The organism is Klebsiella sp. LTGPAF-6F (assembly GCF_001753185.1).
Taxonomy (GTDB): Bacteria; Pseudomonadota; Gammaproteobacteria; order Enterobacterales; family Enterobacteriaceae; genus Klebsiella; species Klebsiella michiganensis.
Genome location: NZ_CP017450.1, coordinates 5,560,110 through 5,617,780, shown reverse-complemented (window position 1 = coordinate 5,617,780; position 57,671 = coordinate 5,560,110). Strand labels below are relative to the sequence as shown.

Annotated in this window: 52 protein-coding genes and 1 pseudogene (1 of these 53 only partly in view); 35 read left to right on the top strand and 18 right to left on the bottom strand. The window is 55.5% G+C overall.

Annotated elements, in window-relative coordinates:
* Window positions 1–318: 318 nt before the first annotated feature.
* From BJF97_RS26305 to acuI, 9 genes are all read right to left on the bottom strand, one after another.
* Window positions 319–1,059 (bottom strand): carbonic anhydrase, encoded by a 741-nt coding sequence (locus tag BJF97_RS26305; protein WP_014227022.1) that lies wholly within the window; start codon window positions 1,057–1,059, stop codon window positions 319–321.
* Window positions 1,060–1,195: 136 nt separating this feature from the next.
* Entirely contained in the window at window positions 1,196–2,077 is an 882-nt protein-coding gene (prmA, locus tag BJF97_RS26300) for a 50S ribosomal protein L11 methyltransferase (protein ID WP_032694492.1), read from the bottom strand.
* A gap of 11 nt (window positions 2,078–2,088) precedes the next feature.
* On the bottom strand, window positions 2,089–3,540 hold the full coding sequence (gene panF / locus BJF97_RS26295; protein WP_014227020.1) for a sodium/pantothenate symporter: 1,452 nt from the start codon (window positions 3,538–3,540) through the stop codon (window positions 2,089–2,091).
* Window positions 3,530–3,772, bottom strand: coding sequence for a YhdT family protein (locus BJF97_RS26290; RefSeq protein WP_004125848.1), 243 nt, complete (start codon window positions 3,770–3,772; stop codon window positions 3,530–3,532). Before BJF97_RS26290 ends, panF begins: the two co-directional genes overlap by 11 nt.
* Window positions 3,773–3,882: 110 nt before the next feature.
* On the bottom strand, window positions 3,883–5,232 hold the full coding sequence (accC, locus tag BJF97_RS26285) for an acetyl-CoA carboxylase biotin carboxylase subunit (RefSeq protein WP_004125846.1): 1,350 nt from the start codon (window positions 5,230–5,232) through the stop codon (window positions 3,883–3,885).
* A gap of 10 nt (window positions 5,233–5,242) precedes the next feature.
* Window positions 5,243–5,716, bottom strand: coding sequence for an acetyl-CoA carboxylase biotin carboxyl carrier protein (gene accB / locus BJF97_RS26280; RefSeq protein WP_032694493.1), 474 nt, complete (start codon window positions 5,714–5,716; stop codon window positions 5,243–5,245).
* A gap of 393 nt (window positions 5,717–6,109) precedes the next feature.
* The gene (gene msrQ, locus BJF97_RS26270) at window positions 6,110–6,709 is read right to left on the bottom strand and encodes a protein-methionine-sulfoxide reductase heme-binding subunit MsrQ (RefSeq protein ID WP_014227019.1); all 600 of its coding nucleotides are present in this window, start codon (window positions 6,707–6,709) and stop codon (window positions 6,110–6,112) included.
* Window positions 6,709–7,710 (bottom strand): protein-methionine-sulfoxide reductase catalytic subunit MsrP, encoded by a 1,002-nt coding sequence (msrP, locus tag BJF97_RS26265; RefSeq protein WP_014227018.1) that lies wholly within the window; start codon window positions 7,708–7,710, stop codon window positions 6,709–6,711. Before msrP ends, msrQ begins: the two co-directional genes overlap by 1 nt.
* A 77-nt stretch (window positions 7,711–7,787) precedes the next feature.
* Window positions 7,788–8,762: an acrylyl-CoA reductase (NADPH) gene (gene acuI / locus BJF97_RS26260; RefSeq protein WP_032694494.1), complete on the bottom strand. Its 975-nt coding sequence runs from the start codon at window positions 8,760–8,762 to the stop codon at window positions 7,788–7,790.
* 237 nt (window positions 8,763–8,999) lie between these two features.
* Here acuI and csrD point away from each other — a divergent pair, with 237 nt between their 5' ends.
* The 9 genes from csrD to fucR all read left to right on the top strand — a co-directional run bounded on the left by csrD (window position 9,000) and on the right by fucR (window position 22,111).
* Complete coding sequence (gene csrD / locus BJF97_RS26255) at window positions 9,000–10,940, top strand: RNase E specificity factor CsrD (protein WP_014227016.1); 1,941 nt, start codon at window positions 9,000–9,002, stop codon at window positions 10,938–10,940.
* A 305-nt stretch (window positions 10,941–11,245) separates the two neighbouring features.
* The gene (gene mreB / locus BJF97_RS26250; protein WP_002918653.1) at window positions 11,246–12,289 is read left to right on the top strand and encodes a rod shape-determining protein MreB; all 1,044 of its coding nucleotides are present in this window, start codon (window positions 11,246–11,248) and stop codon (window positions 12,287–12,289) included.
* A 70-nt stretch (window positions 12,290–12,359) separates the two neighbouring features.
* Window positions 12,360–13,346: a rod shape-determining protein MreC gene (mreC, locus tag BJF97_RS26245; protein WP_004106252.1), complete on the top strand. Its 987-nt coding sequence runs from the start codon at window positions 12,360–12,362 to the stop codon at window positions 13,344–13,346.
* The gene (gene mreD, locus BJF97_RS26240) at window positions 13,346–13,834 is read left to right on the top strand and encodes a rod shape-determining protein MreD (protein ID WP_004125830.1); all 489 of its coding nucleotides are present in this window, start codon (window positions 13,346–13,348) and stop codon (window positions 13,832–13,834) included. Before mreC ends, mreD begins: the two co-directional genes overlap by 1 nt.
* Window positions 13,835–13,841: 7 nt before the next feature.
* Complete coding sequence (locus BJF97_RS26235; protein WP_014839653.1) at window positions 13,842–14,423, top strand: Maf family protein; 582 nt, start codon at window positions 13,842–13,844, stop codon at window positions 14,421–14,423.
* 2 nt (window positions 14,424–14,425) lie between these two features.
* Entirely contained in the window at window positions 14,426–15,895 is a 1,470-nt protein-coding gene (gene rng / locus BJF97_RS26230) for a ribonuclease G (protein WP_004125826.1), read from the top strand.
* A 79-nt stretch (window positions 15,896–15,974) separates the two neighbouring features.
* Window positions 15,975–19,772: an AsmA2 domain-containing protein YhdP gene (gene yhdP, locus BJF97_RS26225; protein ID WP_032694495.1), complete on the top strand. Its 3,798-nt coding sequence runs from the start codon at window positions 15,975–15,977 to the stop codon at window positions 19,770–19,772.
* Window positions 19,773–19,860: 88 nt separating this feature from the next.
* A complete protein-coding gene (tldD, locus tag BJF97_RS26220; RefSeq protein ID WP_004854666.1) occupies window positions 19,861–21,306 on the top strand; it encodes a metalloprotease TldD in 1,446 nt (481 codons plus the stop codon).
* Between the two features lie 58 nt (window positions 21,307–21,364).
* Window positions 21,365–22,111, top strand: a complete 747-nt coding sequence (fucR, locus tag BJF97_RS26215; protein WP_014227013.1) for an L-fucose operon activator — start codon at window positions 21,365–21,367, stop codon at window positions 22,109–22,111.
* On the opposite strand, the gene aaeR is transcribed toward fucR, so the two are convergent.
* Window positions 22,108–23,037: an HTH-type transcriptional activator AaeR gene (aaeR, locus tag BJF97_RS26210; RefSeq protein WP_004854659.1), complete on the bottom strand. Its 930-nt coding sequence runs from the start codon at window positions 23,035–23,037 to the stop codon at window positions 22,108–22,110. The two genes, fucR and aaeR, sit on opposite strands and share 4 nt — an antisense overlap.
* Before the next feature lie 131 nt (window positions 23,038–23,168).
* Here aaeR and aaeX point away from each other — a divergent pair, with 131 nt between their 5' ends.
* The 4 genes from aaeX to BJF97_RS26190 all read left to right on the top strand — a co-directional run bounded on the left by aaeX (window position 23,169) and on the right by BJF97_RS26190 (window position 26,700).
* Window positions 23,169–23,372, top strand: a complete 204-nt coding sequence (gene aaeX / locus BJF97_RS26205; RefSeq protein WP_002918640.1) for a p-hydroxybenzoic acid efflux pump operon protein AaeX — start codon at window positions 23,169–23,171, stop codon at window positions 23,370–23,372.
* Window positions 23,373–23,379: 7 nt separating this feature from the next.
* Window positions 23,380–24,312, top strand: coding sequence for a p-hydroxybenzoic acid efflux pump subunit AaeA (gene aaeA, locus BJF97_RS26200; protein ID WP_004854657.1), 933 nt, complete (start codon window positions 23,380–23,382; stop codon window positions 24,310–24,312).
* Between the two features lie 5 nt (window positions 24,313–24,317).
* On the top strand, window positions 24,318–26,285 hold the full coding sequence (gene aaeB / locus BJF97_RS26195; protein WP_032694496.1) for a p-hydroxybenzoic acid efflux pump subunit AaeB: 1,968 nt from the start codon (window positions 24,318–24,320) through the stop codon (window positions 26,283–26,285).
* 139 nt (window positions 26,286–26,424) lie between these two features.
* Window positions 26,425–26,700, top strand: a complete 276-nt coding sequence (locus BJF97_RS26190) for a barstar family protein (protein WP_004854654.1) — start codon at window positions 26,425–26,427, stop codon at window positions 26,698–26,700.
* Between the two features lie 50 nt (window positions 26,701–26,750).
* Here the strand turns inward: BJF97_RS26190 and yhcN-B are convergent, their stop codons facing one another.
* The 3 genes from yhcN-B to argR all read right to left on the bottom strand — a co-directional run bounded on the left by yhcN-B (window position 26,751) and on the right by argR (window position 28,207).
* On the bottom strand, window positions 26,751–27,017 hold the full coding sequence (gene yhcN-B / locus BJF97_RS26185; RefSeq protein WP_004106229.1) for a DUF1471 family stress response protein YhcN-B: 267 nt from the start codon (window positions 27,015–27,017) through the stop codon (window positions 26,751–26,753).
* Between the two features lie 102 nt (window positions 27,018–27,119).
* A complete protein-coding gene (yhcN, locus tag BJF97_RS26180; protein ID WP_004106226.1) occupies window positions 27,120–27,383 on the bottom strand; it encodes a peroxide/acid stress response protein YhcN in 264 nt (87 codons plus the stop codon).
* Window positions 27,384–27,736: 353 nt separating this feature from the next.
* Entirely contained in the window at window positions 27,737–28,207 is a 471-nt protein-coding gene (gene argR, locus BJF97_RS26175; protein WP_004106225.1) for a transcriptional regulator ArgR, read from the bottom strand.
* A gap of 413 nt (window positions 28,208–28,620) precedes the next feature.
* On the opposite strand from argR, the gene mdh reads away from it, so the two are divergent.
* The 10 genes and pseudogenes from mdh to BJF97_RS26125 all read left to right on the top strand — a co-directional run bounded on the left by mdh (window position 28,621) and on the right by BJF97_RS26125 (window position 38,422).
* Complete coding sequence (mdh, locus tag BJF97_RS26170; RefSeq protein WP_004854646.1) at window positions 28,621–29,559, top strand: malate dehydrogenase; 939 nt, start codon at window positions 28,621–28,623, stop codon at window positions 29,557–29,559.
* Between the two features lie 131 nt (window positions 29,560–29,690).
* Window positions 29,691–30,335 (top strand): GntR family transcriptional regulator, encoded by a 645-nt coding sequence (locus BJF97_RS26165; RefSeq protein WP_014227010.1) that lies wholly within the window; start codon window positions 29,691–29,693, stop codon window positions 30,333–30,335.
* Entirely contained in the window at window positions 30,307–30,972 is a 666-nt protein-coding gene (locus tag BJF97_RS26160; protein ID WP_014227009.1) for a GntR family transcriptional regulator, read from the top strand. The genes BJF97_RS26165 and BJF97_RS26160 overlap by 29 nt, the downstream gene beginning before the upstream one ends.
* Before the next feature lie 210 nt (window positions 30,973–31,182).
* Window positions 31,183–32,451: an SLC13 family permease gene (locus BJF97_RS26155; protein ID WP_032694499.1), complete on the top strand. Its 1,269-nt coding sequence runs from the start codon at window positions 31,183–31,185 to the stop codon at window positions 32,449–32,451.
* A 32-nt stretch (window positions 32,452–32,483) separates the two neighbouring features.
* A complete protein-coding gene (gene ttdA / locus BJF97_RS26150) occupies window positions 32,484–33,383 on the top strand; it encodes a L(+)-tartrate dehydratase subunit alpha (RefSeq protein WP_014227007.1) in 900 nt (299 codons plus the stop codon).
* Window positions 33,383–34,000: a L(+)-tartrate dehydratase subunit beta gene (ttdB, locus tag BJF97_RS26145; protein WP_014227006.1), complete on the top strand. Its 618-nt coding sequence runs from the start codon at window positions 33,383–33,385 to the stop codon at window positions 33,998–34,000. The genes ttdA and ttdB overlap by 1 nt, the downstream gene beginning before the upstream one ends.
* 156 nt (window positions 34,001–34,156) lie before the next feature.
* Entirely contained in the window at window positions 34,157–34,408 is a 252-nt protein-coding gene (locus tag BJF97_RS26140; RefSeq protein WP_038423748.1) for an oxaloacetate decarboxylase subunit gamma, read from the top strand.
* 15 nt (window positions 34,409–34,423) lie between these two features.
* Entirely contained in the window at window positions 34,424–36,193 is a 1,770-nt protein-coding gene (gene oadA, locus BJF97_RS26135) for a sodium-extruding oxaloacetate decarboxylase subunit alpha (RefSeq protein ID WP_070082851.1), read from the top strand.
* Window positions 36,194–36,208: 15 nt separating this feature from the next.
* Window positions 36,209–37,507, top strand: a pseudogene (locus tag BJF97_RS34435) (oxaloacetate decarboxylase subunit beta).
* Between the two features lie 213 nt (window positions 37,508–37,720).
* On the top strand, window positions 37,721–38,422 hold the full coding sequence (locus tag BJF97_RS26125; RefSeq protein WP_032693268.1) for a membrane protein associated with oxaloacetate decarboxylase: 702 nt from the start codon (window positions 37,721–37,723) through the stop codon (window positions 38,420–38,422).
* A gap of 26 nt (window positions 38,423–38,448) precedes the next feature.
* On the opposite strand, the gene degS is transcribed toward BJF97_RS26125, so the two are convergent.
* The 3 genes from degS to zapG form a co-directional block, all read right to left on the bottom strand.
* Window positions 38,449–39,510, bottom strand: coding sequence for an outer membrane-stress sensor serine endopeptidase DegS (gene degS, locus BJF97_RS26120; RefSeq protein ID WP_009651894.1), 1,062 nt, complete (start codon window positions 39,508–39,510; stop codon window positions 38,449–38,451).
* A gap of 86 nt (window positions 39,511–39,596) precedes the next feature.
* Window positions 39,597–40,964, bottom strand: a complete 1,368-nt coding sequence (degQ, locus tag BJF97_RS26115; RefSeq protein ID WP_014226999.1) for a serine endoprotease DegQ — start codon at window positions 40,962–40,964, stop codon at window positions 39,597–39,599.
* Window positions 40,965–41,136: 172 nt separating this feature from the next.
* On the bottom strand, window positions 41,137–41,535 hold the full coding sequence (zapG, locus tag BJF97_RS26110) for a Z-ring associated protein ZapG (protein WP_004854637.1): 399 nt from the start codon (window positions 41,533–41,535) through the stop codon (window positions 41,137–41,139).
* A gap of 190 nt (window positions 41,536–41,725) precedes the next feature.
* Between zapG and zapE the strand changes: the two genes are divergently transcribed.
* The 11 genes from zapE to nanQ all read left to right on the top strand — a co-directional run bounded on the left by zapE (window position 41,726) and on the right by nanQ (window position 50,939).
* Window positions 41,726–42,859, top strand: a complete 1,134-nt coding sequence (gene zapE, locus BJF97_RS26105; RefSeq protein ID WP_032693267.1) for a cell division protein ZapE — start codon at window positions 41,726–41,728, stop codon at window positions 42,857–42,859.
* 219 nt (window positions 42,860–43,078) lie between these two features.
* Window positions 43,079–43,507 (top strand): 50S ribosomal protein L13, encoded by a 429-nt coding sequence (rplM, locus tag BJF97_RS26100; RefSeq protein WP_004106200.1) that lies wholly within the window; start codon window positions 43,079–43,081, stop codon window positions 43,505–43,507.
* Between the two features lie 15 nt (window positions 43,508–43,522).
* Complete coding sequence (rpsI, locus tag BJF97_RS26095) at window positions 43,523–43,915, top strand: 30S ribosomal protein S9 (protein ID WP_000829815.1); 393 nt, start codon at window positions 43,523–43,525, stop codon at window positions 43,913–43,915.
* A 311-nt stretch (window positions 43,916–44,226) separates the two neighbouring features.
* A complete protein-coding gene (sspA, locus tag BJF97_RS26090) occupies window positions 44,227–44,865 on the top strand; it encodes a stringent starvation protein SspA (RefSeq protein ID WP_014226997.1) in 639 nt (212 codons plus the stop codon).
* Window positions 44,866–44,868: 3 nt separating this feature from the next.
* Window positions 44,869–45,357, top strand: a complete 489-nt coding sequence (sspB, locus tag BJF97_RS26085) for a ClpXP protease specificity-enhancing factor (RefSeq protein WP_014226996.1) — start codon at window positions 44,869–44,871, stop codon at window positions 45,355–45,357.
* Between the two features lie 93 nt (window positions 45,358–45,450).
* Window positions 45,451–46,257 (top strand): transcriptional regulator NanR, encoded by an 807-nt coding sequence (nanR, locus tag BJF97_RS26080; RefSeq protein WP_032693266.1) that lies wholly within the window; start codon window positions 45,451–45,453, stop codon window positions 46,255–46,257.
* A 119-nt stretch (window positions 46,258–46,376) separates the two neighbouring features.
* A complete protein-coding gene (nanA, locus tag BJF97_RS26075) occupies window positions 46,377–47,270 on the top strand; it encodes an N-acetylneuraminate lyase (protein WP_014839641.1) in 894 nt (297 codons plus the stop codon).
* A 106-nt stretch (window positions 47,271–47,376) separates the two neighbouring features.
* A complete protein-coding gene (locus BJF97_RS26070) occupies window positions 47,377–48,864 on the top strand; it encodes an MFS transporter (RefSeq protein WP_032693265.1) in 1,488 nt (495 codons plus the stop codon).
* 49 nt (window positions 48,865–48,913) lie between these two features.
* Window positions 48,914–49,603: an N-acetylmannosamine-6-phosphate 2-epimerase gene (locus BJF97_RS26065; protein WP_014226992.1), complete on the top strand. Its 690-nt coding sequence runs from the start codon at window positions 48,914–48,916 to the stop codon at window positions 49,601–49,603.
* Window positions 49,600–50,472 carry an N-acetylmannosamine kinase gene (nanK, locus tag BJF97_RS26060; protein ID WP_014226991.1) on the top strand — a complete coding sequence of 291 codons (873 nt, stop codon included), beginning with the start codon at window positions 49,600–49,602 and terminating at the stop codon, window positions 50,470–50,472. The genes BJF97_RS26065 and nanK overlap by 4 nt, the downstream gene beginning before the upstream one ends.
* Window positions 50,472–50,939, top strand: a complete 468-nt coding sequence (gene nanQ / locus BJF97_RS26055; RefSeq protein ID WP_014226990.1) for an N-acetylneuraminate anomerase — start codon at window positions 50,472–50,474, stop codon at window positions 50,937–50,939. Before nanK ends, nanQ begins: the two co-directional genes overlap by 1 nt.
* Before the next feature lie 71 nt (window positions 50,940–51,010).
* Here nanQ and gltD read toward each other — a convergent pair whose 3' ends face one another.
* Window positions 51,011–52,429 (bottom strand): glutamate synthase subunit GltD, encoded by a 1,419-nt coding sequence (gene gltD, locus BJF97_RS26050; protein WP_014839637.1) that lies wholly within the window; start codon window positions 52,427–52,429, stop codon window positions 51,011–51,013.
* Between the two features lie 9 nt (window positions 52,430–52,438).
* Window positions 52,439–56,899: a glutamate synthase large subunit gene (gene gltB, locus BJF97_RS26045; RefSeq protein ID WP_025108152.1), complete on the bottom strand. Its 4,461-nt coding sequence runs from the start codon at window positions 56,897–56,899 to the stop codon at window positions 52,439–52,441.
* A gap of 673 nt (window positions 56,900–57,572) precedes the next feature.
* On the opposite strand from gltB, the gene BJF97_RS26040 reads away from it, so the two are divergent.
* Window positions 57,573–57,671 carry the beginning of a TIGR01212 family radical SAM protein gene (locus BJF97_RS26040; RefSeq protein ID WP_032693264.1) on the top strand. 837 nt of this gene lie beyond the right edge of the window, so the window shows 99 of its 936 coding nt (coding positions 1–99); the start codon lies at window positions 57,573–57,575; the stop codon falls past the right edge of the window.

Below are 57,671 nucleotides of genomic sequence, written 5' to 3'. Positions count from 1 at the left end.
ATGACCATACTGTGACTGCAAGGCGGCGTATATTACGCATTTTTTGCACGAGATGAAAGGCCAAACTTTGAGCAATCCTCTGCGGTGGATCAAAGAATCGCCTTGCAGGTCAGTGTGCATGAATAATTAGCTATATAAATCATTGCATTAAAAACATGTGATGAATTTATCTACACATATAATTTTGTCTAACTTCTCATTTTTTCTTCCCGACGCAGGGAACGGGCAAGATAATCTGCTGAAGAAATCAGCAAATTACCTTGGCTTTATGTGAGTTGGCTCTCATTTCAGAACATGATCGTGAAGCACAGCTGATGTTTATTCTATGACCACGCGACCATTCAGCGGCTGTACCGGACGATTGTTATCGTGATGCATAGCGTGGCTAAATTTTGCCAGCTGCGCTGATGAAAGTGTCAGGGGATGTTTAAGCACAATCCAGGTTACCCCCTCGGAGCAAGGCGGCGTGGTCAGGGAGCCGCTGAAACGCCAGTATGTCTTGTCTGCGGGAAGAAGGGCGTTGAGATCCATTTGGGTGACGATTTTAGCCGTCTGATCGGCTTTCTCGGGCATGGTGGCCCACAGTTTGTTCAGTTCGCTATTTTCCGCGCCCTGGTCGAACATCACCGCCACGACGGCAACGGCGCCTTGAGCGCTTTTATGTACCAGATGCATCTCCATCGCATAGTGCTTACCGTGAACGGTGTTTTCGCTCGGGGCATGAAAATGGAACTGCTGAAGGGTAAATGGCGTACCGTCAATCGTAACGGTATCCGCTGTTGTGGTCTTTAACCCCGCCTGGATAGTGTGACCATTGTTGATGAGCGTAATGGGGCCATCGATGTAGTGCGTATCCAGCGGTGAAAGGTGTGTCTTAAACGTGGTATCGATGTTGATAGGGGATTGATTCATACCATTTTGACAGGTTTTGTACTCCTCGTTGAGCGCCCCCCAGTGTTCCGGCGAACCTTCGCCTTCATAGCTCCAGTGGGAAGCGAAAACCGTCACGGGCATCATGCTTAACGCCAGTAATGCCGCCTTGCCTAAAGTTGTTTTCATATCATTCGTCCAATGAATAAATTTATGATTTTATTGGTAACTACAATACGTTACCGCATCATCTTATTCTCATTGAGCGAATGATTTTGTACAGAAAACGCGAAAAGCGGTGGCCTGCGATGAGGCCACAGGGAGATTACTTTTTATAACCGGTGATCCGGCACCAATCCTCTTTCTCCACGACGGGATCGAGGTTAAAGAGATCGGCGTACGCTTCACAAACGCTTTCCGCCTGGCTGGCAAGGATGCCGGAAAGCCCCAGCAGACCGCCTGTAACCGGCAGCACGCTGATAAGCGGAGCCAGTTCGCGTAATGGGCCGGCCAGAATGTTTGCGACCACCACATCGGCTTTCATCGCCTCTGGCTGATCTTTAGGCAGATACAGTTCCAGGCGTTCAGAAACCCCGTTACGCTCGGCATTATCGCGGCTGGCCTGAATGGCCTGCGGGTCGATATCAATACCGATAGCTTTCGCGGCGCCCAGCTTTAATGCCGCAATGGCCAGAATGCCTGAGCCACAGCCAAAATCGATAATCGTTTTGCCCGCGAGATCGAGGCCATCCAGCCACTGCAGGCACATCGCCGTGGTGGGATGCGTACCGGTACCAAACGCCAGGCCCGGGTCGAGCATCACGTTAACGGCGTTTTCATCCGGCACATCGCGCCAGCTCGGGCAGATCCACAGGCGTTTACCGAAGCACATAGGGTGGAAGTTATCCATCCATTCGCGCTCCCAGTCCTTGTCTTCCAGTTGTTCGATTTTATGCACGAAACCGGCGCCCAGCAGCGGATTCTGCTCCAGCATCGCAATCACTTCTTTCATATCGGTCTCGGCGTCAAACAGGCCGATAACGTCAGTATCGCCCCACAGACGGGTTTCGCCCGGCAGAGGTTCGAATACCGGCGTGTCGTGCGTATCCTGGAAAGTAATGGAAACGGAACCCGCTTCCATTAACGCATCGCTCAGCTCTTCCGCGTTCGCGCCGGTAGTGTTCAGTTTCAGTTGGATCCATGGCATGGCAAAACTCTTTATTTATCAGTAGTCAATACGGCGGCTTGCGGGGCGGAGGTACCGAACCGGTTTCCGACCAGGAAAGCCAATAAGCTTAACAGCAACGCGGGCACTATCGGATGGAAGCCCAGGTACTGCAGATTAAAAGTGGCGAGTATGGCATAGAGTACGCCGCCGACGATCATCGCGCTCAACGCCCCTTTCGCGTTCGCGCGTTCCCAGTACAGGCCCAGCACCAGCGGCCATAAGAACACGGCCTCCAGGCCGCCGAACGCCAGCAGGTTGAGCCAGATAATCATCTCAGGAGGACGCCAGGCTGCCAGCAGCAGTAAAGCGCCCAGCAGCAAGGTGATCGTTGCCGACATCCGCTTCAACCGGGCTTCATTTGTTATCTGCGCGGGGCGCAGATTCAGATACAGATCTTTAATGATCGTAGCGGAACTTTGCAGCAGCTGGGCGTTGATCGTCGACATAATGGCGGCCATCGGCGCGGCGAGGAAGATCCCGGCGGCAAAGGGCGGCAATACTTTCACCATGAGCGTCGGGATGACCAGATCCGGCACCGTCAGATCCGGGATCACCGCCCGGCCTAACGCACCCGCAAGATGCATCCCAAACATCAGGATCGCCACCACGATGGTGCCAATGATAATTCCCCGGTGCACCGCTTTGCTGTCTTTATAGGAGATGCAGCGAACGGCGGTGTGCGGGAGGCCAATTACCCCGAAGCAGACCAGCACCCAGAAGGAGGTCATAAAGGTGGGGGAAAGAATGTCATCAGCCCCCTGCGGGGAAACCAGCTTAGGATCGATGGTTTGCAGGGTTTCTACCGCATTATGTAGCCCGCCCGCCGCATGAACGACGCCAACCAGCAGGACGATAGTGCCGACCAGCATCACCATTCCCTGGAGCGTGTCGTTGAGGACGCTGGCACGAAAACCGCCGAACGCGGTATAGAGCGCGATACTCACGCCAAAAATCAGCAGACCGGTTTCGTAGGGAATACCCGCCGCGGTTTCCAGCAACCGCGCCCCGCCGATGAACTGCACCGTCATTGCCCCGACAAACGCCACCAGAAGGCTCAGGCTCGCGAGCCAGACCAGCAGACGGCTTTGGTAGCGGGCAAAGAGCATATCGTTCAGGGTTACGGCATTATAGCGGCGCGCCAGAATGGCGAATTTCTTACCCAAAATCCCCAGAGAAAGCCAGATCGCCGGCAGTTGGATCATCGCCAGCAGCACCCAGCCGAGGCCATATTTATAGGCCGCGCCGGGGCCGCCTATAAACGAACTGGCGCTGATATAGGTAGCGGTAAGCGTCATGGCTAATACAATGCCGCCCATCGAGCGGCTGCCGAGGAAATATTCGTTCAGGAAGGAACCCGTTGTGCGCTTACGCATTGCATAGATGGAGAGAGCAAACACCACCAGCAGGTAGGCGATAAGCGGCAGTATGACTTCAAGCTGCATCGTCATCCTCCAGAGGAATATCGCGATAGATAACTTTTACCATCGCCCAGCACAGCAGAATAAACACCAGCGGTACCAGCAGGCAGGCCATTTCGAACCAGTGCGGCAGGCCGGTTAGGCCAATACCAACGCCCGGCAGATAGGCGGCAGCCAGCCAGGCCGCAAGATAGAGAAGGGTTAGCCACAGCGCCCAGCGCGCCTCTTTATGGGCCTGAACAAAGCGTTTGTCCATTTTTTGTCCCTTGAGGATAAAGAAAGCGGGGATTGTACCGCATGGAAAAGAGGAGAGGAGAGAAAAAGAAAAAAGGCCGGATTATCCGGCCTTTTGCAGCGATGGCAGAATTACTTCTCCTGCAATCCGAGTTTTTTCTCCAGATAGTGGATATTGGTGCCACCATTCTGGAAATGTTCGTCGTTCATGATGCGAATCTGCAGATCAACGTTGGTTTTGATGCCATCGATAATCAGCTCCTGCAGCGCATTTTTCATGCGGGCAATCGCGACATCACGGTTTTCGCCATAGCAGATCAGCTTACCGATCATTGAGTCATAGTACGGAGGCACGGTGTAGCCCGCGTAGATATGAGACTCCCAGCGCACGCCAAAACCGCCCGGCGCGTGGAAGCGGGTAATTTTACCCGGGCTCGGCAGGAAGGTGTTCGGGTCTTCGGCGTTGATACGGCATTCCACCGCATGGCCTTTAACCACAACTTCTTCCTGCTTGATGGACAGCGGCTGGCCGGCTGCGATGCGCAGCTGCTCTTTAATCAGGTCGACGCCGGTGATCATTTCGGTTACCGGGTGTTCAACCTGAATACGGGTGTTCATTTCGATGAAATAGAACTCGCCGTTTTCGAACAGGAACTCAAAAGTACCCGCGCCGCGATAGCCGATATCGACGCACGCTTTGGAACAACGCTCGCCGATATAGCGACGCAGTTCCGGCGTAATGCCCGGTGCTGGCGCCTCTTCGACCACTTTCTGGTGACGACGCTGCATGGAGCAGTCGCGCTCAGCCAGATAGATAGCGTTACCCTGACCGTCAGCCAGTACCTGGATCTCGATGTGACGAGGATTCTCCAGGTATTTCTCCATATACACCATGTCGTTGTTAAACGCGGCTTTGGCTTCCGCTTTGGTCATGGAGATGGATTGCGCCAGCTCAGCATCGCTGCGCACAACGCGCATACCGCGACCGCCGCCGCCGCCGGAGGCTTTGATAATCACCGGGTAGCCAATACGTTTTGCATGGGCGCGGTTAACGTCCATATCTTCGCCCAGCGGGCCATCAGAGCCCGGTACGGTCGGAACGCCCGCTTTCTTCATCGCGGTGATCGCAGACACTTTGTCGCCCATCAGGCGGATTGTGTCAGCTTTCGGACCGATAAAGATAAAGCCGGAACGCTCAACCTGCTCAGCGAAGTTTGCGTTTTCGGACAAAAATCCGTAACCCGGGTGAATAGCCACCGCGCCGGTGATTTCGGCAGCAGAGATAATCGCCGGGATATTGAGGTAGCTTTTTACGGACGGAGCCGGGCCGATACAGACCGTCTCATCCGCTAACAATACGTGTTTTAAATCGCGATCCGCCGTTGAGTGCACAGCAACGGTCTTGATGCCCAGTTCTTTACAGGCACGCAGGATACGCAATGCAATCTCGCCGCGGTTGGCGATAACAATTTTATCCAGCATGTTCGCCTCGTTATTCGATGACGACCAGTGGCTCGTCAAATTCTACCGGTTGACCACTTTCGACCAGAATGGCTTTCACCACGCCGGATTTATCGGCTTCGATCTGGTTCATCATTTTCATGGCTTCAACGATGCACAGGGTATCGCCCGCGTTAACTTTCTGACCGACTTCGATGAAGGCTTTCGCGTCCGGGCTCGGGGTGCGGTAGAAAGTACCAACCATTGGGGAACGTACGATGTGGCCACTGATTTCCGCTGCCGCAGGGGCTTCCATTGCTGGCGTTGCCGCAGAGGCGACTGCGTTAGACAGCGCTGGCTGTTGCTGCATCATCGGTGCGGCGTAAGCCTGTTGCATCACCGGGAAACCTGCGTTTGGCGCGGCACGGCTGATGCGTACAGACTCTTCGCCTTCAGAAATTTCCAGTTCGGAGATGCCTGATTCTTCAACCAGCTCGATCAGTTTTTTAATCTTACGAATATCCATGAGTGGGTTCCGTACTCTTTGTTTAGTGTGATTGTGACAGGCGTGTTAGCACCGTCTGTAAAGCATATGAATTACTGCTGTTGCAAGACGCCGCGCTTCTTCAGAAGCCGACAGGTTAAGCCTCCGATGCTCGAAAGCAAAAAGCGAAACTTATCGGCCAATATGCGGCTATCTTCTGCCATTCTCGGGTAAAAAACAAAATATACCTTCGATGCGCGATTGTCACCTTTTCGGGACTCAAAAAGCCCGTCAGGAAAACCAAAGTCGCACATTATAACGATTTCGTAGCATTTGGCAGCTAAATACTGGTCTTATCAGGGAAGATTATCAACCGCTATCGTGTAAAGAGTGGCGGTTGATAAAAGAACTGCGGGAAACTGCACATATCCGGAATTAGCGCCACCACTGGCGGAACTTCTTGTATCGCCATGCTAAAAGCAGGATCGCCAGCAGCGCATAAATTAGCGGTTGGGGGGATAAAATCTTCACCGACCATAGGTAGTGAATGGGGGCGAGGATCGCGACAACATAGACGAAGTTATGCAATGTTTGCCAGCGACGACCCAATCTTCGCTGCATCGCTTGCGTTGACGTCGCCGCCAGCGCCAGCAGAATCAGCCAGCTGATTAACCCCAGCGTCAGATAAGGGCGGGTGAGGACTTCTGTACCCAATAGCGCCAGATTGTTAATCCCAAGTTCGAGCAGCGTATAGCTGGTCAAATGCAGCGTAGCCCAGGCAAAGCACCATAAACCAAGTAAGCGCCGGGTGCGTATCAATAACGGCTGTTTAGCGTAGCGCGCCAGTGGCGAAACAAGCAAGGTAGCCAGCAGGAATTTAAGAGCCATCCTACCGGTAAAGTGCTGGATATCCTTTGCCGGGTCGGCGCTGAAATACCCCTGATGTCCGGCCCAGAAGAGCCAGACAAAAGGCAAAAATCCGGCCAGATGGAGAAGCACTTTCAGCCAGGTAATCTGCTTTACAGTCAGGCGCACTAGTAATTCTCCCGCAAATTCAGGCCCCGGTAGAGCGATGCTACTTCGTCAGCATAGCCGTTAAAGAGCAGTGTTGGCTGGCGTTTGACGTCGAGTACGCCGCCTGCGCCGATAAAGCGCTCAGTTGCCTGCGACCAGCGGGGGTGATCGACATGCGGATTGACGTTGGCGTAGAAGCCATACTCCTCAGGTCCGGCGAGGTTCCAGGTCGTGGGGGGACGTTCACGCGTCAGTTCGATACTGACGATAGACTTAATCCCTTTGAAACCGTACTTCCAGGGCACGGTGAGTCGGACCGGCGCACCGTTTTGCGGAGGCAGCGCTTTGCCATACACGCCTACGCTGAGCAGCGTCAGAGGATGCATGGCCTCGTCGAGCCGCAGCCCTTCGACATAGGGATACGCCAGCCCGCCGCCGATAAAACGGTCTTTTTGGCCCGGCATCTGCTCAGGCGCATAAAGCGTTTTAAACGCGACGTAGCGCGCATTGCTGGTGGGCTCGACCAGCGATAACAATTTATGCAGCGGGAAGCCGACCCAGGGAATCACCATCGACCAGGCTTCGACGCAGCGCATCCGGTAAATTCGCTCTTCCAGCGGAAATCGGCTGGTCAGGTCGTCATGATCGAGCGTAAGGGGTTTTGCCACTTCGCCGCCAATCGTCAGCGTCCAGGGGTCAGTGCGCAGGCTTCCGGCATTGGCCGCCGGATCGGCTTTATCCAGGCCGAACTCATAAAAGTTGTTGTAGCCTGATACCTTATCTTCCGGCGTGAGCGTGAGAGTGTTTTGCCATTGCGCCGGTTTATCGAACGTCAGCGCTTTACCTGCCGGCGCCGGCGGGCGGTCGTTGCCTTTAAACCAATCCAGCAGGTCAGCTTGCGCGGAGGGTGAGAGGGAAAGGGCGGTGGCGCTAATTCCCAACATTTTCAGGATCTGGCGACGCTGCAGCATAAAAACGGATTCTGCCGTTACGTCGGCTTCCGTCAGTTTTTTGGATTTCATGGCATCCTCCGTCGTGCGTTTTTCTTAGCATGACGGAGGCGGAGCGTTATTGCGAATATGTCACGAAAAATTGCAGATTAGGCGATTTTAACCAGCGTGCGCCCCTGAATCTTATTGGTCATGATCTTATCGGCAAATTCAGGGGCTTCGGCGAGGGAGATTTCCGTCGCGCTTTGCGCGTAGAAGGATTCCGGCAGATCGCGCACCAGACGCTGCCAGGCCTCGGCCCGGCGCGCGGCTGGCGTCATTACCGAATCAACGCCCTGCAGGCGCACGTTACGCAGAATAAACGGCATCACGGTCGTGGGCAGGGCAAAGCCGCCTGCCAGACCGCAGGCCGCCACGCAGCCGCCGTAGTTCATCTGCGCCAGCACTTTTGCCAGCACCTTATCGCCAACGGTATCAACGGCACCGGCCCACAGCTGTTTTTCCAGCGGGCGGGTTTCGGCGAACTCATCGCGGCTAAGAATGCGCTGCGCGCCGAGGTTTTTAAGATATTCATGGGTGCTTTCGCGCCCGGAAACCGCCGCCACCTTGTACCCGAGATGATGCAGCAAAGCGACCGCGGTGCTGCCGACGCCGCCGCTGGCCCCGGTGACCACGACTTCGCCATCTTCCGGACGAACCCCGGCGTCTTCCAGCGCCATCACGCACAGCATCGCGGTGAAACCGGCGGTCCCAATGACCATGGCTTTACGACCATCCAGGCCTTGCGGCATCGCCACCAGCCAGTCGCCTTTAACGCGAGCGCGCTCCGCCAGTCCGCCCCAGTGGCTTTCCCCCACGCCCCATCCGGTCAGCAGGACTTGCTGGCCGGCGTGGAAACGCGGATCCTCGCTGCTGTGGACAAAACCGGCAAAATCGATGCCAGGAATCATCGGAAAGTTGCGGATAATTTTTCCTTTACCAGTGATGGCCAGCGCATCTTTATAGTTAAGGCTGGACCAGTGGATATCCACTGTCACATCCCCCTGCGGCAGCTGGCTGGCGTCAATGGTTTGCACCGAAGAGAGAGTTTTGCCATCCTGCTGTTCTAAGATTAAAGCCTGCATGCGCCGGTCCTCATAGGTTGGATGATTGGAATAGGTTGGATGATTGGAAAATTTTTTCTGCAGACTATACTCGCTAACGGCATTATTACACCGATGTAACGCAATAAATTGCCAGATGCGCCAGCTTTGATAGTATGCGTCGCTCTTTAGAAAGTTAGTGCTTACTTTAGTTTAGGCGCCAGCACAGGAGCCCGGACGTTTATCGGGTAGTCATTCACACGCGGAGTTAACACAGGGATGCGATTAACGACGAAATTCTCAGCGTTTGTCACGTTACTCACCAGCCTGACGATCTTTGTCACGCTGATTGGCGCTTCGCTGAGTTTTTACAACGGCATTCAGCTAAAAATGACCAACCGCGTTCAGGCGGTGGCGACCATGCTGGATAACCGTCTGGTCTCTATGTCTTTTGACCAGATTGAACCGCAGATGGATGAGCTGATGACGCCGATCGACGCGGCGCGCGTTGACTTTCAGCTGAATGGCAAATCGGTCTATAGCCATTCCCGCACCGATAACTATCGTCCTTTAGGTAGCAGCAATCAGTTTCGCGATATCACGGTACCGTCGCTCAAGCAGCCCGGTATGGCAATCCATCTGGTGTACCTGGATCCGATGGCCAATTACTTCCGTTCACTGCACATCACCGCGCCGCTCTCCATCGCCATTGGTTTTATGGTGCTGATTATCTTTTTTTCCGTGCGCTGGATCCGTCGCCAGCTGGCGGGCCAGGAGCTACTGGAACTCCGCACTGCGCGTATTCTTAATGGCGAACGCGGACCGCAGGTGCGAGGGTCGGTACACGAGTGGCCGGCGAATACCAGTAGCGCGCTGGATATGCTGCTATCCGAACTTCAGTTCGCCAGCGATCAGCGAAGCCGCATGGATACCCTGATCCGTTCCTATGTCGCGCAGGATTCAAAAACCGGGCTGAGTAACCGATTATTTTTTGATAATCAGCTGTCGACGCTGCTTGAAGATCAGGAGAAAGTGGGGTCATACGGCATCGTAATGATGATCCGCCTGCCGGATTTCGACCTGCTGCGCGATAACTGGGGACGCGCAGCGACCGAAGAGCACTACTTTACGCTGATCAACATGCTTTCCACTTTTATTATGCGCTACCCTGGCGCACTGCTGGCTCGCTACCACCGCAGCGATTTTGCCGTTCTGCTTCCGCATCGCACGTTGAAAGAGGCGGACAGCATTGCCGGGTTACTCCTGAAAGCCATGGATGCCCTGCCGCCGACGCGAATTCTCGATCGTGACGATATGATGCATATCGGGATCTGCGCTTTCCGCAGCGGACAAACGGCGGCCCAGGTAATGGAGCATGCGGAAGCGGCCACGCGTAATGCGGTGCTGCAGGGCAGCAACAGCTGGGCCGTCTATGACGATTCTCTGCCGGAGAAAGGGCGTGGCAACGTGCGCTGGCGTACGCTTATCGAGCAAATGCTTAGCCGCGGCGGCCCGCGACTTTACCAGAAACCCGCCGTCACTCGTGATGGTCGCGTACATCATCGTGAGCTAATGTGCCGTCTTTATGATGGTAAGGAAGAGGTGATTGCGGCCGAATATATGCCGATGGTGCTGCAGTTTGGCCTGGCGGAGGAGTATGACCGTTTGCAAATTACGCGATTGCTGCCGTTTTTAGGCTTTTGGCCGGAAGAAAACCTCGCGCTGCAGGTGACGGTCGAGTCCTTGATCCGCCCTCGATTCCAGCGCTGGCTGCGCGATACTTTGATGCAATGCGAAAAATCGCACCGTCGACGTATTATTTTTGAACTTGCAGAGGCGGATGTTTGTCAATATATCGGCCGCCTGCAGCCGGTTATGCGGTTGGTTAACGCTTTAGGTATTCGAATTGCCGTGGTTCAGGCCGGTTTGACGCTGGTTGGAACCAGCTGGATCAAGCAGCTCGATGTTGAAGTGATTAAGCTGCATTCGGGGTTATCGCGCAATATAGAAAAACGCAGTGAAAATCAGCTGCTGGTGCAGAGCCTGGTAGAAGCCTGTAAAGGAATGCCGGTTCAGGTTTTCGCAACCGGCGTGCTCAGCCGAAGCGAGTGGCAGGTGCTGTCTCAATGCGGTGTTACCGGTGGTCAGGGGGAATTTTTTGCCGCCTCACAGCCACTTGACACAAATGTGAAAAAATATTCGCAAAGATACTCTGTTTGATCTGCCGTTTAGCGTGATTTCACGTAGAATAATGCGCGCCATAGTGATGGGGGTGTGCTTGTCTACCTGCCGGATTGTCGCAATGTAAATGCCAGTGAATGACCTTTGACAGGTTGCAGATTCAAGCGCGGAGCGCTGCTGAAGATTTCTGCGTTGGACGGACTCAGTCAAATTTGTAACAAAGGTAACGAACTGCACTAATTTTCACCGCAGCAGATGATTTTTGCGCCTTGTCGCTGCTGCGCGTGGTTGGTAAAGTAAGCGGATTTTGTTTTCCGCCCCAGCTTTCAGGATTATCCCTTAGTATGTTAAAAAAATTTCGTGGCATGTTTTCCAATGACCTGTCCATTGACCTGGGTACCGCGAATACCCTGATTTATGTAAAAGGACAAGGCATCGTATTGAATGAGCCTTCCGTTGTGGCCATTCGTCAGGATCGTGCCGGATCGCCGAAAAGCGTCGCCGCTGTGGGTCATGAAGCGAAGCAGATGCTTGGGCGTACACCGGGCAACATTGCAGCTATTCGCCCAATGAAAGACGGCGTTATCGCCGACTTCTTCGTTACCGAAAAAATGCTCCAGCACTTTATTAAACAGGTGCACAGCAATAGCTTTATGCGTCCGAGCCCGCGCGTGCTGGTCTGCGTGCCGGTTGGTGCGACCCAGGTTGAACGTCGCGCGATTCGTGAGTCCGCACAGGGCGCTGGCGCCCGTGAAGTCTTCCTGATTGAAGAGCCGATGGCGGCTGCGATCGGCGCAGGCCTGCCGGTCTCCGAAGCAACCGGTTCAATGGTTGTGGACATCGGCGGCGGTACTACTGAAGTGGCGGTCATCTCTCTTAACGGCGTGGTTTACTCCTCTTCTGTCCGTATTGGCGGCGACCGTTTTGACGAAGCCGTCATTAATTATGTCCGTCGTAACTATGGCTCCCTGATCGGCGAAGCGACCGCAGAACGCATTAAGCATGAAATCGGCTCCGCTTATCCGGGTGATGAAGTCCGCGAAATCGAAGTTCGCGGGCGTAACCTTGCTGAAGGCGTTCCGCGCGGCTTTACTCTGAACTCCAATGAAATCCTTGAAGCGCTGCAGGAACCGTTGACCGGTATCGTCAGCGCGGTGATGGTCGCGCTGGAACAGTGCCCACCGGAGCTGGCTTCCGATATCTCCGAACGCGGGATGGTTCTGACCGGCGGCGGTGCTCTGCTACGCAACCTTGACCGTCTGTTAATGGAAGAGACAGGAATCCCTGTCGTAGTTGCAGAAGATCCACTGACCTGCGTCGCTCGTGGCGGCGGTAAGGCACTGGAAATGATCGATATGCACGGCGGCGACTTGTTCAGCGAAGAGTAGTCAGCCTGAGATCCGGGTAGCTGGCCTACGGCTGCCCCGATCTTAACTGACACGAGAATACGCATAGCCTATGAAGCCAATTTTTAGCCGTGGCCCGTCGCTACAGATTCGCCTTATTCTGGCGGTTTTGGTGGCGCTTGGCGTGATAATCGCCGACAGCCGCCTGGGTACGTTCAGCCAAATTCGAACGTATATGGATACAGCCGTCAGCCCTTTCTACTTTGTCTCTAATGGTCCCCGGGAACTGCTGGATAGCGTTTCGCAAACGCTGGCCACCCGCGATCAGCTCGAACTGGAAAATCGCGCGCTGCGTCAGGAGTTGCTGCTCAAGAACAGCGACTTACTGATGCTGGGTCAGTACAAACAGGAGAACGCGCGTCTGCGCGAGCTGCTGGGCTCTCCGCTGCGCCAGGACGAGCAAAAAATGGTGACTCAGGTCATCTCAACGGTTAACGATCCCTATAGCGATCAGGTGGTTATCGATAAAGGCAGCGTTAACGGCGTTTATGAAGGCCAGCCGGTTATCAGCGATAAAGGCGTTGTGGGTCAGGTGGTCGCGGTCGCGAAGCTGACCAGCCGCGTGCTGCTGATTTGCGATGCCACGCATGCGTTACCGATTCAGGTACTGCGTAACGATATTCGCGTCATTGCCGCAGGCAACGGTTGTACTGACGATTTACAGCTGGAACATCTGCCGGCCAATACCGATATTCGCGTCGGCGACGTGCTGGTCACTTCGGGTCTCGGCGGCCGCTTCCCTGAAGGGTATCCGGTCGGGGTGGTTTCGTCCGTTAAGCTGGATACGCAGCGTGCGTATACGGTGATTCAGGCGCGTCCGACTGCCGGTCTGCAGCGCTTGCGTTATCTGCTGCTGCTATGGGGAGCCGATCGCAACGGCGCGAATCCGATGACGCCGGAAGAGGTTCATCGCGTAGCGAATGAACGCCTGATGCAGATGATGCCGCAGGTTCTGCCTGCACCGGATGCGATGGGGCCGCAGATGCCCGCGCCGGCAACCGGTATGCCACAGCAGCCTCTGCCAGCAGGAGGGCAATAGTGGCAAGTTACCGTAGCCAGGGACGCTGGGTTATCTGGCTCTCGTTTCTTATCGCACTATTGCTGCAGATTATGCCCTGGCCGGCGGACATTAGCGTCTACCGGCCAAACTGGGTATTGCTTATCCTGTTGTACTGGATCCTCGCGCTACCCCACCGGGTTAACGTTGGCACAGGCTTTGTTATGGGCGCGATCCTCGATCTCATCAGCGGGTCGACGCTTGGCGTTCGCGCACTATCATTAAGTATTGTGGCTTATCTGGTTGCGCTAAAGTATCAACTGTTCCGTAACCTGGCGCTTTGGCAACAGGCGCTGGTGGTAGTCATGTTATCCCTCTCCGTGGATATCATTGTTTTCTGGGCAGAGTTTTTAGTGATCAACGTCTCTTTCCGTCCGGAAGTGTTCTGGAGTAGTGTAGTAAACGGTGTGCTCTGGCCATGGATTTTCCTGCTGATGCGTAAAGTGCGCCAGCAGTTTGCGGTGCAATAAGGTTGATATGACGACTCTGTATCTTGCTTCAGGTTCTCCGCGTCGGCAGGAACTGCTGACACAGCTTGGCCTCGCTTTTGAGCGCGTGGTTCCCGGTATTGAGGAACAGCGTCGCCCGCAGGAGAGCGCCCAGCAGTATGTGGTCCGGCTGGCGCGCGAAAAGGCCCAGGCTGGCGTCGCGCTGGCACCGCGCGATCTCCCGGTTTTAGGCGCGGATACCATTGTCATCCTTAACGGTGAAGTGCTGGAAAAACCGCGCGATGGCGGGCACGCCGCCGAGATGCTACGCATGCTTTCCGGAAAGACTCATCAGGTGATGACCGCCGTGGCGCTGGCTGATAAGCGGCAGACGCTGGATTGCCTGGTGGTCACGGAGGTCACTTTCCGCGTGCTCTCAGGGCAGGATATCGCCGATTATGTCGCCAGCGGCGAACCTTTAGATAAAGCAGGTGCATACGGTATTCAGGGGTTGGGTGGCTGTTTCGTCAGGAAGATAAATGGCAGCTATCACGCCGTCGTTGGCTTACCGCTGGTGGAAACGTATGAGTTGCTAAGTAACTTTAACTCACTGCGTGAAGAAAAGGGATAAAGATGACTGCTGAATTATTAGTTAACGTAACGCCATCAGAAACGCGCGTCGCTTACATTGATGGCGGTATTCTTCAGGAAATTCATATTGAGCGTGAAGCGCGACGCGGAATAGTAGGCAATATCTACAAAGGTCGTGTCAGTCGGGTGCTGCCGGGAATGCAGGCGGCTTTTGTAGATATTGGCCTGGATAAGGCCGCGTTTCTGCACGCTTCCGATATTATGCCGCACACCGAGTGCGTGGCGGGCGAAGAGCAAAAGCAGTTCGCCGTCCGCGATATCTCCGAGCTGGTGCGCCAGGGGCAGGATTTAATGGTGCAGGTGGTGAAAGACCCCCTCGGTACCAAAGGCGCCCGCCTGACCACCGATATCACCATTCCCTCTCGCTATCTGGTCTTTATGCCCGGCGCTTCGCACGTCGGCGTCTCTCAGCGTATTGAAAGCGAAGCGGAACGTGAACGCCTGAAAAAAGTGGTCTCTGAATACTGTGACGAGCAGGGCGGATTCATTATCCGTACCGCGGCGGAAGGCGTTCATGAGCAGGAGATGGCTGCTGATGCCGCCTATCTCAAGCGCGTCTGGACGAAAGTGATGGAACGCAAAAAGCGCCAGCAGACCCGATATCAAATGTACGGCGAACTGGCGCTGGCGCAGCGCGTGCTGCGTGATTTCGCCGATGCGCATCTTGACCGGATTCGCGTTGACTCTCGTCTGACTTACGAATCGCTGCTGGAGTTTACCGCCGAATATATTCCGGAGATGACCAGCAAGCTGGAGCACTACAGCGGCCGTCAGCCGATTTTCGATCTCTTTGACGTGGAAAATGAAATCCAGCGCGCTCTGGAACGCAAAGTTGAGCTGAAATCAGGTGGTTATCTGATCATTGACCAAACGGAAGCGATGACCACCGTTGATATCAACACCGGGGCATTCGTCGGTCACCGTAATCTTGACGATACTATCTTTAATACCAATATTGAGGCGACCCAGGCGATTGCCCGCCAGCTGCGGCTGCGCAATCTCGGTGGGATTATCATCATCGATTTCATTGATATGAATAATGAAGATCACCGCCGTCGGGTGCTGCACTCTCTTGAGCAGGCGCTGAGCAAAGACCGGGTTAAAACCAGCATCAACGGCTTCTCCCAGCTTGGGCTGGTAGAGATGACCCGCAAGCGTACTCGCGAAAGCGTGGAGCATGTGCTGTGTAATGAGTGCCCTACCTGCCACGGTCGCGGTACGGTGAAAACGGTGGAAACGGTGTGCTATGAAATCATGCGCGAGATCGTGCGCGTGCATCATGCCTACGATTCCGACCGGTTCCTGGTCTATGCTTCTCCTGCGGTAGCGGAAACGCTGAAAGGGGAAGAGTCGCACGCGCTGGCAGAAGTCGAGATCTTTGTCGGTAAGCAGGTCAAAGTGCAAATTGAACCGCTCTATAATCAAGAGCAGTTTGATGTAGTAATGATGTAATCATCCGTTTTGCTTGCTGATGTCGGGATAAAGAGGCGGGCAAAAGGATGACGCGTAACAGGCTGACAAGGAGAGATGCGTGAGGCGACTGCCCGGGATATTACTGCTCACCGTGGCAACATTGATTGTTGTCGTCGCACTGCTGGTGAGCGGTCTGCGTCTCGTTCTGCCGCAGTTAAACAGCTGGCGTCCGCAGGTGCTGGAAAAAGTCTCCGCGATGGCCGGCGTACCGGTCGATGCTTCAAATATTGTCGCCAGCTGGCAGACTTTTGGCCCGACGCTTGATGTCCGCGATGTTAAGGCCGGCCTGAATGATGGCGGCGAGCTTTCCGCTAAACGCGTCACCCTGGCGCTCGACGTCTGGCAAAGCCTGCTGCATATGCGCTGGCAGTTTCGCGATCTGACCTTCTGGCAGCTGCAGGTTCATACCAATACCCCCATTCAAACGAATAATAGCGGTGAAGGGCTGAAAACCGACCGTATCAGCGATCTTTTCCTCCGCCAGTTCGATCACTTTATTCTTCGCGATAGCCATCTGAGCTTTCTGACCATCTCCGGCCAGCGTGCGGAGCTCGCCATTCCGCAGCTTACCTGGCTGAACGGTAAAAATCGCCATCGCGCGGAGGGGCAGCTTAGCCTCAGCAGCCTGACCGGCCAGCACGGCGTGATGCAGGTGCGAATGGACCTGCGCGATGAAGACGGCCTGCTCAATAAGGGGCGCGTCTGGCTTCAGGCGGATGATATCGACGTTAAGCCGTGGCTTGGGCGCTGGATGCAGGACAACATCGCCCTGCAGAGCGCGCGGTTTAGCCTGGAAGGCTGGATGACTATCGACAAGGGCGATGTCGCCAGCGGCGATGTATGGTTGAAAAAAGGCGGCGCTAGCTGGCAGGGCGATAAAGAGAAGCACCATCTGTCGGTTGATAATCTGACGGCGCACATCTATCGCGATAATCAAAGCTGGGGCTTTCGCATCCCTGATACGCGCATCTCAATGGATGACAAACCCTGGCCGCGCGGCGCGCTGTCGATGGCGTGGATCCCGGCTCAGGATGTGGGCGGAAAAAATGGTCAACGCAGCGATGAGCTGCGCATTCGCGCCAGCAACCTTAACCTTAGCGGTCTGACCGGGCTGCAGCCGATGGCGGATAAACTGGCTCCGTCGCTGGGCGAAATCTGGCGTACGACGCAGCCGGACGGCAAAATCAATCTTCTGGCGCTGGATATTCCGCTGCAAATGGCGGAAAAAACGCGCTTCCGGGCGGACTGGAGCGACATGTCCTGGAAGCAGTGGAAGCTGCTGCCAGGGGCTGAGCATTTCTCCGGCAACATTGCCGGGAGCGTAGAAAACGGTACTCTGCATGCCAGCATGACGCAGGCGAAAATGCCCTACGAAACGGTCTTTCGCGCGCCGCTGGAGATCGCCAAAGGCGATGCGACCCTCAGTTGGGTGAAGAATGACAAGGGTTTTATGCTCGATGGTCGCGATATTGACGTACAGGCTACCGGCGTTCGCGCTCGCGGTGGGTTCCGCTATCTGCAGCCGCAGGGCGACGAACCCTGGCTCGGTATTCTGGCCGGTATCAGTACCAACGATGGCGGACAGGCCTGGCGCTACTTCCCGGAAAATCTGATGGGCAAAGCGCTGGTGGATTACCTCAGCGGAGCCATTAAAGGCGGTCAGGCCACCGATGCGACGCTGGCTTATGGCGGTAACCCGCATCTTTTCCCGTACAAGCATAATGAGGGGCAATTCCAGGTCACGGTGCCGCTCAAGAACGCCACCTTTGCCTTTCAGCCTGACTGGCCCGCGCTTACCGGGCTTAATATCGACCTTAACTTTATCAATGATGGGCTATGGATGAAGGCCGATAAGGCGATGCTCGGCAACGTGACCGCCAGCAATCTCGATGCGGTGATTCCGGACTATTCGCGAGAAAAGCTGCTGATTGATGCCGACGTTAACGGCCCGGGTAAAGAGGTTGGCCCTTATTTTAACGAGACGCCGCTGAAAGAGACGCTGGGCGCGGCGCTGGATGAGCTCCAGCTGGACGGTAATGTTAGCGCTCGCTTACATCTTGATATCCCCCTGGATGGCGAGATGACCACCGCTAAAGGTGATGTCCGGTTGAACAATAACAGCTTGTTTATCAAGCCTATCGATACCACATTGCAGAACCTGAGCGGTAAATTCAGCTTTGTAAACGGCGACCTGAAAAGCGAACCGATGAGCGCGAGCTGGTTTAATCAGCCGCTGAATCTTGATTTCTCGACCACCGAAGGCGCGAAAGCATTTCTCGTGAACGTCGGGATGAACGCCAGCTGGCAGCCTGCGCGTACCGGTTTATTGCCGAAATCCCTGGACGGCACCCTGAGCGGCAGCGTGCCCTGGGACGGAAAAGTCGCGATTGAGCTTCCGTATCGCGGTAGCGCGGCCTATAAGGTTGACCTCAACGCTGACCTGAAGAGTGTAAGTAGTCACTTACCTGCGCCGTTAGATAAGCAGGCCGGGGAGCCGTTGCCGGTAAAAATCAAGGTCGATGGCGGCTTAAGCAGTTTTAATCTGGCCGGCTCCATGGGGGCGAAGAATCATATTAATAGCCGCTGGCTGCTGGGTCATAAGCTGACCCTGGACCGCGCTATTTTAACCACGGACAGTAAAGCCGTTTCTCCGCTTCCCGAGCAGCCAGGCGTGGAGCTGAATATGCCGCCGATGGATGGCGCGCAGTGGCTGGCGCTGTTCCAGGGCGGAGCGGCGAATGACGTCAGCAGTAATCTCGTCTTCCCGGAGCAGGTCACGCTGCGAACGCCGGCGTTAACGATGGCGGGCCAGAGCTGGAATAACGTTAGCCTTGTCTCCCGGCCCGATGCCGGGGGAACGAAGATTGAAGCCCAGGGGCGTGAAGTCAACGCAACCCTGACGATGCGGAAGAACGCCCCGTGGCTGGCGGCCATTCGCTATCTCTACTACAACCCAACGGCGGCGAAAAGCCGCGGGACAGAAAAAAGCAGCGCCCCGCTGGCCGATACCAACATTGATTTCCACGGCTGGCCGGACCTTCAGCTTCGCTGCGCTGAGTGCTGGCTGTGGGGGCAAAAATATGGCCGTATCGAAGGGGATTTTGATATTCGCGGCGATACCCTGACGCTGGCGAACGGACTGGTCGATACCGGTTTTGGCCGTCTGACGACCGATGGCGTATGGGTGAGCGCGCCGGCGGGCGTACGAACCTCTTTGAAAGGTAAGCTGCACGGCAATAAAACCGACGATTTCGTGAACTTCTTCGGCGTCTCCACGCCGGTAAAAGGTTCGTCGTTTGATATCGATTATGACCTGCACTGGCGTGCGCCGCCGTGGCAGCCCGACGTTGCCTCGCTTAATGGGATCCTCAAAAGCCGTCTTGGAAAAGGCGAATTTACCGACCTCAGCACCGGTCATGCCGGCCAGCTTCTGCGTTTGTTGAGCGTTGACGCGCTGCTGCGCAAGCTGCGCTTCGACTTTAGCGATACGTTCAGCGAAGGGTTCTACTTTGATTCCATTCGCAGTACGGCGTGGATTAAAGACGGCGTTCTGCATACCGACGATACGCTGGTCGATGGTCTGGAAGCGGATATCGCCATGAAGGGGTCGGTGGATCTCGTGCGTCGTCAGCTGGATATGCAGGCCGTGGTCGCGCCGGAGATTTCTGCGACCGTGGGCGTCGCCGCGGCCTTTGCCGTTAACCCGATTATCGGCGCCGCGGTCTTTGCTGCCAGTAAGGTACTGGGGCCGCTGTGGAACAAGGTCTCTATTTTGCGCTATCGCATCACCGGTCCTATCGATCAGCCGCAAATTAACGAAGTGCTGCGCCAGGCGCGGAGCGACAAAAAGCAATGATTTGACGATTGTGCGTAATTACCGCACTCTCAATAGATAGCCTTTTTTATTTCCGCCCCTGAGGCGGCAACAAACGAGTAGCAAAACGATGAGTCTGAACCTGGTAAGTGAACAATTACTGTCGGCAAACGGCCTGAATCATCAGGATCTGTTTACCATTCTTGGCCAGCTGGCCGAGCGCCGTCTGGATTACGGCGATCTCTATTTTCAGTCGAGCTATCACGAGTCCTGGGTTCTTGAAGACAGCATCATTAAAGATGGTTCGTACAATATCGACCAGGGCGTTGGCGTCCGCGCGGTGAGCGGGGAAAAAACCGGCTTTGCCTATGCTGACCAGATTAGTCGACTGGCGCTGGAACAGAGCGCACAGGCGGCCCGCACCATTGTACGCGACCATGGGGATGGTAAAGTGCATACCCTTGGCGGGGTGGAACATCGTTCCCTCTATACCAGCATCGATCCGCTGCAAAGTATGAGCCGGGAAGAGAAGCTGGATATTCTGCGCCGGGTGGATAAAACCGCCCGCGCGGCCGATAAGCGGGTGCAGGAAGTTTCCGCCAGCCTGACCGGCGTCTACGAGTTAATTCTTGTCGCCGCCACCGACGGCACGCTGGCGGCGGACGTTCGCCCGCTGGTTCGCCTTTCCGTCAGCGTGCTGGTGGAAGAGGATGGCAAACGCGAGCGCGGCGCCAGCGGCGGCGGCGGCCGCTTTGGCTACGACTATTTCCTGGACTCGCAGGATGGCGACGTTCGCGCGGATGTTTGGGCGAGAGAAGCCGTGCGTATGGCGCTGGTCAACCTGACCGCCGTCGCGGCGCCTGCCGGGATGCTGCCGGTTGTGCTGGGCGCGGGCTGGCCTGGCGTCCTGCTGCATGAAGCCGTCGGTCACGGCCTGGAAGGTGACTTTAACCGTCGCGGGACGTCGGTATTCAGCGGCCATATGGGCGAACTGGTGGCCTCTGAGCTGTGCACCGTAGTGGATGATGGCACCATTGCTCACCGTCGCGGCTCCCTTGCCATTGATGATGAAGGCACGCCGGGCCAGTATAACGTTTTGATCGAAAACGGCATTCTCAAAGGCTATATGCAGGACAAGCTCAACGCCAGGCTGATGGGCGTGGCGCCAACCGGTAACGGTCGTCGCGAATCCTACGCGCACCTGCCTATGCCGCGTATGACCAACACCTACATGCTGGCGGGGAAATCTACGCCGCAGGAGATTATCGAATCGGTCGATTACGGCATCTACGCGCCGAACTTCGGCGGCGGTCAGGTGGATATCACCTCCGGGAAATTTGTCTTCTCCACGTCTGAAGCCTACCTGATTGAAAAAGGTAAAGTGACCAAAGCGGTGAAGGGCGCGACGCTTATCGGTTCAGGTATCGAAGCGATGCAGCAGATTTCGATGGTGGGGAACGATCTGAAGCTGGACAGCGGCGTCGGCGTTTGCGGCAAAGAGGGCCAGAGCGTACCGGTTGGCGTCGGTCAGCCTACGCTCAAAGTGGATAAACTCACCGTCGGCGGTACCGCCTGATACTTCTCAATGCGCTTTCGCCCGCGGCGAAAGCGCAAATCACCTCCGCGGAGTCGCGATGAAAGCCGCGCGTCAGCAGCAGATAGTCGAACTACTCAACCAGCATCACACCTTAACCACCGAAGCGTTGTCCCATCTGCTGCAGGTCAGTATCGAGACCATTCGTCGCGATTTGAGCGAGCTGCAGAAGCAGGGGCGTATTCAGCGTAGCCACGGGCAGGCGCGCGTTCTCCAGCGTAACAATCACAACGGCGAGAAGCCTTTTCAGCGCCGCGTGAAAAGCCATTATGCCCATAAATCTGATATCGCGCGTACGGCGCTGGCGTGGATTGATGAAGGGATGACGATCGCGCTGGATGCCAGCTCAACCTGCTGGTTTCTGGCGCGTCAGCTACCGAATATGACCCTGACGGTGTTTACCAATAGCCATCCGGTCTGCGTAGAGCTGGGCCGCCGTGAGCGGATCCAGCTGATCAGCGCCGGGGGGCAGCTCCTGCGTCAGTATGGCTATTACGTTAATCCGGCGCTGTTTTCTCAGGTCAAATCGCTGGAGATCGATCTGTTTATTTTTTCCTGCGAGGGGATCGATAACGATGGCGTACTCTGGGATTCCAGCGCCAATAATGCCGCCTACAAATCGCTGCTTCTGAAACGTGCGGCGCAGTCGCTATTATTAATCGACAAAAGCAAATTTGATCGTTCCGGGGAGGTGCGTATTGGCAATCTCCGCGACGTAACGCAGATTATTTCCGATGCCGGGCCCGATAATCTGTTCTTACCCTCTGTGGCGGGCTCGGGCCGCTAGCGGGCAATCCCCCGGCCGTGCATCCCCTGGTAAATCTTCGCCACCCCGACGAAATACTCAGTCAGGTAATTAATGCATACCTGTACCTTCAGCGGTAGCTTATCTTTCTCGGTATACAGCGCGTATACCGGTCGCGGATCGGACTGGTAGCTCGGCAGCAGGATCTCCAGTTCGCCGCGGTTGATCTCTTCGATCGCCCACATCAGCGGAACGTAAGCCACGCCGACGCCAGCCGTCAGCCAGCGCACCAGCGTCATCGGATCGTTGGTGACGAATCTGCCCTGAGGGATCAGCTTGGTTGAAATCCCTTCCGGAGCGATGATTTCAAATTCGTTATCCGGCCGGACGCTGTATTCCAGCCACGAGTGGCTGGCGAGATCCGCCGGTTTTTCCGGACATCCGGCGTGCTGAAGGTAGCTTTTTGCCGCGCAGAGCACCATCGGCATGGAGCCCAGGCGGCGGGAAAAGAGGCTGGAATCCTGCAGCGCTCCCACGCGAATAACCACATCCAGGCCGTCCGCAATCAGGTCCGGCGCGGGAATGCCTGTGACCAGATTGATTGAGAGACCCGGGTGCTCTTTGAGCATATCGGCGGTTATGCGAGCCAGGACATTCTGTGCCATAGTTGAAGAACAGCCGATGCGCAGCGTACCGATGGGCGTATTGTTAAACGCGTACAGCTGTTCATGGACATCCTGGACTTCGAACAGCATTCGCCGACAGCCTTGATAATATATTTTTCCCGCTTCTGTTAAGCCAAGGCTGCGCGTACTGCGGTTGAGCAGCTTAACCTGCAGTTCATCTTCCAGTTTGGCTACCGTCTGGCTGATGGAAGAAACGCTCATCTGGAGCTGGCGGGCCGCGGCGGTGAATGAACCTAATTCGACCACTCTGGCAAAAACGGACATGCGTTTTAATCGTTCCATTATTCACTCTGGCTTAAAAGTGATTTAGATCACACATTATAGATAAGACCGCAATTGTTACGTTACTATATAGTTAGCTTAATAATAAACGCATCGCGCATATCACCTGTACGCTTCTTATCAAGGTCATCATGAGTCTGTTTCCTGTCATTGTGATTTTCGGCTTGTCGTTTCCGCCGATCTTCTTTGAATTGCTATTGTCGCTAGCCATCTTCTGGCTGGTGCACCGCCTGCTGGTTCCAACGGGCATCTATGATTTTGTCTGGCACCCGGCACTGTTTAATACCGCGCTATATTGCTGCCTGTTTTATCTGATATCACGTTTGTTCGTTTGAGGTTGATGTGAAAACACTAACAAGAAATATCCTCCGTACCGCAATCACTGTGATACTGGTTATCCTTGCATTTATGGCGATTTTTCGCGCATGGGTGTATTACACCGCCTCGCCCTGGACGCGCGATGCGCGTTTTAGTGCGGATATTGTGGCCATCGCTCCCGATGTCTCCGGCCTGATTTCGCAGGTGAATATCAAGGATAACCAACTGGTTAAGAAAGACCAGGTTTTGTTCGTCATTGACCAGCCGCGTTACCAGAAGGCGTTAGCCGAGGCTGAAGCCGATGTCTCCTACTATCAGACTCTGGCGCAGGAGAAACGCGTCGAAGCCGGCCGTCGTAACCGCCTTGGCGTCCAGGCCATGTCCCGGGAAGAGATAGACCAGGCGAATAACGTTCTGCAAACCGTTGAGCATCAATTAGCCAAAGCGACGGCAAGTCGCGACCTGGCGAAGCTTGACCTTGAACGTACGGTGATTCGCGCCCCGGCCGACGGCTGGGTGACCAACCTGAACGTTTACCGCGGCGAGTTTATCACCCGAGGCTCCACCGCGGTTGCGCTGGTGAAGCAGAATACCTTCTATGTTATGGCCTATCTTGAAGAGACCAAGCTTGAGGGCGTGCGCCCCGGTTTTCGTGCTGAAATTACCCCGCTGGGAAGCGTACACACCCTCAGGGGCACCGTCGACAGCATTGCTGCAGGCGTCACCAATGCCAGCAGCAGCAGCGATTCAAAAGGGCTGGCCTCTATTGATTCTAACCTTGAATGGGTACGTCTGGCACAGCGGGTGCCGGTACGTATTCGCCTCGATCAACAGCAGGGCAATCTCTGGCCTGCGGGTACCACCGCGACGGTGGTGATTACCGGTAAAGAGGATCGCGATACTCGCCAGGCAAACTTCTTCCAGAAACTGGCGATGCGCCTGCGTGAGTTCGGTTAATCGCCATGGGGATCTTCACCATCGAACTCCGGCATCTCCGCTTCGCCGTTAAGTTAGCCTGCGCGGTGGTGCTGGCGTTATTCGTCGGTTTTCATTTTCAGCTGGAAACGCCGCGCTGGGCGGTGCTTACCGCCGCCATCGTTGCTGCCGGCCCGGCGTTTGCCGCAGGCGGGGAGCCTTACTCCGGGGCGATCCGCTATCGCGGGATGCTGCGTATCGCCGGCACCTTTATCGGCTGTATCGCCGCGCTGGCGATCATCATCCTGATGATCCGCGCCCCGCTGCTGATGGTGCTGGTATGCTGCCTGTGGGCCGGATTCTGCACCTGGATCTCCTCGCTGGTGCGGGTTGAGAACTCCTATGCCTGGGGCCTGGCGGGCTATACCGCGCTTATCATTATTATCACTATTCATGAAGAGCCGATGCTGGCGCCGCAGTTCGCCGTTGAGCGATGCAGTGAGATTGTCATCGGTATCGTCAGCGCCATTGTGGCCGACCTGCTGTTTTCTCCGCGTTCGATTAAAAAAGAGATCGACCTTGAACTGGATAATCTGCTGATCGATCACTATCGCCTGATGCAGCTTTGCGTGGCGCATGGTGGTAAAGATGACGTCGATAAGGCCTGGAGCGCGCTGGTGCGTCGTACCAACGCGCTGGAAGGGATGCGCGGCAACTTGATCATGGAGTCCTCGCGCTGGGCAAAAGTGAATCAGCGGCTGAAGGCGATCAATACCCTCTCTCTGACCTTAATTACTCAGGCCTGTGAAACCTATTTGATTCAGAATACCCGGCCTGAGATGGTGACGGATGATTACCGCGAGCTGTTTGCTGAACCGGTCGAGACCGTGCAGGACGTGCACCGCCAGCTAAAGCGGATGCGCCGCTTCTTGACCTGGAAGGGAGAGCACAATACGCCGGTGACGATCTACAGCTGGGTAGGCGCTGCGACGCGCTATCTGCTTTTGAAGCGGGGCGTGGTCGGCAATACCAAAATCAGCCGTATTGAAGAAGAAGTGCTGCAAGGCGAAGTGGTGGTGAAGGCGGAATCCGCCGAGCGGCACCATGCGATGGTCAACTTTTGGCGTACGTCTATCTCCTGTATCCTCGGTACGCTGTTCTGGCTGTGGACCGGCTGGACTTCAGGAAGCGGGGCGATGGTCATGATTGCGGTTGTCACGGCCTTAGCGATGCGTTTACCTAATCCGCGGATGGTGGCTATAGATTTCCTCTACGGCACGCTGGCGGCGTTACCGCTGGGGGCGCTGTTTTTCCTCGTGATTATGCCCGCGACGCAGCAAAGTATGCTGCTGCTGTGTATCAGCCTGGCGGTGATGGCCTTTTTTATCGGTATTGAAGTGCAAAAGCGGCGGCTCGGTTCGCTGGGGGCGCTGGCCAGCACCATTAATATTCTGGTGCTCGACAATCCGATGAAGTTTGAATTCAACCAGTTTCTTGATAGTGCCCTGGGCCAGATCGTCGGATGCTTCCTTGCGCTGATGGTGATCCTGCTGGTGCGTGATAATTCGCAGGCCCGTACCGGCCGCGTGCTGCTCAACCAGTTTGTCTCGGCGGCGGTATCATCGCTGACCACCAATATGGCGCGACGTAAAGAGAACCACTTGCCGGCCCTGTATCGTCAGCTCTTTTTGTTGCTGAATAAATTCCCTGGCGATATCGCCCGCTTTCGTCTGGCGCTGACCCTGATTATCGCGCATCAGCGTCTGCGCGATGCGCCGGTACCGATAAATGACGATCTGTCGGCCTTTCACCGGCAGCTGCGCCGTACCGCGGATCGCGTCATTTCAGCCAGTAGTGATGATAAGCGCCGCTACTATTTTGCCCGCTTGCTTGATGAACTGGATATCTACCAGCAAAAATTACAGCATTGGGAAGCCTCTCCGCAGGTGACCGAGCCGGTACGCAGGCTGGTGGAGATGCTGCATAAGTACCAGCATGTGTTAACCAACAGCTAACCGCCAGAACCGACGCCGAAGCGTCGGTTTTTTTATCGCTATACTTAACGCTCAGAGTATGAATTCCGCCGTCAGAGTGGAACTACACGCCGGGATGACCGGGCTATGAAAAGTTGCAGGTGTGGACGGGATGCGGGCAATGACTACCTATACCTTTGATTTTGATGAAATAGCTGAGCAGCAGGATTTTTATCGTGAGTTTTCTCGTACCTTTGCTTTAGCGCGTGAGAAAGTGAATAACCTGGATTCTCTGTGGGAAGCCGTGACCGCCGGGCTGTTACCCTTACCGCTGGAGATTGAGTTTATTCATTTAAGCGATAATCAGCGGCGGCGTTTCGGCGCGTTAATTCTGCTCTTTGATGAGGCGGAAGAGGAGCTGGAAGGGGAGCTGCGTTTTAATGTGCGGCAGTCATAAAAAAGCCCCCGACGGAGCGGGGGCAAGTCGTCGGATAAGACGACGAGGGTTTATTTGTACAGCTCAGCCGTAGCGTGCCAGTTATCGCCGGTACGGGCTTCAATAATACGGTAGCTGCTGGCGCCTTCTTTCTCAGCTTTAGCCGCCAGTTCCTGACGCATATCCATCGGCGCGCTGCCTACCTGAGAAACGGAAACGGTGCCCATGGACTGCAGATTTTGCGCCTGTTCGGCGTTCACTTGATTAACGGCGGCGTTTGCGCCGAAAGAGAGAACGGAAGCCAGACCCAGGGATGCGATGATAATTGCGCTTTTCATAATTTTTTCTCCAACCTTCATATTTGCAGCGGCGGGAGGCTTAATGAACCTGGGGCCGCTGGAGAGATTCTGTTTCAGTTAATGACCGACAATCGTTAAATCTTATTTATAAAGTTCAGCCGTTGCGTGCCAGTGGTCACCGGTACGTGCTTCAATAATGCGGTAGGAAGAAGCACCTTCTTCTTGTGCTTTTTTGTTCAGCATTTCGTGCATATCCATCGGGGAAGAACTTACCGCGCCGACGGAAACGGTGCCGATTGCCTGACGGCCTTGAGCCTGTTCGCTGTTGATAGAGTCAGCGGCGAAGGCGCCAAAAGACAGAACGGAAAGGATGCTTAATGCTGCTACAGTGGTTTTGATTTTCATGATGTTCACCTCGTCGAATCTTTTTGTTGGGGCCTTTGTTTCGTGACCCTCATCACAAAATCAAGTATACACTAATCACCGAAAAAATTAATACCTTGCTAATTGTTTTTCATGTAAATAATTACAAAGAAATGTCTTTTTTATAACATATAAGAATTAGAAATGTCTTTTCTTCGCCATGTGTGGTCATTATGGCTAATAAAATCATAAGGATAGGTGAATTTATTCTTTTGTGCGCTTAAGCCGGTTTCATCACGTAAATGAATGTATAGAAGCGGAAAAACACACAAAATGTTAAAGAAATGATAATTTTTTGAAGGGATACCCTCTGGCGCTAACCAGAGGGAAGGGCATCAGAGTTCCTGCTCAAACAGGACGAGAATGGCGTCATGCAGCTCTTTAACGGTAAAACCTCTGGCCGGGGTGGTAAAGATAGTGTCATCACCCGCAATGCTGCCGAGAATCCCTTCGGCTTTGCCAAGGGAGTCCAGAAGCCGGGCGATCAGCTGCGCTGCGCCTGGGCTGGTATGAATAACCACGACCGAATCGTTATAATCGATATCCAGCACCAGGTTTTTTAGCGGGCTGGAGGTCGTCGGGACGCCAAGCTCGGCGGGCAGGCAGTAAACCATTTCCATTTTGGCGTTACGCGTGCGTACGGCGCCAAACTTGGTGAGCATACGTGAGACTTTCGATTGGTTGATATTATCGAAGCCTTCCTCTTGCAGGGCCTGAACGATTTCACCTTGAGAGCTGAATTTCTCTTCTTTAAGCAGCGCTTTAAACGCTTTAACCAGTTCTTCTTGTTTTGCCGAACTACGCATAAGTCACCCAATTATGGTGGTAAAAACAACATCATTATGCATAAACATGCATTTTTATGCAAATAATCCGCAGGGGAGAAGCGTAAATAATGTTATGAAGGGCGCATATTTTAGCAAAAAACACTAATAAGGAACATGCTTTCGTCACGGCGCGCAAATTGCCACAAAAGTAAATGAAATGTTATTAAATGATGTTGTTCTGCTCAATGCGCTGGGTGTATTGTAACCAACAGTCGATCCGGTACTACGCTTTGCTGGATGGTCAGTCTCAGGGAGGAAAATGCGAAGCTGCTGCATCGCTGCGCACGACCACGCATTCTTCAGCCATAATTATTGTAATTGTTCATCTTGTGAATTAAGGTCCAGGCGACGGAGTAACGAAAGACTATTTTAACCATAATAAGGAGTTTAGGATGAAAGTTGCAGTCCTCGGCGCCGCTGGTGGAATTGGCCAGGCGCTTGCCCTACTACTTAAGACCCAACTGCCTTCAGGTTCAGAACTCTCGTTGTACGACATTGCTCCGGTAACCCCGGGCGTGGCGGTTGATCTAAGCCATATCCCTACCGATGTAAAAATCAAAGGTTTTTCCGGCGAAGACGCCACCCCTGCGCTGGAAGGCGCTGATGTGGTGCTGATATCCGCGGGCGTAGCGCGTAAGCCCGGCATGGATCGCTCCGATTTATTCAATGTTAATGCCGGTATTGTGAAAAATCTGGTACAGCAAATCGCCAAAACCTGTCCGCAGGCCTGCGTCGGGGTGATTACCAACCCGGTGAACACCACCGTGGCGATTGCCGCAGAAGTGCTGAAAAAAGCCGGTGTTTACGATAAGAACAAGCTCTTTGGCGTTACAACGCTGGATATTATCCGCTCGAATACCTTTGTTGCCGAACTGAAAGGCAAATCTTCATCAGATGTTGAGGTTCCGGTGATTGGCGGCCACTCAGGCGTGACTATCCTTCCTTTATTGTCACAAATTCCGGGCGTCAGCTTCAGCGAGCAGGAAGTGGCCGATTTGACTAAGCGCATTCAAAATGCCGGTACTGAAGTTGTGGAAGCAAAAGCCGGTGGCGGCTCAGCAACGCTCTCGATGGGACAGGCCGCCGCGCGATTCGGTCTCTCCTTAGTTCGCGCCATGCAGGGAGAGAAAGGGGTAGTGGAATGCGCCTACGTTGAAGGTGATGGTCAATATGCCCGTTTCTTCTCACAGCCGCTGCTGTTAGGCAAAAATGGCGTAGAGCAGCGTCAGTCTATCGGCACGCTGAGCGCGTTTGAGCAGCAGGCGCTGGAGGGGATGCTGGATACGCTGAAGAAAGATATCGCCCTTGGCGAAGACTTTGTGAATAAATAACGTTTCATGAAAAGAAAAGCCGGAGCCTGGGTTCCGGCTTTTTTATGGCTTTCTCCCACCCCTGAATGACTCAACCTGCTGGTAAATCTGCTAAACTCCCCGCGTCTTGAGCGGTAATAAACGAGGACGTTGTGAAAAAAATCGAAAGAAAGCAGACCAGGGACCACATTACGCAAATGCTCCGTTACGAGATCCTTTCCGGTAGCATGAAACCGGGGGATGAACTCGCGCAGGAGAGTATTGCGGAACAGCTGGGGCTTTCTCGTATGCCGGTTCGGGAAGCGCTACAGGCCCTTGAGCAGGAAGGGTTTCTGGTGCGTTTGCCAAACCGCCATATGCAGGTCGCCAGGCTGGCGCCTGACCACGTCAGTCATATTTTCCGGGCCATTGCGGTGATGGCAACGGAGCTTTTTTCATTGGTACCCGCAGCGGCGTGCGAATCGCTGGCGGCCAGCGCGCGCGCGCTGGGGCATCCCGGTGAGCGAGCGCGAGAGCTGGCGTTCCACGAGACGCTCATTTCTTATATTGATAATCGCTATCTGGAAAAAATTTATCAGCAATTTTTGGATGGTTATATCGGTTATGTCATTCTGTATCTGAAAGAGGATAATCAGGAGTCGGCGCAAATACTCAGCTCTCTGATGGAGGCTATTCGTCAGGGCGATCGCGCCGAGATCGCGCAGGAAACGCAGCGTTATTTCCTCTCTCTGGCAGAAATAATGCGTCAACACATGAAGGATTGGGAAAGTGCAGAAGCCTCGATTAGGGAAAATTAAGCTTCTTTCAGCGAAAGAGCAGGTCGCGGCAGTATTACGTAAAGCTATACTGTCGCGAGATTTAGTTGAAGGGCAAGAAATTACCCTTGAAGGGATCGCCACCATGGTCGGCGTGTCCAGTATGCCCGTGCGTGAAGCGTTTCAGATACTGGCTGCGGATGGGCTGATTAAAGTCCGGCCCAATAAAGGGGCGGTCGTGCTGGGAATTAACGAACAAACGATCCGCGAGCATTATGAGATTCGCGCGCTGCTGGAGAGTGAAGCAGTCGCTAAAGCGTGCCGTCCCGGGACGGACATTTCGCGCATTGCCGAAGTGCATTACTCTGCGGAAAAAGCGCTGGCGGAAAATAACTCAGCTGAATATTCAGACCTGAACCAGGCGTTTCATATGGAGATATGGAACGCGGCGGGAAATGGCAAAATGAAGCTGCTGCTCAGCAATATGTGGAACGGGCTTTCGATGGGGCATAAGGTCACTGAGGAAGAGTACGCGATCATTTCCATCCGCGAGCACAAGGGGATTTTACAGGCCCTGGAGCAGCATAATGAAGCGCTGGCGCGCCAGCGAATGCGCGAGCATATCATCCGTTCGATGGAGAACATGCTAACGCGCTACGTCGAAGAACCCTCCGCTTGATCGCATCGCCTGTAGGATCGCTGCAGGCGTCTTACTTATTCATTTCATAAATAAGTTTCGATAAGTGACTGCTTTCGCGAGATTTTGATAAAGATCTCAATCCTGAAGCTTTCGAAAAAAACGCGTTGACTTACTCTTTGTATGGGAATAATTTCCCTCTCGTCAATATTGGATACAATATCATATATCATTGATGGGATAACTATAAATATGGAACCGATTACCATTACCCTATGTTTGCTGGTGTTTGCTATCGCCATGTTCGTGTGGGAAAAAATCCCCCTTGCGGTCACGTCTATGGTGGTTTGCGTCGCGCTGGTGCTCACCGGCGTGCTCAATCTCAAGCAGGCTTTCGCCGGCTTTATCGACACCAACGTTATTCTCTTCGTCGCCATGTTTATCGTCGGCGGGGCGCTATTTGAAACCGGAATGGCGAATAAGGTGGGGGGCGTGATTACGCGCTTCGCGAAAACGGAAAAACAGCTGATTTTTACCATTATGGTCGTGGTTGGCGTGATGTCCGGTTTTCTCTCCAATACCGGTACCGCAGCCGTACTGATCCCGGTCGTTATCGGCGTGGCGGCGAAATCAGGCTTTGCCCGTTCCCGGTTGCTGATGCCGCTGGTTTTTGCCGCCGCGCTCGGCGGTAACCTGTCGTTGATTGGCGCGCCGGGCAACCTGATTGCGCAGTCAGCTTTGCAGAATATTGGCAGCGGTTTTGGCTTTTTTGAATATGCCAAAGTCGGTTTACCGATGCTGATTTGCGGCATTATTTACTTCCTGACCATCGGCTATAAATTCCTGCCCAATCACCCGAACAGCGGTGCAGTTGGCAGCATCGGTGAACAGCGCGATTACAGCCACGTTCCGCGCTGGAAGCAGATCCTCTCTTTGGTTGTTCTGATCGCCACGATCCTCGGCATGATTTTCGAAAAGCAGACCGGTGTGAGTCTGGCGGTAGCGGGCTGTATCGGCGCGCTGGTGCTGGTGGTTACCGGCGTACTTACAGAAAAGCAGGCCTATAAAGCCATTGATTCTCAGACCATTTTTATCTTCGGCGGCACGCTGGCGCTGGCGAAAGCGCTGGAAATGACCGGGGCGGGAAAACTGGTGGCGGATCACGTGATTGGCATGCTGGGACAAAACTCTTCGCCGTTTATGCTGCTGGTGGTGGTCTTTGCGCTGTCCATCATTATGACTAATTTCATGTCCAACACCGCGACCGTCGCGCTGTTAGTACCGGTGAGCCTGTCGATTGCCGCGGGCATGGGCGCCGATCCTCGTGCGGTGCTAATGGCGACGGTTATTGGCAGTTCTTGCGCCTACGCTACGCCAATCGGTATGCCTGCCAACATGATGGTGCTGTCGGCAGGTGGCTATAAGTTTGTCGACTACGCCAAATCCGGCATCCCTCTGATTATCGTTTCCACCATTGTCAGCCTGATTCTGCTGCCAATCCTTTTCCCTTTTCATCCGTAATGAACGGAAGCTGTCCTGACTAAGGAGCCTGTATGAGCAAAAGTGAACAGATATCCCATATGACCAATGTGATGGCCAAATTTGTGGGGTATACCGGCAAAGTCTTACCTGATGACGTCACTGCAAAACTGGAAGATTTGCATAAGAAAGAGACCAGTAAACTGGCTGACGTTATCTTTACGACCATGATTGAGAACCAGCGTCTGGCAAAGGAGCTGGATCGCCCTTCCTGCCAGGATACCGGCGTGATTCAGTTTCTGGTGGAGTGCGGGGCTAACTTCCCGCTGATCGGCGAGCTGGAAGCGCTGCTGCGTGAAGCGGTGATTAAAGCGACCGTGGATTCCCCGCTGCGCCACAACAGCGTTGAGACTTTTGATGAATACAATACCGGCAAAAACGTGGGTAAAGGCACGCCGACGGTGTTCTGGGAGATTGTCCCCAATTCTGACCAGTGCAGCATTTATACCTATATGGCTGGCGGCGGCTGTTCCCTGCCGGGGAAAGCGATGGTGCTGATGCCGGGCGCGGGTTATGAAGGCGTTACCCGCTTTGTTCTCGACGTGATGACCAGCTACGGTTTGAACGCGTGTCCGCCGCTGCTGGTCGGCGTGGGCGTGGCGACCTCCGTTGAAACGGCGGCGCTGCTGTCGAAAAAAGCGCTGATGCGTCCGATCGGTTCGCATAATGAAAATGAACGTGCGGCCTCGCTGGAAAAAATGCTGGAAGACGGTATTAACAAAATTGGCCTTGGGCCGCAGGGGATGTCCGGTAATACCTCCGTTATGGGCGTGAATATTGAAAACACCGCGCGTCATCCTTCCACCATTGGGGTGGCGGTGAACGTGGGCTGCTGGTCGCACCGGAAAGGGCATATCGTTTTTGATAAAGACTTGAACTACACCATTATGTCTCACAGCGGAGTGAATTTCTGATGACGAAAAAAATCCTTACTACGCCAATTAAAGATGAAGATTTAGCCGATATTAAAGCTGGCGATATTATTTATCTCAATGGCCATATTGTTACCTGCCGTGATGTGGCGCACCGTCGCTTAATTGAAGGTGGCCGTGAATTACCCGTTGATGTTAGCGGCGGCGCTATTTTACACGCCGGGCCTATTGTCCGTCCGATTAAAGGCGAAGACGATAAGTTTGAAATGGTCTCCGTCGGACCAACGACCAGCATGCGCATGGAAAAATTCGAAAAAGAATTTATTGCAAAGACCGGCGTGAAATTAATTGTTGGTAAAGGCGGTATGGGGAAGGGCACTGAAGAGGGCTGCGCGGAGCATAAAGCGCTGCACTGCGTATTCCCGGCCGGCTGCGCGGTAGTAGCCGCGGTGTGCGTCGAAGAAATTGAAGATGCGCAGTGGCGCGATCTGGGGATGCCGGAAACGCTGTGGGTATGTCGGGTGAAAGAGTTTGGCCCGTTAATTGTTTCTATTGATACTCATGGTAATAACCTGTTTGAACAGAACAAAGTTATTTTCAATCAGCGTAAAGAGATTGTCGCTGATGAAATATGCCAGAACGTAAGTTTCATCAAATAAACCTGATTACGTAAATTGCACGGTAATGGTGGTAATACGTTATGACGATAATAATAACCAAGGATTCTGGCCGGGGGCGGCTCAGGGAAATCCACCCTTGTTATTTCTTCGTCATAAATAGCACCATTATCGTGCCTCCTGCCTGAAGGCTATTTTATGACTGATGCAGCACTGCTATTAGGTGAAGGCTTCACCCTGATGTTTCTCGGCATGGGGTTCGTGCTGGCGTTTCTGTTTCTGCTGATTTTCGCCATCCGCGGCATGTCCGCCGCCGTCAACCGCTTCTTCCCGGAACCGGCTCCCGCGCCGAAGGCCGCACCCGCCGCCGTAGCGCCCGCTGACGACTTCGCCCGCTTAAAGCCGGTGATTGCCGCCGCTATCCACCACCATCGCCGACTTAACCCTTAATTCACGGAGGAATCCATGACCGTTGCCATTACCGATGTCGTCCTGCGCGACGCCCACCAGTCCCTTTTCGCCACCCGCCTGCGCCTCGACGATATGCTCCCCGTTGCGGCCGCCCTCGATGACGCGGGCTACTGGTCCCTTGAATGCTGGGGCGGCGCCACCTTTGACGCCTGCATCCGCTTCCTCGGCGAGGACCCCTGGGTCCGCCTGCGCGAGCTCAAAAAGGCCATGCCGAAGACCCCGCTGCAGATGCTGCTCCGCGGCCAGAACCTGCTCGGCTACCGCCACTACGCCGATGACGTGGTGCAGCGCTTCGTCGAGCGCGCCGTCAAAAACGGCATGGACGTGTTCCGCGTCTTCGACGCCATGAACGACCCGCGCAATATGCAGGCCGCCCTGCAGGCGGTGCGCAGCCACGGCGCCCACGCCCAGGGCACGCTCTCCTACACCACCAGTCCGGCCCACACCCTGCAGACCTGGCTCGACCTGACCGAACAGCTGCTGGAGACCGGCGTCGATTCCATCGCGATTAAGGACATGTCCGGCATTCTCACCCCGATGGCGGCCTTCGAGCTGGTGAGCGAAATCAAAAAGCGCTATGACGTCAGGCTGCACCTGCATGCTCATGCCACCACCGGGATGGCGGAGATGGCCCTGCTGAAGGCCATCGAGGCCGGCGTCGACGGCGTCGATACCGCCATCTCTTCCATGAGCGCCACCTACGGCCACCCGGCCACCGAGGCGCTGGTCGCCACCCTGGCGGGTACTGAGCACGACACCGGGCTGGATATCCTGAAGCTTGAGAGCATTGCGGCGTACTTCCGCGAGGTGCGCAGGAAATATCACGCCTTTGAAGGCCAGCTGAAGGGCACCGACAGCCGTATCCTCGTGGCCCAGGTGCCGGGCGGGATGCTCACCAACCTTGAGGGGCAGCTGAAGCAGCAGAACGCCGCCCACCGTCTGGATGAGGTGCTGGCGGAAATCCCCCGCGTGCGCGAGGACCTCGGCTTTATCCCGCTGGTCACCCCGACCTCGCAGATTGTCGGCACCCAGGCGGTGCTTAACGTGCTGACCGGCGAACGCTACAGAACCATCGCGAAGGAGACCGCCGGGATACTGAAGGGCGAGTACGGCCACACCCCGGTGCCGGTGAACGCGGCATTACAGGCGCGCGTGCTGGACGGAGCAGAGGCCATCACCTGCCGTCCGGCGGACCTGCTGAAGCCGGAGCTGGCGCAGCTGGAAGCCGACGTGAAGCGCCAGGCGCAGGAGAAGAATATTCAGCTTGCCGACAACGCCATCGACGACGTGCTCACCGTGGCCCTGTTCCCGCAGGTCGGCCTGAAGTTCCTTGAGAACCGCCACAACCCGGCGGCCTTTGAGCCGGTACCGCAGGCTGAAGAGGTCAAACCGGCGGTGAAAGCAGAGAAACCGGCCGCCTCCGGCGTCTACACCGTGGAAGTGGAAGGCAAGGCCTTTGTGGTGAAGGTCAGCGACGGCGGCGATATCAGCCCGCTGACGGCAGCGGCCCCCGTTCAGGCCACGGCCCCGGCAGCCGCCCCGGCAGGTGCCGGCACCCCGGTGACCGCGCCGCTGGCGGGTACCATCTGGAAGGTCATTGCCACGGAAGGCCAGACGGTGGCCGAGGGCGACGTGCTGCTGATTCTGGAAGCCATGAAGATGGAAACCGAAATCCGCGCCGCGCAGGCCGGGACCGTGCGCGGTATCGCGGTGAAATCCGGGGACGCGGTGGCGGTGGGCGACACCCTGCTGAGCCTGGCGTAAGGAAGAGGAACGGAAATGGAAAGTCTGAACGCCCTGATTCAGGGCATGGGGCTGATGCACCTCGGCGCCGGCCAGGCCGTCATGCTGCTGGTGAGCCTGCTGCTGCTGTGGCTGGCCATCGCGAGGAAGTTCGAGCCGCTGCTGCTGCTGCCGATTGGCTTCGGCGGCCTGCTGTCGAATATCCCGGAGGCCGGGCTGGCGCTGACCGCCCTGGAGAGCCTGCTGGCGCACCATGACGCCGGACAGCTGGCGGTGATTGCCGCGAAGCTCCACTGCGCGCCGGATGTCCACGCCATCAGGGAGGCGCTGGCGCTGGCCCTGCCGTCGGTGCAGGGGCAGATGGAGGAGCTCGCCGTGGATATGGGCTACTCCGCCGGGGTGCTGGCCATCTTCTATAAGGTCGCCATCGGCTCGGGTATCGCCCCGCTGGTGATTTTTATGGGCGTCGGGGCGATGACCGACTTCGGCCCGCTGCTGGCCAACCCGCGCACCCTGCTGCTGGGGCGGCGGCGCAGTTCGGCATCTTCGCCACGGTGCTGGGGGCGCTGACGCTGAACTACTTCGGCATCATCAGCTTCACCCTGCCGCAGGCGGCGGCCATCGGCATCATCGGCGGCGCGGACGGCCCGACGGCGATTTATCTGTCGGGCAAGCTGGCGCCGGAATTACTCGGGCCATCGCGGTGGCGGCGTACTCGTATATGGCGCTGGTGCCGTTAATCCAGCCGCCGATTATGAAGGCGCTGACCAGCGAGAAGGAGCGGAAAATCCGCATGGTGCAGCTGCGCACGGTGAGTAAGCGGGAAAAAATCCTCTTTCCGGCGGTGCTGCTGCTGCTGGTGGCGCTGCTGCTGCCGGACGCGGCGCCGCTGCTGGGGATGTTCTGCTTCGGCAACCTGATGCGCGAGAGCGGGGTGGTGGAGCGCCTGAGCGACACGGTGCAGAACGGGCTGATAAATATCGTGACCATTTTCCTCGGGCTGTCGGTGGGGGCCAAGCTGGTGGCGGACAAGTTCCTGCAGCCGCAGACGCTGGGGATACTGGTGCTGGGGTGATTGCGTTCTGCGTGGGGACGGCGGCGGGGGTGCTGATGGCGAAGCTGCTGAACCTGTGCAGCCGGAACAAAATCAACCCGCTGATTGGCTCGGCCGGGGTGTCGGCGGTGCCGATGGCGGCCAGGGTGTCGAACAAAGTGGGTCTGGAGTCGGACGCGCAGAACTTCCTGCTGATGCACGCGATGGGCCCGAACGTGGCGGGGGTGATTGGCTCGGCGATTGCCGCCGGGGTGATGCTCAAGTACGTGCTGGCGATGTGAATCGTTACCTTTCCCGGAGGCGGCGCGCTGCGCCTGTCCGGGCTACCGGATCGCAGACGGCTGTAAACCTGTAGCCCGGGTAAGGCGTCAGCCGCGACCCGGGGATTATCCCGGAGGCGGCGCTTAACGCGCCTTGTCCGGGCTACCAGACTGCACGGACCCGTAGCCCGGTCAGCGCAGCGCCACCGGGAGATTTCCTATAAGGAGGCTTTGATGAATGAAACCATAACATTACGCCCCGAAAGCAGGGCATCGACAAAAGATGTCATTATCGATTACATGCTGGCATCAGTAGATGAAGTTGAACAACTGCAGCCCGCGCTTAACCTGTTAGCGCAACCATCAGTTGCCCGCGGAGGCCATGATTTTTTTGTCCATTGCTATGAGGCGGGTACGCAAAATAAAGCAGCTGAAACAGAACCGGCGCTACCTGATACGGTATTTCGGGACTCCACGTCGTGGATGCAAAGAAGTGGGCTGCTTTGTGCCGCAGCGGGTCGCCTGAATGCCCTGGGCCAGCCGCTGACGCACAATCGTCTATGCGATCTGGCCGGTCAGTATTGCGCCAGCGTAGCGGATGCAGATGCCGAAACCCGCAGCGGTTTTTACACCGTACGCAGCATATCGCTGCCGGTTTACCGGCGGCTGCTGCGGGATAAGCATCCTTCTGGCATCTGTCTGCAGCAGGCGCTGCTGCACCTGCTGGCCTGGAAGAGCGATTCCCCCTGGGCCCGGCAGCAGGCTCAACGGTTGCTCTGGCAGGGCGGCGTTCTGGGGGATAAAGGCGAGTTTGCGCTCATGACGCTGGATGACGAGCTGCGGGAGCGCCAGTTTGCGTGGCCTGACCTGCGGTCGCTGCTGGCCATAACCGGGTTTCTGGCGACATTCCCGGCCGGGCCGCTATTTGCTGATTGAAAGGTGCTCCCCCGGCGGGGAGCCTGTTAATTGGTTGCCGGATATTCCTGTACGGCGATATGCAGCGTGATTTTTTTATCGTCGCGCATAATCACCACCGGAATTTCCGAACCCGGACGAATCTCTGCGACCTGATCCATGGTTTCGAGGGCGGAAACGGCGGGCTTGTCGTTAACGGAAATAATCACGTCGTTGGCGCGGATACCTGCCTGGGCGGCCGGGCCTTCCGGCGCAACATCATTCACCACAATCCCCTGCAGCTGATCGATACCGCCGCCGCCCTGCGCATGCATTGGCGCAATTTCGCGGCCGCTGATCCCTATATAGCCGCGAATCACGCGGCCATCGCGGATCAGCTTATCCATAATCTTGGTTGCCAGCTGGAAGGGGATCGCAAAGCCGATGCCCTCCGGCGTTTCGCCGTCGTTGCTTTTATCAAATGACAGGGTGTTGATACCCATAAGCTCGCCCAGCGAGTTCACCAGCGCGCCGCCTGAGTTACCGTGGTTGATCGACGCGTCGGTCTGCAGGAAGTTCTGGCGCCCGGTGGGGTTCAGGCCGATACGGCCGGTGGCGCTGATAATGCCCTGGGTAATGGTTTGCCCGAGGTTGTACGGGTTGCCAATCGCCAGCACGACGTCACCGATATGCGGCACGCGTTTCGGATTAATCGGAATGACCGGCAGGCCGCCGCTGGCGTTGATTTTTAATACCGCCAGATCGGTGAGGGTATCGGAGCCGACCAGCAGCGCTTCAAAGACCCGTCCATCCTGCAGGGCAACAATAATCTGGTCGGCATCGTTGATAACGTGCTTATTGGTCAGGATATAGCCGCGCTGATCCATGATCACGCCGGAACCGAGCGTTAGCTGGTTATGGCTGGTGCTGTTGAGGGCGCGGTTATAGACGTTCACGACCGCTGGGGCGGCGCGGCGAACGGCGGAATTATAGCTGGCGGGGGATTCATCCGCGCTATCGTACTGCGTGGTCGGCGAAAGCTGCCACTGGCGCAGCGAAGGCATAACGGCCAGCAGCAGGCCGCCGACAATCAAACCGATAAGTATCGAACGTAAAAACTTTCCAGGCATGATGCAGATATCGTTGATGGATAGACAGGCGCAGCATAACACGTCTTGTCCGGACATCGCACTGCACGCGATGCCCGGAAGGCGAGTTAACGCAGCAGCAGATAGATGCTTTCGCTGCCGCGAATGACGTTCAGCGCAATCACCGTCGGTTTGCTTTCGAGCACTTTGCGCAGTTCGGCAATGGAGCGCACGCGCTCGCGGTTGAGGCCAATAATAATATCGTCTTTATGCAGGCCCGCCTGCGCGGCCGGGCTGCCTTTATCGACATTATCAATGACGATGCCTTTGGTTCCGTCTTTCATCTGACCGTCGCTTAACGATGCGCCCTGCAGGGCCGGTGCGATAAGCTCGGCGCTGGCGGAAGAAGAGGTGCTCTTGTCCAGAGTGACTTCCACTTCAACGGGTTTTCCTTCGCGCAAGAGTCCTAGCTTCACTTTGGTGCCCGGCTCGGTCGTGGCGATGCGTGAACGCAGTTCGGCGAAGCTGTTGAGCGGTTTACCGTTGAGGCTAACGATAACGTCGCCAGATTTAATTCCCGCTTTGGCCGATCCGGAGTTTGGCAGGACCTCGCTGACGAACGCGCCGCGCTGGACGTCAAGGTTCATCGCTTTGGCGATATCCGCGCTCATTTCCATACCTTTAATACCCAGCAGGCCGCGTTTGATTTCACCAAACTGAATAAGCTGCTGGGAGAGGATTTTCGCCATATTGCTGGGGATCGCGAAGCCAATGCCGACGCTGCCGCCGCCCGGGGCCAGAATAGCGGTATTGATACCAATCAGCTCGCCGTTGAGGTTCAGCAGCGCGCCGCCGGAGTTGCCGCGGTTGATTGAGGCATCAGTCTGGATAAAGTTCTCCAGCCCCTCAAGGTTCAGGCCGCTGCGGCCAAGGGCTGAAATAATCCCTGAAGTGGCGGTCTGGCCCAGGCCAAACGGGTTACCGACGGCGACGGCGAAGTCGCCCACCCGCAGTTTATCGGAGTCGGCGATCGCGATTTGCGTCAGGTTGCTGGGTTTTTGCAGCTGCAGCAGGGCGATATCGCTCTGCTCGTCGCTGCCGACCAGTTTGGCATCGAACTCACGCCCGTCGTTGAGCTGGACGCTGATTTTCTGGGCCTGATTAATGACGTGATTATTAGTCAGTACGTAGCCTTTTGCGGCGTCAATAATGACCCCTGAGCCCAGGCCTTCAAAAGGCTGCGCCTGCTCTTGCGGCGCGTTGTCGCCAAAGTACTTCTTTAGCTCTTCCGGCATATTTTGCGCGGGTGACGCGGTACCCTCAACCTGTACGCTCACCACCGCCGGCAACACTTTCTCCAGCATCGGCGCGAGGCTTGGCAACGCGCCCTGGCCGGGAACCTGTGTCGGTAAAGACGCTGCTGCCGGAGGTAAGGCGGACAACGACAACCCAATGCTTAACGCTAACGCACTCAACAGCAAAGTCGGTTTATTCATTAGTTGCTGGCTCTCGTAACCTAAGGTGTATGGGAAACGTCCCGAATGGCCCGATGTTATTGAATTTTCGACCCGGTAACAACGTGGGCAATCGTTAAATTGTAGCTGGGATGGAAGGTGGAAACGGGCGCAGAGGGTGCGCCCGGAAAATATTTTTACTGTCGTTGCCGGTTTAGTCGCGCTTTACGCCGCCGCGCAGCAGACCGGATGCGCCTTCAGAGTAGTCGCGCGGCATCTGGACCGGGGCCTGATCGTTGCCCGCTTCGGACTCTTCCAGACGATTGCGGAACGGATTGGCGTCCGCCATGCTGTCCGGCAGCAGGTTGTTGGAGCTTTTCGCCATATGCTGATACAGCTGGCGGTAATCATGCGCCATGTTATCCAGCAGCTCTGCGCTCCGGGCAAAATGGCTCACCAGCTCTTCGCGGTACTCTTCCAGCTCTGCTTTATTCTTTTCCAGTTCGAACTGCAGCGCCTGCTGTTGGCGTAATTTGCGATTGCCAAAACGCATCGCGACGGCGCCGATAATGATGCCGACAACTAGCCCAATTAGCGCGTATTCCCAGGTCATGAACATCTCCCGTTGTTTTGTGGTTCCGTAGGGTGGCTGTGAGGCTCTCCGCCTGCGCCCGATAGTGCCACTATAACCGCTAATTCCACAGAAGTGGAATCCTGGCGTATCATCACGTAGTGTAGAGCGGCCTTTTTTTCGTCAATCGTGAGCTACGGCATTACGGTTTTCAAGGAATAACAATTAGATCATGCAAAGCCTGTCCCCAACATCGCGTTACCTTTCCTCTCTCAAGGAGGGGAGCCATCAACCTGACGACGTCCAGCGAGAAGCGGTCAGCCGCCTCGATACGATTTATCAAGAACTGCAGAATAAACCTTCGGTCGCGCCGCAAACCGGCGGCGGTCTGCGGGCCAAATTCGGCAAACTGCTGGGCAAGCGCGAACCCGTTGCCGAAACGGCTGCCGTTCGCGGCCTCTATATGTGGGGCGGCGTCGGCAGAGGAAAAACCTGGTTGATGGATCTGTTCTATCAAAGTTTGCCGGGGGAACGTAAACAACGTCTGCACTTTCATCGCTTTATGCTGCGGGTTCATGAAGAGTTAACGTCGCTGCAGGGGTACAGCGATCCGCTGGAAATCGTCGCGGATCGCTTTAAAGCTGAAACCGATGTGCTCTGCTTCGATGAGTTTTTCGTTTCTGATATTACCGATGCAATGCTGCTGGGCGGCCTGATGAAAGCGCTGTTTGCCCGCGGCATAACCCTGGTGGCGACGTCGAATATTCCGCCTGACGAGCTGTACCGCAACGGCCTTCAGCGCGCTCGTTTCCTGCCCGCCATCGACGCCATTAAACAGCATTGCGATGTGATGAACGTCGACGCCGGTATTGATTACCGCCTGCGCACGCTAACCCAGGCGCATTTGTGGCTGTCGCCGCTGAACGCTGAGACGCAGCAGCAGATGGATAAACTGTGGCTGGCGCTAGCGGGGGCGAAGCGCGAGCAGATGCCAACGCTGGAGATCAACCATCGCCCGCTGCCGACGCTGGGCGTTGAGAACCAGACGCTGGCGGCTTCCTTCGCCACGCTGTGCGTGGATGCGCGTAGCCAGCACGACTATATTGCGCTCTCGCGTCTGTTTCATACCGTGATGCTCTTTGATGTGCCGGTGATGACCGGGCTGATGGAGAGCGAGGCGCGGCGCTTTATCGCCCTGGTCGATGAGTTCTATGAGCGCCACGTCAAGCTGGTGGTCAGCGCGGCGGTACCGCTGTATGAGATCTATCAGGGCGAGAGATTAAAATTCGAGTTCCAGCGCTGTTTATCGCGCCTGCAGGAGATGCAGAGCGAGGAGTATCTGAAGCGGGAACACCTGGCGGGGTAAAACCGGGGACAAATCACATAAAGGGGTCGATCTTTGACCCCGACTTCTCTATAATCTTGCGACCCCACGTTACGAGAAGGTTTTTTTCCCAAAACTTTCTATGTGCCGGCATAGGCTATTCGAAGGGGTAGGTTTGCTGGACAATGTCGTGTGAACCTCAACTGACTAAACGTTTGGGTGTTCACCAACGTGTAACTTATTTATTTGGGTAAGCTTTTAATGAAAACTTTTACAGCTAAACCAGAAACCGTAAAACGCGACTGGTATGTTGTTGACGCGACCGGTAAAACTCTGGGCCGTCTGGCTTCCGAACTGGCTCTGCGCCTGCGCGGCAAGCATAAAGCGGAATACACTCCGCACGTTGATACCGGTGATTACATCATCGTTCTGAACGCAGAAAAAGTTGCTGTAACCGGCAACAAGCGCGAAGACAAAATGTACTACCACCACACCGGCCACATCGGTGGTATCAAAGAAGCGACCTTTGAAGAGATGATTGCCCGCCGTCCTGAGCGTGTGATTGAAATCGCGGTTAAAGGCATGCTGCCAAAAGGCCCGCTGGGTCGTGCTATGTACCGTAAGCTGAAAGTTTACGCGGGTAACGAGCACAACCACGCGGCACAGCAACCGCAAGTTCTTGACATCTAATCGGGATTATAGGCAATGGCTGAAAATCAATACTACGGCACCGGTCGCCGCAAAAGTTCCGCAGCTCGCGTTTTCATCAAACCGGGCAACGGTAAAATCGTTATCAACCAGCGTTCTCTGGAACAGTACTTCGGTCGTGAAACTGCCCGCATGGTAGTTCGTCAGCCGCTGGAACTGGTCGACATGGTTGAGAAATTAGATCTGTACATCACCGTTAAAGGTGGTGGTATCTCTGGTCAGGCTGGTGCGATCCGTCACGGTATCACCCGCGCTCTGATGGAGTACGATGAGTCCCTGCGTGGCGAACTGCGTAAAGCTGGCTTCGTTACTCGTGATGCTCGTCAGGTTGAACGTAAGAAAGTCGGCCTGCGTAAAGCACGTCGTCGTCCGCAGTTCTCCAAACGTTAATTGTTTTCTGCTCACGCAGAACAATTTGCGAAAAAACCCGCTTCGGCGGGTTTTTTTATGGATAAATTTGCCATTTCCCCTCTACAAACGCCCCATTATTACCACTTTTTCAGCATTTCCAGAATCCCCTCACCACAACGTCTTCAAAATCTGGTAAACTATCATCCAATTTTCTGCCCAAATGCAGGTGATTGTTCATTTTTTGTTTGGATGACGAACGAAATGAAGTCACGCAAATGGGGTTTTTACATCTGGCTGGCCATGCGTGGTCGGCAGCAGTACAAAAATTCTGAATATACCTGGAGGTTTTCATGGCTGTCGCTGCCAACAAACGTTCGGTAATGACGCTGTTTTCTGGTCCTACTGACATCTATAGCCATCAGGTCCGCATCGTGCTGGCCGAAAAAGGTGTTAGTTTTGAGATAGAGCACGTGGAGAAGGACAACCCGCCTCAGGATCTGATTGACCTCAACCCGAATCAAAGCGTACCGACGCTTGTGGATCGTGAGCTCACTCTGTGGGAATCTCGCATCATTATGGAATACCTGGATGAGCGTTTCCCACATCCGCCGCTAATGCCGGTTTACCCGGTGGCGCGTGGGGAAAGCCGTCTGTACATGCACCGTATCGAAAAGGACTGGTATTCGTTGATGAATACCATTCAGACCGGTACCGCTGCGCAGGCTGATACTGCGCGTAAGCAGCTGCGTGAAGAACTGCAGGCGATTGCGCCAGTATTCACCCAGAAGCCCTACTTCCTGAGCGATGAGTTCAGCCTGGTAGACTGCTATCTGGCACCGCTGCTGTGGCGTCTGCCGGTTCTCGGCGTAGAGCTGGTCGGTGCTGGCGCGAAAGAGCTTAAAGGCTATATGACTCGCGTGTTTGAGCGCGACTCTTTCCTCGCTTCTTTAACTGAAGCCGAACGTGAAATGCGTCTCGGTCGGGGCTAAATGATGGATGTATCACAGCTGACGCCGCGTCGCCCGTACCTGTTACGAGCGTTCTATGAGTGGCTGCTGGATAACCAGCTGACTCCGCATCTGGTCGTTGACGTCACTCTGCCGGGCGTAATGGTCCCGATGGAGTACGCTCGCGATGGGCAAATTGTTCTCAATATTGCCCCACGTGCTGTCGGTAACCTCGAACTGGCCAACGACGAAGTGCGTTTTAACGCGCGCTTTGGCGGCGTGCCGCGCAATGTCTCCGTGCCGATGGCGGCCGTGCTGGCGGTTTACGCGCGCGAGAATGGTGCGGGAACCATGTTCGAACCAGAAGCGGCTTATGATGAAGATGTCACTAGCCTGAACGATGACGAAGAGCTGCCTGACAGCGAAACGGTCATGTCGGTGATCGATGGCGATAAGCCGGATAATCACGACGACGATCCCGACGATACGCCACCGCCTCGCGGCGGGCGTCCGGCGCTGCGCGTCGTTAAATAATGTTTATCAGGCCCTTCGGGGCCTGTTTTATGATCTCAGCAAAATTCCTGTGTTAAAATGGAGCAGCCGTCACGTGCTGTCACAAATCACACAATGGTCCCTATGAGCGCATTTGATCCACAAGCCGAAGATACCCCATCCTCCATTGGCAACACTCTGGGCCGCCGTCCTCTGGCGCGCAAAAAGCTGTCTGAAATGGTGGAAGAAGAGCTTGAGCAGATGATTCGGCGCCGGGAGTTTGCGGAAGGAGAGCAGCTACCGTCGGAACGTGAGCTCATGACGTTTTTTAACGTGGGACGTCCATCGGTTCGTGAAGCGCTGGCGGCGCTGAAACGCAAGGGGCTGGTGCAGATTAATAACGGCGAGCGCGCCCGCGTGTCGCGGCCTTCTGCAGATACCATCATTGGTGAGCTCTCCGGCATGGCGAAAGATTTTTTATCGCACCCGGGCGGAATAGCGCACTTTGAACAGCTGCGCCTGTTTTTTGAGTCGAGTCTGGTGCGCTATGCCGCAGAGCATGCCAGCGAAAAGCAGCTTGAAAAACTCGCTCAGGCGCTAAAAATTAACAGCCAGTCGCTTGATGACAATGCCCTGTTTATCCGTTCTGACGTTGAATTTCACCGGGTGCTGGCGGAAATCCCCGGTAATCCAATCTTTATGGCTATTCATGTGGCACTGCTGGACTGGCTAATCGCGGCCCGGCCTAAGGTGCCAGAACGTGAGCTGCACGAACATAACAGCGTGAGCTATCAACAGCATATCGCTATTGTTGACGCCATTCGTCGTCGCGATCCTGATGAAGCCGATCGCGCCCTACAGACCCATCTCAACAGCGTATCCGCTACCTGGCACGCCTTCGGTCAGAAAGCTCAGCCTCGCAAACGATCCCCTCGCTCATGACGAGCGTTTAGTGAAGCAGATCGCATTATAAGCGATCTCTGTTACTATGCTTATTAAATGATCTGGTATAACAGGTATAAAGGTACATAGTTAATCGTAAAAGTTCAGATGAGGTCGTTATGGCAGTTAATTTACGTGGGGTTATGGCGGCGTTGCTTACGCCATTCGATAGTCAACAAAAACTGGATAAAAACAGCCTGCGTCGGCTGGTTCGTTTTAATCTGAGCCAGGGAGTTGATGGGCTATATGTGGGAGGCTCGACCGGTGAAGCCTTTGTTCAGAGCGGCTCAGAGCGCCAGGAAGTGCTGGAGATCGTGGCGGAGGAGGCGAAAGGTAAAATGGCTCTCATTGCCCACGTCGGCTGTGTGAGTACCCTCGAAAGCCAGCAGCTGGCTCGGGCTGCTGCTGGCTATGGCTTCGATGCCGTATCCGCCGTAACACCGTTTTATTATCCGTTTAGTTTTGAAGAACACTGTGCGCATTATCGGGCCATTATTGAGTCTGCTAATGGTTTACCGATGGTGGTGTACAACATTCCGGCGCTCAGCGGCGTTAAGCTGACTCTCGAACAAATTAATACGTTGGTGACTTTGCCTGGCGTTGGTGCGTTAAAGCAGACTTCGGGAGATCTGTTCCAGATGGAGCAGATCCGTCGAGCGCATCCGGATCTGGTGCTGTACAACGGTTACGATGAGATATTTGCCTCTGGCCTGTTGGCGGGTGCCGATGGCGGAATTGGTAGTACTTACAACATTATGGGCTGGCGTTACCAGGGCATTGTACAGGCATTGAAAGAGGGTGATGTTAGCAAAGCGCAGCAGTTGCAAAGCGGATGTAACAAGGCAATCGATCTGCTGATTAAAACCGGCGTATTCCGTGGATTGAAGAGTGTGCTGCACTATATGGATGTTATTGCTGAGCCGCTGTGCCGTAAGCCTTTTGGTCCGGTAGATGAAAATTATCTGCCGGAGCTGAAAGCGCTGGCGCAGCAGCTAATGCAGGAACGCGGCTGAACGGTGGTCGGGTGGCGAAAACGCTATCCGCTCAGCGATTTACCTTTTCCTGACCGGGTAAGCGAAGCGCTCCCGGAATGACAACGAAAATCGTCGGGAGAGTAAAATGAGTGCAACGACCCAGAACATCCCGTGGTACCGCCATCTCAGTCGTCCTCAGTGGCGTGCGTTCTCTGCTGCCTGGCTCGGATATTTGCTTGATGGTTTTGATTTTGTATTAATCGCCCTGGTACTTACCGAAGTTCAGGGGGATTTCGGCCTGACAACCGTTCAGGCTGCCAGCCTCATCTCAGCGGCTTTCATCTCTCGCTGGTTCGGCGGCCTGCTGCTCGGCGCGATGGGAGATCGTTATGGTCGACGCCTGGCTATGGTCAGCAGCATTATACTTTTTTCCCTTGGTACTCTGGCCTGCGGTTTTGCGCCTGGCTATACCACCATGTTTATTGCTCGTCTGGTTATCGGTATGGGCATGGCGGGAGAGTATGGTTCCAGCGCCACTTATGTGATTGAGAGCTGGCCCCGACATTTACGTAATAAGGCTAGCGGTTTTCTCATCTCCGGGTTCTCTGTGGGCGCTGTGATTGCTGCTCAGGTTTACAGTCTGGTGGTACCCGTTTGGGGTTGGCGAGCGCTGTTTTTTATCGGCATCGTACCTATCGTATTTGCTCTCTGGCTGCGGAAAAACATTCCGGAAGCTGAAGACTGGAAAGAGAAGCATGAGGGCAAAGCGCCAGTACAGACCATGGTCGATATCCTTTATCGGGGCAAACATCGGGTTATTAATATTCTGATGACCATAGTGGCAGCGGTTGCGCTATGGTTCTGCTTTGCGGGCAACCTGCAAAACGCCGGTATCGTGCTACTGCTGGGCGTGATGTGTGCCGTGATATTTATCAGCTTTATGGTGCAGAGCAGCGGCAAGCGCTGGCCTACGGGCGTGATGCTGATGGTCGTGGTACTTTTCGCCTTCCTTTATTCATGGCCTATCCAGGCACTGCTGCCGACTTATCTGAAAACAGAGCTGGCCTATGACCCCGCGACTGTGGCGAAGATTCTGTTTTTCAGCGGCTTTGGTGCGGCGGTCGGCTGCTGCGTGGGCGGGTTTCTCGGTGACTGGCTGGGAACGCGTAAGGCCTACGTTTGTAGTCTGCTGGCTTCACAGCTGTTGATTATTCCGGTCTTTGCTATCGGCGGCACAAACATATGGGTCCTTGGGCTGCTACTGTTTTTCCAGCAGATGTTAGGGCAGGGGATCTCCGGGATCTTACCGAAACTGATAGGGGGTTATTTCGACACCGATCAGCGTGCGGCCGGTCTTGGTTTTACCTACAACGTGGGGGCGCTGGGCGGCGCGATCGCGCCAGTGCTCGGCGCCCTGATCGCCCAGCGTCTCGATCTGGGCACCGCGCTGGGTTCACTCTCTTTTGGCCTGACGTTCGTCGTGATCCTGTTGATTGGTCTGGATATGCCGTCCCGCGTACAGCGCTGGATCCGTCCGGAAGCGATACGAACTCATGATGCAATCGATGGTAAACCACTGAGCGGTGCGGCGCCTTTTAGCGGTGACAAAAGCGGATTAGTTAAGACCAGATAGCGACAGCCCGGCGGTGGTGCCGGGCGAACAAATTTATCAGGGAGCGAGTATGTCTTTGCTTAAAGAACTGGATTTACGCATTAGCGCAAACGGCGGTCTTATTGTTTCCTGCCAGCCGGTACCCGGTAGCCCATTGGATAAGCCGGAGATCGTGGCTGCGATGGCGCTGGCAGCGGAGCAGGCCGGCGCAGTCGCGTTGCGCATTGAAGGTGTAGAGAACCTACGCGCGACCCGGTCGCGGGTGAGGGGGCCTGTTATCGGCATTATTAAACGTGATTTAGATGATTCACCGGTACGCATCACGCCATATCTGGAAGATATTGATGCGTTGGTGCAGGCCGGCGCCGATATTATCGCCGTTGATGGAACCGAGCGTGAGCGTCCTGTGCCCGTGTCAATGCTAGTGGCGCGTATTCATCAGCACAATCGGGTAGCGATGGCCGACTGTTCTTCTCTGAAGGATGGCCTGGCCTGTCACTCTCTCGGCGTGGAAATCATAGGCACTACGTTATCGGGCTATACCACGGCATATACGCCGGATGAGCCAGACCTGGAACTGGTAAAAGCGCTGACGGAAACCGGCTGCCGGGTAAATGCAGAAGGGCGTTATAACACGCCAGCTCAGGCGGCTGAAGCTATGCGCCGAGGGGCGTGGGCGGTGACCGTCGGTTCAGCGATTACCCGTCTTGAACATATTTGCCAGTGGTATAACGCGGCGTTAAAAGAGGCTCAGCCATGACTACGCTGGCGATAGATATTGGCGGTACAAAGCTCGCTGCAGCGCTGGTGGCTGATGACATGCTGATCCGCGACCGCCGCGAACTTTCCACCCCTGCCAGCAAAACGCCGGATGCGCTACGCGCTGCATTAGCAATGCTGGTTGGGCCTTTATACAGTCGGGCGAAGCGCGTTGCGATAGCCTCGACGGGTATTATTCGTGACGGTCATCTGTTCGCAATTAATCCGCAGAATCTGGGTGGACTTATGCACTTTCCGCTGGTGCAGGCATTAGAGGAGCTAACGGACCTGCCGACGCTGGCGGTGAACGATGCGCAGGCGGCTGCCTGGGCTGAATACCGGGCTATTGCTGGTAAGGTCAGCGATATGGCGTTTATTACCGTCTCCACCGGGGTTGGCGGCGGCGTGGTGAGTAACGGAAGGTTGCTTACCGGTGCCGGCGGTTTGGCTGGGCATCTGGGCCACACGCTGGCCGACCCTGACGGACCGCTTTGCGGCTGCGGTCGGGTAGGCTGCGTGGAGGCGATTGCTTCCGGGCGAGGGATTTCGGCAGCTGCGCGGGGCGCGCTTGCCGGCTGTGATGCGAAAGCCATCTTTACCAGCGCGGCTCGCGGGGATGCGCAGGCCCTGGGGCTGCTTGAACGCTCTGCGCATGTCGTAGCGCGACTGATCGCCGATATAAAAGCAATAACCGACTGTCAGCATGTGGTGGTCGGCGGCAGCGTCGGCATGGCTGCTGGTTATCTGGAACGGATACGGAAGTACCTGGCCTGGGAACCATCGGTGTATCACGTAACGCTGAGTACGGCGCACTATCGACATGATGCCGGATTGCTGGGAGCGGCGTTGTTAGCCAGAGGAGATAAATGATGCTGATGGGAGATATCGGGACGCTGGCGGATACAGGGTTGCATCCGGTGCTGGCGGAAGCGTTAACGTTGGCATTAGCCGCCAGGCCGCAGGACAAGGCACCGGGCCGCTATGAACTGCGTAGCGAGAATCTCTTTATGAACGTTATGGCGTTTGTCCCCCTTCCTCCGAAAGGGAAAAAAGCGGAACTGCATCAACGATATATTGATATTCAGCTGCTGCTGACAGGTGAGGAGCGGATTTTTTATGGGACGATTGGCTCTGCGCGGCAATGCGACGAATGGCGCGCGGAGGATGATTATCAACTCTGCGCGGAGATAGCTCATGAGCAGTCTGTGACATTGAAGCCAGGGATGTTTTTGGTGTTTATGCCGGGTGAGCCACACAAGCCTGGATGCGTAATAACAGAGTCCGCAGAGATTAAAAAAGTGGTGATTAAAGTGCGCTCTGATTTGTTAAGCGCATAAATAAGCCCGATGGGATTACCATCGGGCTTAGCGTCATTTAGCCGGATAACGCTGCTATCCGGATTTTCGCATTACACTTCCAGGTAGTTCAGGATGCCGTCAGCTGCCTTACGGCCTTCGGCAATCGCCGTCACTACCAGATCGGAGCCGCGAACGATATCGCCACCGGCGAAGATTTTCGGGTTGCTGGTCTGGAAGGCGTTGTCACTGCCTTCCGGCGCAATCACGCGGCCCTGAGAATCGAGCTCAACGCTGTGCTTCGCCAGCCATTCCATGCTGTGTGGACGGAAACCAAACGCCATCACCACGGCATCGGCGGGCACCACATGCTCAGAACCGGCCACGATTTCCGCGCGGCGGCGGCCTTTTGCATCCGGCTGGCCCATCTCCGTACGCGCCATCTTCACGCCGCAGACTTTACCGTTGGCATTCACTTCAATGCCCAGCGGCTGAACGTTGAACTGGAATTCCACGCCTTCTTCACGCGCGTTTTTCACTTCGCGCTTCGATCCCGGCATGTTCTCCTCATCACGGCGATAGGCGCAGATGACGTGGGCGGCGTTCTGGCGGATCGAGGTGCGCACGCAGTCCATTGCGGTGTCGCCACCGCCGAGAACCACGACGCGCTTGCCTTCCATGCTAACGTACGGTTCATCCGCCGTTTCACCAAAGCCCATGATCTGCTTGGTATTGGCGATGAGGAACGGCAGCGCATCAAAGACCCCGCTGGCGTCTTCGTTTTCCAGCCCGCCGCGCATAGACTGATAGGTTCCGACGCCGAGGAACACCGCGTCGTAATCTTTCAGCAGATCGTCGAGCTGTACATCGCGGCCCACTTCGATATTCAGTTTGAACTCGATGCCCATACCGGTAAAGATCTCGCGACGACGGGTCATCACCTCTTTTTCCAGCTTAAAGGCCGGAATACCAAAGGTCAGCAGGCCGCCGATTTCCGGATGGCGATCGAAGACCACCGCCTTCACGCCGTTACGGGTCAATACGTCGGCGCACGCCAGCCCCGCCGGGCCCGCGCCGATGATGGCGACGGTTTTACCGGTTTGTTTTACGCCGGTAAGGTCAGGACGCCATCCCATTTCGAACGCTTTATCGTTGATATAGCGCTCAATATTACCGATGGTTACCGCGCCGAACTCATCGTTCAGCGTGCAGGAACCTTCGCACAGGCGGTCCTGCGGGCAAACGCGCCCGCACACTTCCGGTAGGGTATTGGTCTGATGCGATAGCTCCGCCGCTTCAAAAATACGCCCTTCGTTGGCCAGCTTCAGCCAGTTCGGGATGTAGTTATGAACCGGGCACTTCCATTCGCAGTACGGGTTGCCGCAGGACAGACAGCGGTCTGCCTGCGCTTTAGCCTGGCCTTCTGAAAACGGCTCGTAAATTTCCACAAATTCAATTTTACGGATCTTCAGCGCTTTCTTTGGCGGATCAACTCGCTGTAAGTCGATAAATTGATAGACATTCTGACTCATCTTAACCCCTTACTGCGCCTGCACCCGCAGCTCAGCTGCGGAACGACTACGGTGACCCAACAGTGCTTTAACATCGCTGGACTTCGGTTTAACCAGCGCAAACTTCGCTGAGAAGGCCGGCCAGTTAGCCAGAATCTCTTCACCGCGCTGCGAACCGGTAAGCTGCACGTGCTCGGTAATTAAACCGCGCAGGTGCTCTTCATGGATGGCCAGAGAGTCAACGTCCAGCACTTCTACCAGCTCAGGGTTCACGCGTTTGCGGAAGTCGCCGTCTTCATCCAGAACGTAACCAAAGCCGCCGGTCATGCCTGCGCCAAAGTTGACGCCGGTTTTGCCCAGCACGCAGACGATACCGCCGGTCATGTATTCACAGCCATTGTCGCCAATGCCTTCGACGACGGTGATCGCACCGGAGTTACGTACCGCGAAACGCTCGCCTGCACGACCCGCAGCATACAGACGACCGCCGGTCGCACCGTACAGGCAGGTGTTGCCGATGATGCTGGCCTCATGGCTACGGAAGGCCGAGCCTACCGGAGGACGAATGGCGAGCAGGCCGCCGGCCATCCCTTTACCCACATAGTCGTTCGCGTCGCCGGTCAGATGCAGCTCAACGCCGCCGGCATTCCACACGCCGAAGCTCTGACCCGCGGTACCGCTAAAGTGGGCGATAATCGGATCGGCTGCCAGGCCCTGGTCACCGTGGGTCTGGGCGATATAGCCGGACAGCGATGCGCCAACGGAGCGGTCGGTGTTGCGGATATCGAACCAGAAAGTTTTGCTCTGCTTGCTGTCAACGTACGGTTTTGCCTGCTGCAGCAGCTGAGCATTGAGTACGCCATTGTCGAACGGCGGATTGTTCTCTGTGCAGTACAGCGCTTTGCCGGGATGCGGCTCCGCGGTTTCCAGCAGCTTGCTCAGATCCAGCTTCTGCTGTTTGGCGGTAAAACCGTCCAGCTCTTTCAGCAGGTCGGTACGGCCAATCAGATCCACCAGACGCTTCACGCCCAGTTGCGCCATCAGCTCGCGCGTTTCGCGGGCGATGAATTCAAAGTAGTTGGTGACCTTAAACGGCAGACCGTGATAGTGGTTCTTACGCAGTTTGTCATCCTGAGTCGCTACGCCGGTTGCGCAGTTGTTCAGGTGGCAAATACGCAGATATTTACAGCCCAGCGCGACCATCGGGCCGGTACCGAAGCCGAAGCTCTCAGCCCCGAGGATGGCCGCTTTGATGATATCAAGGCCGGTTTTCAGACCGCCGTCCACCTGCAGACGAATTTTGTGGCGCAGCCCGTTGGCAACCAGCGCCTGCTGGGTTTCCACCAGTCCCAGTTCCCACGGACAACCCGCATACTTCACGGAAGAGAGCGGGCTGGCGCCGGTGCCGCCGTCGTAGCCGGCAATGGTGATCAAATCCGCATAGGCTTTGGCTACGCCGGTGGCGATAGTCCCGACGCCCGGTTCAGAAACCAGCTTCACGGAGATCATCGCTTTCGGGTTAACCTGCTTCAGGTCGAAAATCAGCTGAGCCAGATCCTCGATAGAGTAAATATCGTGGTGCGGCGGCGGGGATATCAGCGTTACGCCGGGTACGGAATAGCGCAGCTTGGCGATATAGGGGGTGACTTTATCACCCGGCAGCTGGCCGCCTTCGCCGGGCTTCGCGCCCTGAGCGACTTTAATCTGAATAACGTCGGCGTTAACCAGGTAAGCCGGGGTCACGCCGAAGCGGCCGGAGGCGACCTGCTTGATGCGCGAGACTTTATTGGTGCCGTAGCGTGCCGGGTCTTCACCGCCTTCGCCGGAGTTGGAGTTACCGCCGATGCTGTTCATGGCTTCCGCCAGCGCTTCGTGCGCTTCCGGGCTCAGCGCGCCGATAGACATCGCCGCGGTATCGAAGCGTTTGAACAACTCGCTCGCTGGTTCAACATCGTCCAGGTTCACCGTGGTTCCGTCCGGCGTTACGCACAGCAGATCGCGCAGCGTTGCCGCCGGGCGCTCGTTAACCAGCTTCGCGTACTGCTGGTAATCGCTGTATTCGCCGCTTTGTACCGCTTGTTGCAGCGTGCGCACCACGTCAGGGTTATAGGCGTGATATTCGCCGCCGTGGACGTATTTCAGCAGGCCGCCCTGATCCAACGGTTTACGCGCCAGCCAGGCACGTTTCGACAGGTTCAGCAGATCCTGCTGGAAATCCTCGAAGCCCGCGCCGCCGATACGGCTGACGACGCCCTGGAAGCACAGGTCGGACACTTCGCGATGCAGACCGACCGCCTCAAACAGCTTCGAGCAGCGATAGGAGGCAATGGTCGAAATCCCCATCTTCGACATGATCTTATACAGACCTTTGTTGATGCCGTTACGATAGTTCAACATCACCGCGCGGTACGCTTTGTCGATGGCTTTGTTATCCACCAGCTTCGCCAGGGTTTCATAGGCGAGATACGGGTAGATAGCCGTCGCGCCGAAGCCGAGCAGCACGGCAAAGTGGTGCGGATCGCGGGCGCTGGCGGTTTCGACAATAATGTTGGCATCGCAGCGCAGGCTCTTATCGACCAGTCGGGTCTGGATCGCGCCTACCGCCATCGGAGCCGGTACCGGCAGTCGGTTTTTGGCGATGTTGCGGTCAGAGAGCACCAGCAGAACGGTACCGCTGCGCACCATTTGTTCGGCTTTATCGCACAGCGCCTTCACGGTTTCAGCCAGCGTGGTTTCGGTGGCATCAAAAGTGATATCCAGGACGTCGGCGCGATAGTGCTCCTCTTCCATGGTGGTCAGCTGTTTAAAATCGGAGTACAGCAGAATCGGCGACTTGAAGCTCAGGCGGTGCGCCTGGCCTTCCGCTTCGCAGAAAACGTTCATTTCACGGCCGATGCTGGTGGCCAGCGACATGACGTGCGCTTCGCGCAGCGGGTCGATCGGCGGGTTGGTCACCTGCGCGAACTGCTGGCGGAAGTAATCGTAAATGATACGCGGCTGGCTGGAGAGCACTGCAAATGGGGTATCGTCGCCCATTGAGCCGACCGCTTCCTGGCCGTTTTCACCCAGTACGCGCAGGACGGAGTCCAGCTCTTCGGCGCTGTAGTTGAACTGTTTCTGGTAGCTGGCGAGGGTATCATCATCCAGCTGGCGGCTACCGACTTCTTCATCCGGCAGCTCTTCGAACGGCACCAGACGACGGACGTTTTTCGCCATCCACTCTTTATACGGGTGACGGCTTTTCAGATCGTTGTCGGTTTCCGCGGAGTGCAGAATACGCCCCTCGCGGGTATCGATAACCATCAGCTCGCCCGGGCCGACGCGGCCTTTTTCAACCACTTCATCCGGCTGGTAATCCCAGATACCGACTTCGGAGGCGCAGGTGATGAGCTTATCTTTCGTGATCACATAGCGCGCCGGACGCAGGCCGTTACGGTCGAGGTTACAGGCGGCGAAACGACCATCGGACATCACGATGCCCGCCGGGCCGTCCCACGGCTCCATATGCATGGAGTTAAAGTCAAAGAACGAACGCAGCTCAGGATCCATGTCCGGGTTGTTCTGCCAGGCTGGCGGAACCAGCAGGCGCATAGCGCGGATAATGTCCATCCCGCCCGCCAGCAGCAGCTCCAGCATGTTATCCATCGAGCTGGAGTCAGAGCCGGTTTCATTGACGAACGGCGCGGCGTCGTGGAGATCCGGGATCAGCGGCGTCTGGAACTTATAGGTACGGGCGCGGGCCCACTGGCGGTTACCGGTGATGGTGTTGATCTCGCCGTTGTGCGCCAGATAGCGGAACGGCTGCGCCAGCGGCCAGCGCGGCACGGTGTTGGTGGAAAAGCGCTGGTGGAACAGGCAGATTGCCGACTCCAGGCGCAGGTCCGCGAGGTCCAGGTAGAAGCGCGGCAGATCCGCCGGCATACACAGACCTTTATAAATGTTGACCAGGTTCGACAGGCTGCAAACGTAGAAATCTTTATCTTCCTGCAGACGCTTTTCGATACGGCGACGCGCGATGAATAAACGGCGTTCCATATCGCGCGGACGCCAGCCAGCCGGGGCGTTCACAAAGATTTGCTCAATACGAGGCAGCGAGGAGAGGGCGATTTCACCGAGAACGCCTTCATTGGTCGGCACATCGCGCCAGCCGACGATAGACAGCGTTTCGCGTTGAAGTTCTTCTTCGACGATGCGGCGCGCCGCTTTGGCCAGTTCAGGATCCTTATTAAGGAACAGCATCCCAACGGCATAATTTTTGGCTAAACGCCAGCCGCGCTCTTCCGCAACAATTCGGAAGAAACGATCGGGTTTTTGTAGCAGCAAGCCACAACCGTCGCCGGTTTTTCCATCGGCAAGAATCGCGCCGCGGTGCTGCATTCGGGCCAGTGCGTGTATAGCGGTTCGCACTACCTTGTGGCTAGGTTCGCCTTCTATGTGGGCGATCAGGCCGAAACCACAGTTATCCCTCTCAAGGGATTTATCGTACAACATATCAGTGAACCTCCCCAGGCTCTACGGGACACCCTCCGATACCGATTGCGCACGGGCACAGAAAGAGCATGGCGACGGGGTTTACACCTCGCATTCGCCCTCTTTAAATCCTTTTCGCATCGGTACACAAGTTTGAGGACTTGCTGTTAAGAGGGAATCTCAATTACTGCATAAATATGATGAGCAGAGCACTCATCCAGAAAGCTTCCAGCGGATTCCCAACTTATCGGGAATCCACACATACGTCAAATGGCAATCTTATTTATACAAAAATGTGCTATACAACACCTAATTTAATGATTTTTAAGAAAATAATGGCATTTTAAATGCCAGGGAAACGTACCGGTCGTCATAATTGAGTGTGATCTGTCTCACTATATCGACGGCGAGACATTATCCTTCTGTGCTGAATTGTTTTTTCATTGCAGTTTTTTAAACTGGTTTTTGTTTGATTTGCGGTGACTGATACTGTTTTATGCCCTGGTAAAGATAATGGCAAATCAGCGGCTATATATAAGGAAAACTCATTACCATAAGGATGAATTAAATTGCAGTTATCTTGAGTGTTTATGCAATGAGATAGGCGGCCGCGTTGACGATTGATCCAGGTCATCGCCGTCGGTAGCTAAAAATGGCAGGCTTGGCCCCTTTCTTAAGGCCGGTCTATCAGATTATGCAGTTACAAAAATTAGTCAATATGTTTGGTGGGGATCTTCTGCGCCGCTATGGTGAAAAGGTTCATAAACTGACGCTGCATGGTGGATTTAGCTGC

What these genes read in the sequence shown, in the direction of transcription:
- BJF97_RS26305 (WP_014227022.1), bottom strand. Translation starts at nt 1,059, where the DNA reads ATGAAAACAACTTTAGGCAAGGCGGCATTACTGGCGTTAAGCATGATG.
- prmA (WP_032694492.1), bottom strand. Translation starts at nt 2,077, where the DNA reads ATGCCATGGATCCAACTGAAACTGAACACTACCGGCGCGAACGCGGAA.
- panF (WP_014227020.1), bottom strand. Translation starts at nt 3,540, where the DNA reads ATGCAGCTTGAAGTCATACTGCCGCTTATCGCCTACCTGCTGGTGGTG.
- BJF97_RS26290 (WP_004125848.1), bottom strand. Translation starts at nt 3,772, where the DNA reads ATGGACAAACGCTTTGTTCAGGCCCATAAAGAGGCGCGCTGGGCGCTG.
- accC (WP_004125846.1), bottom strand. Translation starts at nt 5,232, where the DNA reads ATGCTGGATAAAATTGTTATCGCCAACCGCGGCGAGATTGCATTGCGT.
- accB (WP_032694493.1), bottom strand. Translation starts at nt 5,716, where the DNA reads ATGGATATTCGTAAGATTAAAAAACTGATCGAGCTGGTTGAAGAATCA.
- msrP (WP_014227018.1), bottom strand. Translation starts at nt 7,710, where the DNA reads ATGAAATCCAAAAAACTGACGGAAGCCGACGTAACGGCAGAATCCGTT.
- acuI (WP_032694494.1), bottom strand. Translation starts at nt 8,762, where the DNA reads ATGCAGGCTTTAATCTTAGAACAGCAGGATGGCAAAACTCTCTCTTCG.
- csrD (WP_014227016.1), top strand. Translation starts at nt 9,000, where the DNA reads ATGCGATTAACGACGAAATTCTCAGCGTTTGTCACGTTACTCACCAGC.
- mreB (WP_002918653.1), top strand. Translation starts at nt 11,246, where the DNA reads ATGTTAAAAAAATTTCGTGGCATGTTTTCCAATGACCTGTCCATTGAC.
- mreC (WP_004106252.1), top strand. Translation starts at nt 12,360, where the DNA reads ATGAAGCCAATTTTTAGCCGTGGCCCGTCGCTACAGATTCGCCTTATT.
- BJF97_RS26235 (WP_014839653.1), top strand. Translation starts at nt 13,842, where the DNA reads ATGACGACTCTGTATCTTGCTTCAGGTTCTCCGCGTCGGCAGGAACTG.
- rng (WP_004125826.1), top strand. Translation starts at nt 14,426, where the DNA reads ATGACTGCTGAATTATTAGTTAACGTAACGCCATCAGAAACGCGCGTC.
- tldD (WP_004854666.1), top strand. Translation starts at nt 19,861, where the DNA reads ATGAGTCTGAACCTGGTAAGTGAACAATTACTGTCGGCAAACGGCCTG.
- fucR (WP_014227013.1), top strand. Translation starts at nt 21,365, where the DNA reads ATGAAAGCCGCGCGTCAGCAGCAGATAGTCGAACTACTCAACCAGCAT.
- aaeR (WP_004854659.1), bottom strand. Translation starts at nt 23,037, where the DNA reads ATGGAACGATTAAAACGCATGTCCGTTTTTGCCAGAGTGGTCGAATTA.
- aaeX (WP_002918640.1), top strand. Translation starts at nt 23,169, where the DNA reads ATGAGTCTGTTTCCTGTCATTGTGATTTTCGGCTTGTCGTTTCCGCCG.
- aaeB (WP_032694496.1), top strand. Translation starts at nt 24,318, where the DNA reads ATGGGGATCTTCACCATCGAACTCCGGCATCTCCGCTTCGCCGTTAAG.
- BJF97_RS26190 (WP_004854654.1), top strand. Translation starts at nt 26,425, where the DNA reads ATGACTACCTATACCTTTGATTTTGATGAAATAGCTGAGCAGCAGGAT.
- yhcN-B (WP_004106229.1), bottom strand. Translation starts at nt 27,017, where the DNA reads ATGAAAAGCGCAATTATCATCGCATCCCTGGGTCTGGCTTCCGTTCTC.
- yhcN (WP_004106226.1), bottom strand. Translation starts at nt 27,383, where the DNA reads ATGAAAATCAAAACCACTGTAGCAGCATTAAGCATCCTTTCCGTTCTG.
- argR (WP_004106225.1), bottom strand. Translation starts at nt 28,207, where the DNA reads ATGCGTAGTTCGGCAAAACAAGAAGAACTGGTTAAAGCGTTTAAAGCG.
- mdh (WP_004854646.1), top strand. Translation starts at nt 28,621, where the DNA reads ATGAAAGTTGCAGTCCTCGGCGCCGCTGGTGGAATTGGCCAGGCGCTT.
- BJF97_RS26155 (WP_032694499.1), top strand. Translation starts at nt 31,183, where the DNA reads ATGGAACCGATTACCATTACCCTATGTTTGCTGGTGTTTGCTATCGCC.
- ttdA (WP_014227007.1), top strand. Translation starts at nt 32,484, where the DNA reads ATGAGCAAAAGTGAACAGATATCCCATATGACCAATGTGATGGCCAAA.
- ttdB (WP_014227006.1), top strand. Translation starts at nt 33,383, where the DNA reads ATGACGAAAAAAATCCTTACTACGCCAATTAAAGATGAAGATTTAGCC.
- BJF97_RS26140 (WP_038423748.1), top strand. Translation starts at nt 34,157, where the DNA reads ATGACTGATGCAGCACTGCTATTAGGTGAAGGCTTCACCCTGATGTTT.
- oadA (WP_070082851.1), top strand. Translation starts at nt 34,424, where the DNA reads ATGACCGTTGCCATTACCGATGTCGTCCTGCGCGACGCCCACCAGTCC.
- BJF97_RS26125 (WP_032693268.1), top strand. Translation starts at nt 37,721, where the DNA reads ATGAATGAAACCATAACATTACGCCCCGAAAGCAGGGCATCGACAAAA.
- degS (WP_009651894.1), bottom strand. Translation starts at nt 39,510, where the DNA reads ATGCCTGGAAAGTTTTTACGTTCGATACTTATCGGTTTGATTGTCGGC.
- degQ (WP_014226999.1), bottom strand. Translation starts at nt 40,964, where the DNA reads ATGAATAAACCGACTTTGCTGTTGAGTGCGTTAGCGTTAAGCATTGGG.
- zapG (WP_004854637.1), bottom strand. Translation starts at nt 41,535, where the DNA reads ATGACCTGGGAATACGCGCTAATTGGGCTAGTTGTCGGCATCATTATC.
- zapE (WP_032693267.1), top strand. Translation starts at nt 41,726, where the DNA reads ATGCAAAGCCTGTCCCCAACATCGCGTTACCTTTCCTCTCTCAAGGAG.
- rplM (WP_004106200.1), top strand. Translation starts at nt 43,079, where the DNA reads ATGAAAACTTTTACAGCTAAACCAGAAACCGTAAAACGCGACTGGTAT.
- rpsI (WP_000829815.1), top strand. Translation starts at nt 43,523, where the DNA reads ATGGCTGAAAATCAATACTACGGCACCGGTCGCCGCAAAAGTTCCGCA.
- sspA (WP_014226997.1), top strand. Translation starts at nt 44,227, where the DNA reads ATGGCTGTCGCTGCCAACAAACGTTCGGTAATGACGCTGTTTTCTGGT.
- sspB (WP_014226996.1), top strand. Translation starts at nt 44,869, where the DNA reads ATGGATGTATCACAGCTGACGCCGCGTCGCCCGTACCTGTTACGAGCG.
- nanR (WP_032693266.1), top strand. Translation starts at nt 45,451, where the DNA reads ATGGTCCCTATGAGCGCATTTGATCCACAAGCCGAAGATACCCCATCC.
- nanA (WP_014839641.1), top strand. Translation starts at nt 46,377, where the DNA reads ATGGCAGTTAATTTACGTGGGGTTATGGCGGCGTTGCTTACGCCATTC.
- BJF97_RS26070 (WP_032693265.1), top strand. Translation starts at nt 47,377, where the DNA reads ATGAGTGCAACGACCCAGAACATCCCGTGGTACCGCCATCTCAGTCGT.
- BJF97_RS26065 (WP_014226992.1), top strand. Translation starts at nt 48,914, where the DNA reads ATGTCTTTGCTTAAAGAACTGGATTTACGCATTAGCGCAAACGGCGGT.
- nanK (WP_014226991.1), top strand. Translation starts at nt 49,600, where the DNA reads ATGACTACGCTGGCGATAGATATTGGCGGTACAAAGCTCGCTGCAGCG.
- nanQ (WP_014226990.1), top strand. Translation starts at nt 50,472, where the DNA reads ATGCTGATGGGAGATATCGGGACGCTGGCGGATACAGGGTTGCATCCG.
- gltD (WP_014839637.1), bottom strand. Translation starts at nt 52,429, where the DNA reads ATGAGTCAGAATGTCTATCAATTTATCGACTTACAGCGAGTTGATCCG.
- gltB (WP_025108152.1), bottom strand. Translation starts at nt 56,899, where the DNA reads ATGTTGTACGATAAATCCCTTGAGAGGGATAACTGTGGTTTCGGCCTG.